The sequence below is a fragment of the Geodermatophilus sp. SYSU D00779 genome (assembly GCF_054050595.1).
The window spans coordinates 57,672-108,766 of record NZ_JBJGZQ010000019.1 but is presented as its reverse complement, the minus strand read 5'-3'; the positions used below and the strand labels follow the sequence as shown (position 1 = coordinate 108,766).

At 72.3% G+C, this 51,095-nt stretch carries 49 protein-coding genes and 1 pseudogene (1 of these 50 only partly in view); 23 read left to right on the top strand and 27 right to left on the bottom strand.

Translation table 11 applies throughout. The annotated features are described in order from the left end of the window. Window positions 1-26: 26 nt before the first annotated feature. From ACI79G_RS16255 to ACI79G_RS16230, 6 genes are all read right to left on the bottom strand, one after another. Window positions 27-1,673 carry a CpaF family protein gene (locus ACI79G_RS16255; RefSeq protein ID WP_456882153.1) on the bottom strand — a complete coding sequence of 549 codons (1,647 nt, stop codon included), beginning with the start codon at window positions 1,671-1,673 and terminating at the stop codon, window positions 27-29. A 28-nt stretch (window positions 1,674-1,701) separates the two neighbouring features. Continuing rightward, window positions 1,702-2,493, bottom strand: coding sequence for a hypothetical protein (locus ACI79G_RS16250; RefSeq protein WP_456882152.1), 792 nt, complete (start codon window positions 2,491-2,493; stop codon window positions 1,702-1,704). Between the two features lie 21 nt (window positions 2,494-2,514). Beyond that, a complete protein-coding gene (locus tag ACI79G_RS16245) occupies window positions 2,515-3,201 on the bottom strand; it encodes an SAF domain-containing protein (protein WP_456882151.1) in 687 nt (228 codons plus the stop codon). Next, complete coding sequence (locus tag ACI79G_RS16240) at window positions 3,198-4,088, bottom strand: ATP/GTP-binding protein (protein WP_456882150.1); 891 nt, start codon at window positions 4,086-4,088, stop codon at window positions 3,198-3,200. Before ACI79G_RS16240 ends, ACI79G_RS16245 begins: the two co-directional genes overlap by 4 nt. Before the next feature lie 11 nt (window positions 4,089-4,099). Beyond that, window positions 4,100-4,483 carry a hypothetical protein gene (locus ACI79G_RS16235; RefSeq protein WP_456882149.1) on the bottom strand — a complete coding sequence of 128 codons (384 nt, stop codon included), beginning with the start codon at window positions 4,481-4,483 and terminating at the stop codon, window positions 4,100-4,102. 421 nt (window positions 4,484-4,904) lie between these two features. After that, window positions 4,905-5,357, bottom strand: a complete 453-nt coding sequence (locus tag ACI79G_RS16230; RefSeq protein ID WP_456882148.1) for a helix-turn-helix domain-containing protein — start codon at window positions 5,355-5,357, stop codon at window positions 4,905-4,907. Between the two features lie 537 nt (window positions 5,358-5,894). On the opposite strand from ACI79G_RS16230, the gene ACI79G_RS16225 reads away from it, so the two are divergent. The 3 genes from ACI79G_RS16225 (at window position 5,895) to ACI79G_RS16215 (ending at window position 8,519) form a co-directional block, all read left to right on the top strand. Continuing rightward, window positions 5,895-6,116 carry a helix-turn-helix domain-containing protein gene (locus tag ACI79G_RS16225; RefSeq protein WP_456882147.1) on the top strand — a complete coding sequence of 74 codons (222 nt, stop codon included), beginning with the start codon at window positions 5,895-5,897 and terminating at the stop codon, window positions 6,114-6,116. A gap of 210 nt (window positions 6,117-6,326) precedes the next feature. Then, window positions 6,327-7,460 (top strand): site-specific integrase, encoded by a 1,134-nt coding sequence (locus ACI79G_RS16220; protein ID WP_456882146.1) that lies wholly within the window; start codon window positions 6,327-6,329, stop codon window positions 7,458-7,460. A gap of 495 nt (window positions 7,461-7,955) precedes the next feature. Next, the gene (locus ACI79G_RS16215) at window positions 7,956-8,519 is read left to right on the top strand and encodes a hypothetical protein (protein ID WP_456882145.1); all 564 of its coding nucleotides are present in this window, start codon (window positions 7,956-7,958) and stop codon (window positions 8,517-8,519) included. Window positions 8,520-8,675: 156 nt separating this feature from the next. On the opposite strand, the gene ACI79G_RS16210 is transcribed toward ACI79G_RS16215, so the two are convergent. From ACI79G_RS16210 to ACI79G_RS16195, 4 genes are all read right to left on the bottom strand, one after another. Beyond that, a complete protein-coding gene (locus ACI79G_RS16210) occupies window positions 8,676-9,140 on the bottom strand; it encodes a GAF and ANTAR domain-containing protein (RefSeq protein WP_456882144.1) in 465 nt (154 codons plus the stop codon). A 428-nt stretch (window positions 9,141-9,568) separates the two neighbouring features. Then, on the bottom strand, window positions 9,569-9,733 hold the full coding sequence (locus ACI79G_RS16205) for a hypothetical protein (RefSeq protein WP_456882143.1): 165 nt from the start codon (window positions 9,731-9,733) through the stop codon (window positions 9,569-9,571). After that, entirely contained in the window at window positions 9,730-9,981 is a 252-nt protein-coding gene (locus ACI79G_RS16200) for a hypothetical protein (protein ID WP_456882142.1), read from the bottom strand. Before ACI79G_RS16200 ends, ACI79G_RS16205 begins: the two co-directional genes overlap by 4 nt. Before the next feature lie 125 nt (window positions 9,982-10,106). Next, window positions 10,107-10,496: an ATP-binding protein gene (locus tag ACI79G_RS16195; RefSeq protein ID WP_456882141.1), complete on the bottom strand. Its 390-nt coding sequence runs from the start codon at window positions 10,494-10,496 to the stop codon at window positions 10,107-10,109. Between the two features lie 187 nt (window positions 10,497-10,683). Here ACI79G_RS16195 and ACI79G_RS16190 point away from each other — a divergent pair, with 187 nt between their 5' ends. From ACI79G_RS16190 to ACI79G_RS16175, 4 genes are all read left to right on the top strand, one after another. Then, on the top strand, window positions 10,684-11,031 hold the full coding sequence (locus ACI79G_RS16190) for a hypothetical protein (protein ID WP_456882140.1): 348 nt from the start codon (window positions 10,684-10,686) through the stop codon (window positions 11,029-11,031). A gap of 394 nt (window positions 11,032-11,425) precedes the next feature. Next, window positions 11,426-12,193, top strand: coding sequence for an alpha/beta fold hydrolase (locus ACI79G_RS16185; protein WP_456882139.1), 768 nt, complete (start codon window positions 11,426-11,428; stop codon window positions 12,191-12,193). Between the two features lies 1 nt (window position 12,194). Next, window positions 12,195-13,538 (top strand): hypothetical protein, encoded by a 1,344-nt coding sequence (locus ACI79G_RS16180; protein ID WP_456882138.1) that lies wholly within the window; start codon window positions 12,195-12,197, stop codon window positions 13,536-13,538. A gap of 426 nt (window positions 13,539-13,964) precedes the next feature. Beyond that, window positions 13,965-14,090, top strand: a complete 126-nt coding sequence (locus tag ACI79G_RS16175; RefSeq protein WP_456882137.1) for a four-helix bundle copper-binding protein — start codon at window positions 13,965-13,967, stop codon at window positions 14,088-14,090. Here ACI79G_RS16175 and ACI79G_RS16170 read toward each other — a convergent pair. Further along, window positions 14,059-15,168, bottom strand: a complete 1,110-nt coding sequence (locus tag ACI79G_RS16170; RefSeq protein ID WP_456882136.1) for an L-dopachrome tautomerase-related protein — start codon at window positions 15,166-15,168, stop codon at window positions 14,059-14,061. The genes ACI79G_RS16175 and ACI79G_RS16170 overlap by 32 nt on opposite strands. Window positions 15,169-15,273: 105 nt before the next feature. Here ACI79G_RS16170 and ACI79G_RS16165 point away from each other — a divergent pair, with 105 nt between their 5' ends. Then, on the top strand, window positions 15,274-17,832 hold the full coding sequence (locus ACI79G_RS16165) for a thiamine pyrophosphate-requiring protein (protein WP_456882135.1): 2,559 nt from the start codon (window positions 15,274-15,276) through the stop codon (window positions 17,830-17,832). Window positions 17,833-18,480: 648 nt separating this feature from the next. Here the strand turns inward: ACI79G_RS16165 and ACI79G_RS16160 are convergent. From ACI79G_RS16160 to ACI79G_RS16135, 6 genes are all read right to left on the bottom strand, one after another. Then, window positions 18,481-19,173, bottom strand: a complete 693-nt coding sequence (locus ACI79G_RS16160; protein ID WP_456882134.1) for a DUF6766 family protein — start codon at window positions 19,171-19,173, stop codon at window positions 18,481-18,483. Between the two features lie 85 nt (window positions 19,174-19,258). Then, window positions 19,259-19,405: a hypothetical protein gene (locus ACI79G_RS16155; RefSeq protein ID WP_456882133.1), complete on the bottom strand. Its 147-nt coding sequence runs from the start codon at window positions 19,403-19,405 to the stop codon at window positions 19,259-19,261. Window positions 19,406-19,415: 10 nt separating this feature from the next. Continuing rightward, window positions 19,416-19,661 (bottom strand): hypothetical protein, encoded by a 246-nt coding sequence (locus tag ACI79G_RS16150; RefSeq protein ID WP_456882132.1) that lies wholly within the window; start codon window positions 19,659-19,661, stop codon window positions 19,416-19,418. A 593-nt stretch (window positions 19,662-20,254) separates the two neighbouring features. Continuing rightward, window positions 20,255-20,920: a hypothetical protein gene (locus tag ACI79G_RS16145; RefSeq protein WP_456882131.1), complete on the bottom strand. Its 666-nt coding sequence runs from the start codon at window positions 20,918-20,920 to the stop codon at window positions 20,255-20,257. Between the two features lie 2 nt (window positions 20,921-20,922). Then, the gene (locus ACI79G_RS16140; RefSeq protein WP_456882130.1) at window positions 20,923-21,405 is read right to left on the bottom strand and encodes a hypothetical protein; all 483 of its coding nucleotides are present in this window, start codon (window positions 21,403-21,405) and stop codon (window positions 20,923-20,925) included. After that, the gene (locus ACI79G_RS16135; protein WP_456882129.1) at window positions 21,402-23,864 is read right to left on the bottom strand and encodes a molybdopterin oxidoreductase family protein; all 2,463 of its coding nucleotides are present in this window, start codon (window positions 23,862-23,864) and stop codon (window positions 21,402-21,404) included. The genes ACI79G_RS16140 and ACI79G_RS16135 overlap by 4 nt, the downstream gene beginning before the upstream one ends. A 183-nt stretch (window positions 23,865-24,047) precedes the next feature. Between ACI79G_RS16135 and ACI79G_RS16130 the strand changes: the two genes are divergently transcribed. Both ACI79G_RS16130 and ACI79G_RS16125 read left to right on the top strand, forming a co-directional pair. Continuing rightward, entirely contained in the window at window positions 24,048-25,379 is a 1,332-nt protein-coding gene (locus tag ACI79G_RS16130) for a DUF2254 domain-containing protein (protein ID WP_456882128.1), read from the top strand. Window positions 25,380-25,402: 23 nt separating this feature from the next. Continuing rightward, a complete protein-coding gene (locus tag ACI79G_RS16125) occupies window positions 25,403-26,959 on the top strand; it encodes a cation:proton antiporter domain-containing protein (protein WP_456882127.1) in 1,557 nt (518 codons plus the stop codon). A gap of 9 nt (window positions 26,960-26,968) precedes the next feature. Here ACI79G_RS16125 and ACI79G_RS16120 read toward each other — a convergent pair whose 3' ends face one another. After that, complete coding sequence (locus ACI79G_RS16120; protein ID WP_456882126.1) at window positions 26,969-27,859, bottom strand: potassium channel family protein; 891 nt, start codon at window positions 27,857-27,859, stop codon at window positions 26,969-26,971. Between the two features lie 47 nt (window positions 27,860-27,906). On the opposite strand from ACI79G_RS16120, the gene ACI79G_RS16115 reads away from it, so the two are divergent. Further along, window positions 27,907-28,431 (top strand): DUF421 domain-containing protein, encoded by a 525-nt coding sequence (locus ACI79G_RS16115; RefSeq protein ID WP_456882125.1) that lies wholly within the window; start codon window positions 27,907-27,909, stop codon window positions 28,429-28,431. A 49-nt stretch (window positions 28,432-28,480) separates the two neighbouring features. Further along, a complete protein-coding gene (locus ACI79G_RS16110) occupies window positions 28,481-28,882 on the top strand; it encodes a hypothetical protein (protein ID WP_456882124.1) in 402 nt (133 codons plus the stop codon). Here the strand turns inward: ACI79G_RS16110 and ACI79G_RS16105 are convergent. Both ACI79G_RS16105 and ACI79G_RS16100 read right to left on the bottom strand, forming a co-directional pair. Next, a complete protein-coding gene (locus ACI79G_RS16105) occupies window positions 28,852-29,124 on the bottom strand; it encodes a DUF4396 domain-containing protein (RefSeq protein ID WP_456882123.1) in 273 nt (90 codons plus the stop codon). The genes ACI79G_RS16110 and ACI79G_RS16105 overlap by 31 nt on opposite strands. A gap of 114 nt (window positions 29,125-29,238) precedes the next feature. Continuing rightward, window positions 29,239-29,646, bottom strand: coding sequence for a four-helix bundle copper-binding protein (locus tag ACI79G_RS16100; protein WP_456882122.1), 408 nt, complete (start codon window positions 29,644-29,646; stop codon window positions 29,239-29,241). A 130-nt stretch (window positions 29,647-29,776) separates the two neighbouring features. Between ACI79G_RS16100 and ACI79G_RS16095 the strand changes: the two genes are divergently transcribed. After that, window positions 29,777-30,160: an ArsR/SmtB family transcription factor gene (locus ACI79G_RS16095; RefSeq protein ID WP_456882121.1), complete on the top strand. Its 384-nt coding sequence runs from the start codon at window positions 29,777-29,779 to the stop codon at window positions 30,158-30,160. 137 nt (window positions 30,161-30,297) lie between these two features. On the opposite strand, the gene ACI79G_RS16090 is transcribed toward ACI79G_RS16095, so the two are convergent. Beyond that, window positions 30,298-30,996 carry a class F sortase gene (locus ACI79G_RS16090; RefSeq protein ID WP_456882120.1) on the bottom strand — a complete coding sequence of 233 codons (699 nt, stop codon included), beginning with the start codon at window positions 30,994-30,996 and terminating at the stop codon, window positions 30,298-30,300. Between the two features lie 18 nt (window positions 30,997-31,014). Beyond that, on the bottom strand, window positions 31,015-31,809 hold the full coding sequence (locus ACI79G_RS16085) for a DUF305 domain-containing protein (protein ID WP_456882119.1): 795 nt from the start codon (window positions 31,807-31,809) through the stop codon (window positions 31,015-31,017). 337 nt (window positions 31,810-32,146) lie between these two features. On the opposite strand from ACI79G_RS16085, the gene ACI79G_RS16080 reads away from it, so the two are divergent. The 7 genes and pseudogenes from ACI79G_RS16080 to ACI79G_RS16050 all read left to right on the top strand — a co-directional run bounded on the left by ACI79G_RS16080 (window position 32,147) and on the right by ACI79G_RS16050 (window position 40,983). Beyond that, on the top strand, window positions 32,147-32,713 hold the full coding sequence (locus tag ACI79G_RS16080) for a hemerythrin domain-containing protein (protein ID WP_456882118.1): 567 nt from the start codon (window positions 32,147-32,149) through the stop codon (window positions 32,711-32,713). Between the two features lie 167 nt (window positions 32,714-32,880). Then, window positions 32,881-34,998, top strand: a complete 2,118-nt coding sequence (locus ACI79G_RS16075) for a putative bifunctional diguanylate cyclase/phosphodiesterase (protein WP_456882117.1) — start codon at window positions 32,881-32,883, stop codon at window positions 34,996-34,998. 789 nt (window positions 34,999-35,787) lie between these two features. After that, complete coding sequence (locus tag ACI79G_RS16070; RefSeq protein ID WP_456882116.1) at window positions 35,788-37,278, top strand: SulP family inorganic anion transporter; 1,491 nt, start codon at window positions 35,788-35,790, stop codon at window positions 37,276-37,278. After that, a complete protein-coding gene (locus ACI79G_RS16065; protein ID WP_456882115.1) occupies window positions 37,278-37,712 on the top strand; it encodes a MerR family transcriptional regulator in 435 nt (144 codons plus the stop codon). The genes ACI79G_RS16070 and ACI79G_RS16065 overlap by 1 nt, the downstream gene beginning before the upstream one ends. A gap of 991 nt (window positions 37,713-38,703) precedes the next feature. Beyond that, a pseudogene (locus ACI79G_RS16060) lies at window positions 38,704-39,207 on the top strand (helix-turn-helix domain-containing protein); the annotation flags it as partial. A 247-nt stretch (window positions 39,208-39,454) separates the two neighbouring features. Next, window positions 39,455-40,282 (top strand): hypothetical protein, encoded by an 828-nt coding sequence (locus ACI79G_RS16055; RefSeq protein WP_456882114.1) that lies wholly within the window; start codon window positions 39,455-39,457, stop codon window positions 40,280-40,282. A gap of 83 nt (window positions 40,283-40,365) precedes the next feature. Further along, complete coding sequence (locus ACI79G_RS16050; protein ID WP_456882113.1) at window positions 40,366-40,983, top strand: hypothetical protein; 618 nt, start codon at window positions 40,366-40,368, stop codon at window positions 40,981-40,983. Window positions 40,984-41,033: 50 nt separating this feature from the next. Here ACI79G_RS16050 and ACI79G_RS16045 read toward each other — a convergent pair whose 3' ends face one another. The 5 genes from ACI79G_RS16045 to ACI79G_RS16025 are packed head-to-tail and all read right to left on the bottom strand — an operon-like array spanning window position 41,034 to window position 48,451. Then, complete coding sequence (locus ACI79G_RS16045) at window positions 41,034-42,161, bottom strand: FHA domain-containing protein (protein ID WP_456882112.1); 1,128 nt, start codon at window positions 42,159-42,161, stop codon at window positions 41,034-41,036. Next, window positions 42,158-43,966, bottom strand: coding sequence for a serine/threonine protein kinase (locus tag ACI79G_RS16040; protein WP_456882111.1), 1,809 nt, complete (start codon window positions 43,964-43,966; stop codon window positions 42,158-42,160). Before ACI79G_RS16040 ends, ACI79G_RS16045 begins: the two co-directional genes overlap by 4 nt. A 5-nt stretch (window positions 43,967-43,971) precedes the next feature. After that, the gene (locus tag ACI79G_RS16035) at window positions 43,972-45,795 is read right to left on the bottom strand and encodes a vWA domain-containing protein (RefSeq protein WP_456882110.1); all 1,824 of its coding nucleotides are present in this window, start codon (window positions 45,793-45,795) and stop codon (window positions 43,972-43,974) included. Continuing rightward, on the bottom strand, window positions 45,792-47,150 hold the full coding sequence (locus ACI79G_RS16030) for a KH domain-containing protein (protein ID WP_456882109.1): 1,359 nt from the start codon (window positions 47,148-47,150) through the stop codon (window positions 45,792-45,794). The genes ACI79G_RS16035 and ACI79G_RS16030 overlap by 4 nt, the downstream gene beginning before the upstream one ends. Beyond that, window positions 47,147-48,451: a hypothetical protein gene (locus ACI79G_RS16025; RefSeq protein WP_456882108.1), complete on the bottom strand. Its 1,305-nt coding sequence runs from the start codon at window positions 48,449-48,451 to the stop codon at window positions 47,147-47,149. The genes ACI79G_RS16030 and ACI79G_RS16025 overlap by 4 nt, the downstream gene beginning before the upstream one ends. 132 nt (window positions 48,452-48,583) lie before the next feature. Between ACI79G_RS16025 and ACI79G_RS16020 the strand changes: the two genes are divergently transcribed. From ACI79G_RS16020 to ACI79G_RS16010, 3 genes are all read left to right on the top strand, one after another. After that, window positions 48,584-49,075: a hypothetical protein gene (locus ACI79G_RS16020; RefSeq protein ID WP_456882107.1), complete on the top strand. Its 492-nt coding sequence runs from the start codon at window positions 48,584-48,586 to the stop codon at window positions 49,073-49,075. A gap of 132 nt (window positions 49,076-49,207) precedes the next feature. After that, window positions 49,208-49,495 carry a hypothetical protein gene (locus ACI79G_RS16015; protein WP_456882106.1) on the top strand — a complete coding sequence of 96 codons (288 nt, stop codon included), beginning with the start codon at window positions 49,208-49,210 and terminating at the stop codon, window positions 49,493-49,495. 820 nt (window positions 49,496-50,315) lie between these two features. Next, window positions 50,316-51,095 (top strand): IS5 family transposase gene (locus ACI79G_RS16010; RefSeq protein ID WP_456882105.1). Its coding sequence is split into 2 segments (ribosomal slippage): window positions 50,316-50,672 and window positions 50,675-51,095, totalling 828 coding nucleotides (it continues 50 nt past the right edge of the window); the frame shifts between segments, so codons are not numbered across the junction.

Here is a 51,095-nt window from a genome sequence, read left to right as displayed (position 1 = left end):
CACCCGAGGACCCCGCGCCATACACCTCAACGGGCTCGCCCGCGCCAGTGTGTAACGACGTCGCCGGACGGCTCCCGCATTCTCATCCCCAAGCGCGGCGATCCAAGATCGCCAACCGATACACCTCTTGCACCGCCGGACCAGGGCGTTCGAGGGCAGCGCACAAGGGAGCCATGACCGACCACCGTCTGGTCGCGACCGCCCAGTCCGGGGACCGAGTAGGCGACCCGACATCCCACCGATAACGCATCCCGTCGTTGCTGTGCCAGACCGCCGGGCAGCACACCGCGGCACCGCGGGACGTCAGGCGTCCCCTGGCGACCTCGCGACAGTCGCCGTCGCGCCGGCGGTAGTGAATGTGACGGGTTCTGGGCCTGGAGTGGCCGGCAGGCGACCGCTGCATCGGGGTCGCGTCGGCTGAGGCGCACGGACGAGAACCCCCGTCCGGTCGTACTGGAGAAGTTCGCCGGTCGAACTGGAGGTCGTGTTTCTACGGTCCGCGGCCGTGATGTCGCTGCACAAGCTGACCGCGGGTCGACGGTGGTGATGTGCACGACCAGGTCGATCGCCGACGCGCACGACCGGTAGGCGTGCTCCGGGGTGACCGCGGCGCGGCCGCGCATGCACAGGTTCGCCAGCCGCTCGAAGGCGTGGTGCGCCGAGCGAGCGTGCAGCGTGCAGGCCGAGCCGCCCTCCCCGGCCTCCATCACCTCGATCAGCGGCCAGGCCTCCTCGCCGCGCACCTCCCCCAGCCACACCCGGGACACGTTCATCACCAGCGCCTGCTCGACCAGCTCGGTGAGCGTCACCTCGCCCAGGCGGCGGCCGTCCGGGCCGCGCTCGCCGGTGCCCTCCCGCGCCTCGAACGGCACCACCCGGGGGTGCCGGTCGGGCAGCTCGTGCAGCAGCAGCTCGAAGTGCTTCTCGATCGTGGCCAGGTTCTCGCTCACCGGCAGCTCGTTGGCCAGCGCGCGCAGCAGCAGCGTCTTGCCCGCGCCCTGCCCGCCGGTGACCACGATGTTCTTGCGCGCCCGCACCGCCGCCCGCAGGAACTCCGCCAGCGGCCGGTCGACCGCCCGCAAGCCGACCAGGTCGTCGAGGTCGACGTTGCGGATCCGGTGCCGCCGGATCACCAGCTGCGGGCGCGGCACCGTCTCAATCACCGCCGCCAGCCGCGACCCGTCCGGCAGCCGCATGGTGAGCAGCGGGCTGGCCGTGGTTAGCGTCCGCTCGGCGCGGCCCAGCCGGGCGGCGATGTGCTGCAGCTGCCGCACCAGGTCCTCGTCGGAGTCGGCGATCGGGTCCACCCGGACGTCGCGGCCGTCGGCGTAGCCCACCCAGACGTTGTCGTGCCCGTGCGCCTCGATGTTCTCCACGGCCGGGTCGTCCACGTAGGGCTGCAGCCGGCCCAGGCCGAACTGGGCGGCGAACACCGCCTCGGCGATCGCGACCTCGTCGGCCGGCGTGGGCACCGACTGGCCGGCGCGCATCCGCTGGCGCACCAGCTCGTCGATGCCATCCTGGACGAGGGTGCGGGCCAGCTCCTGCTGCGCCGCGGCCGTCAGCCCGGGGCGGCGTTTGAGCTCCTCGGCCAGCGCCGTCGCCGTCGCCTCGTGCAGCCGGCGCACCAGCGCCCAGTCCACCGATGCCGGTGACGCCTCGAGTCGAGGCACAGCTCCGGCGCCGAGGAGCTCGGTGAGGTCAGCGGACACTGCTCCCCCCGACCGTGGTCACCGACGCATGCGCCGGCGGTGGCATCAGCCGGGATTCGTGCGCCGTAGCGGACTCGATCAACCGGGGCGCGACCGTCCGGGCGGCTCGCAGTAGCGCCGACTGGGCGAACAGCCGGCCGGCCGGCGCGCCGTCGCTGAGCACGGCCGCCGCCTTGGGATCCCGCGGCAGCGAGCCGACGACCGGAACGCCGAGCGCCTCGCCGATCTCCTGCTCGCCGTACGGCTCGCCCGGCCCGATCACCAGCGTCGCCAGCATGCCCGCGCGGCCGTCCCGCTCCCGGAGTGCGGCGATCGCCCGCGTGGCCGCTCGGACGGCGCGCAGCGTGGAACCGGTGACCAGCACCACGGCGGCACCCCGCTGGACGACGGCGGCCGGAAAGTGCTCGGCGTGCAGCCGCCCGCAGTCGGCGACCACGTCGATCGCGCCGTCCTCCACCGCCGCCAACGCGGCGGCCAGGCGATCCCAGTCCACGTGGCGGGCGCTGGCGGGGTCGGCCAGGCCGAGCAGCAGCCGCGCCCGGCCCGCGGGGTCGAGCCGCAGCAGCTGGCCGTCCAGGTGCCGGGCGAACTCACCCCGCCGCGCCGCAAGCTCCAGGTCGGCCAGCCCGCCGGCGGACGACTCGCCCCGGCCGTATCCGGCCAGCACGTCCCCGCCGGCCGGGTCCAGCTCGGCCAGGAGCACCGGCCGCGGCCAGGACAGCGCCAGCGCCAGCGCGCTGGTGGTTACCCCGGGTGCGCCCTTCGCCGAGCACAGCGCCATCAACACCGCAGCCGCCCGCGCCTACCCGCCGGCCACCACGACGATGGCGACCAGGCCCGCGGCGGCGCGGGCGGCCACGTCCGGCCCGTCGGCCGCGTCGACGAGCACGTCGACCACTCGCAGCCCGTCGGTTCCCGGTGGACCGCTCTGCACCACGGTCGCCGCCACCGCGCTCGGGGCTCTCCCCTCGGTCGGGGCTGCAGCGCTGCCGGCGGTCACGGGCACCAGGAGGACGTCGTCGCCCGGTCGCAGCGCGGTCGTCGGCAGCTGCACCGCCGACACCCCCACGCCGACCAGCTGCTGGCCGGCAGCCGGAAGGCGCTGGTCGGTCAGCGCGTCGCGGGTGAGCAGCGAACCCGGAGTCAGGGTGGTCGCCGCGACCAGACCGATCACCTGATCGCGGTCGCCGTACGGAATGGGCTGCAACGCCGGATCGGCCGAAATCCTCGCCTCCACCAGGTCGGCGGCGGTGAGGGTCTGCCCCCAGGGCACCTCGCGCCCGATCGCGATCACCGGGGACGTCCGCCCCAGCGACGTCGCCAGATAGGCCGCGCCGAGCGCACCGAGGACCACCATGGCCACGGCCAGCGCCAGCAGGGCCGGACGACGGCGGCGACGCGGCGGCGGCAGCACCGGCGCCCGGGACAGTCCGTTGACCGCCGCGGACGCGGACGGTGCGCGGGTCTTCGACGGCTGAGTGGCAGTCATCGGCTGCTCCCGTCCTGATTGAGGACGTGCAGCTCACCGACGAACAGCTCGGCCGACGACGACAGCTCCAGCGTCTCGGTGCCCGACAGCCCCCCGCCGGACCACGTGACCGTCCACGTACTCGTCGCGGTGATCGGCCACGGGCCCCCACCGGGTACATGCCGGCTCGATGCCTCCGCGTAGACGTGGCCGCAGTCCGGGGACTCTCCTCCGGCGCCCGGCGGGTACGGCGTCCCGGCGTCGCAGATCACCGTGGTGCCGTCCCCCATGTCCCAGACGATGCGGCTCACCTCGCCCACGGCGGTGACCGTGACACCACCGGCCGACACCGACTGCCGGGCCGGCCCGAGGAACTCCTCCCCGCGCTCGGTCCACATCCACACCGGCAGACCCACCAGCCCACTGGTCGAGCCCGGCGGCGGCGCCATCCGGATCTCCGGGGCCCGCATGACCAGCGACGAGATCGCCTGCTCCGCCAGAACGCGCGGATCCACGGGCGGCCCCGCGGGCGGGGCGGAGCCGTTCGGTACAAACACGAGCATCGTGGTGAGGCCCGGCCCGTCCCCCCGTCGACAGACCTTGGCGTACATCGCTCCGTCGGCCGGGGACTGTCCCTGCCACAGGGCGCTCGTCGGTGCCGGCTGCGGCTGCGCCACCGTGTACGTGCACGGGTTCTGGGGCGAGGCGTCTCCGCCAGTCGGCTGTCCCCCACCCGGGCTGACATCGCCGGCTACGGACGCGGCGTCCGCATCCTGACCCGGTGAGGTCGCCTCGACCAGGCAGATGCCGGTTTGCGCGTCCTGCTTGGCGCAGTCGACGGGTGGGGCCGCCATGGCGTTGTTCAGGCCACCGGAGACGGCGAGCATCGCGGCCGCCAGCAAGGCCATGCGGGACACCCTCAGCATGGTTGATCCGTCAACGGGTCAAGCTGGTTGACCAGCCACGGGGATCCGGGTTCGGCCTCGTAGCGGGTCACGGTGATGTCCCAGACGTACCGCGGCGGAGTCCCCGGTGGCACGACCTCGCCGGTCTCCACCTTCACCACCCGCGTGCTGCGGCTGTCGTAGCAGCCCCTGATCCTCACGGTCGGCCCCTCGACAGACGCCAGGTCGACGGTCGTGACGTCCAGGTCGACCGCGGTGTCGCCTTCCTGGCGGAGGCCGATCGTCGCGTAATCCCGTACTGCCGTGACGGCGAGCAGAGCGGCGGGGTCGCCGGCGAATCGCCGGATCTCCGGTTCCCAGTTCCTGGCGCCTGGGTCCTTCTTGGCCGCGTCGGTCACGCGCAGCATCTCGGTGACAACCGCGGTGGCGGCTTCTGCCGCCTCGTCTCCGGGGGTCGGCGCACTGCTCGTTGCAGGAGCAGTTGTCGAAGTCCGCGACGATGACGTCGTCGCGCTCGGCGACGAGCCCTCCGGACTGGCCTCACCCTCGGCGCAGCTGGCGAGGGACAGCAGTGCGAGGAGTACGCCAGCCGTCCACCGCCGCCCGGTCATCGTGAGTGCCCTCGCCGGGCCCGCAGGCCAGCCTCCGGCACGAGGACGACCGCCACCGGTCGGTGTACGAGCCTGGAGACCGCGCCGGCCGACGTCACGCTTGACGCAGTCGTGCGGGCCATGGACACCTCCCCGGGCAGCAGTGGGGCGGGAAATTACCACCGAAGTCGGCCGTGGAGGCAAGCCCTTCCTCCAGTAACTCTCCTGTTCAGCCGCCGAAGGACGCCAAGGCCGCGTGGTCGCTGCGGGATCGGCGGACGGCGGCCTCCACCCGAGGGACGTCCACGCCGAGGACCTCGGCGACGGCGGCGATCAGCTTGCCGGAGGGATCCGCGCCAGGGCGGCCGTCCTCCAGTCGCACGTACGTCATGACGGACAAGCCAGGAGCGGTCACCTCGTTCGTGGCGCGTCCGGCTATCAGGCGAAGAGCCGCCAAGGGCGGGTCGTCGGGATCGACATCGAGCAGATGCAACGGATCAACGCCCAGCGCGGCCGCGAGCCGCGGTACGAAGCGAGGCCGTGGACGCTCGAGCCCCGTCTCCCAGACCCGGATGCGCGCCGGGCTCGAGAGCTCCAGTTTCGCGGCCAGTTCTTCCCGGGTGAGACCCATGGCCTCGCGGGCGGCCTGCAGGCGGTCGCCTCGAAGCAGCGGCCGCGCCACGGCAGCCCCCCATCACCCGTTCGGTGGACACCCGTTCGTGGCGCTGAACCCTAGCGCCTGCCGAGCGCCGCAACCCACAACGCCTCTTTCCCGACGTGACCAGGCTGCGCAACGGGGCCTAGCTGAGCGCAACCGGAGGATGTGTGTCAGCCGTGGTCGGGGCGTGGCACCGGAGTGCTGCCCGCCGTCCGCACGGCTCTCGTCCACTGGAGGAGTTCTGCAGGGATCACGACACGATGCGCAGTTCCTCCGCACGGGACTGGAGATGAACTGGAGGACGGCGTGCTGGACGACGCCGGCATCCACGACACGGCTGTCGAGAGCGCCTGAGTCGTCACGGCGAACCACCGAGCCGAGGTCCCAGAGACTGCAGGAATACCGGATCCGTCCGCCCAGACTCCCGGTCATGAGACCTGCAGCCCAGCTCCGGCCGCGGCGTCCTCCATGCCGGCCGAGGTGCAGCCCGGTCGTCGGCACAGGTCGCCGCCACCTCGGACTCCGGGGAGGCCCGGTCCTCAACCGGCGGGTCGGCTCGTGATGTCCGGGACGTCCTCGGAACAGGTAGCGCTGAACGAACGGCACGATCCGCTGCTGACCGTCGCCGAGGCCGGGGACTACCTGGGAACCGGAGAACGGTTCATCCGCCGGCTGATCGCTCAACGGCGGATCGCCTACGTCAAGCTCGGCAAGTACGTCAGGCTGCAGCGCTCAACCCTCGACGAGTTCATTGAGGCCGGACGTGTCGCAAGCGAGGGATAGCCCAGCTCGCGGCGCGCGGACAGGGACCTGAGCGCAGGCCCCGTCGAGGCCGAGGCCCGCCTCTCCCCTTCCGTCACACGCACGTCCCCCAGAAGAAGTCAAGCCCTCCGCCGAGATCGGTGGACGGCGACGAGTCGATCAACGCCGCCGCCATCAACCCTGCCGGCAGCGGCGCAACCTCAGATCCACAGGAGGACACGGGAGGTCTTCATGGGTCGGCGGGGCTGGGGCACGGTCCGCAGGCTGCCCTCCGGGCGCTACCAAGCCCGCTACCAGGACGGCTCAGGCAGGCAGGTCTCGGCACCGCACACGTTCGCGACCAAGGCCGACGGCGACCGATGGCTCGCCAAGGCGCAGACCGAGATGGACTCGGGCCGCTGGATCGACCCGAAGGCGGGCCAGGAGACGCTCCAGGTCTATGCCGAGCGCTGGGTGGAGACCCGCCTCGTCGGAGGCCGGCCGCTGGCCCCCCGCACGGCGGAGCTCTACCGGGCACAGCTCAAGAACCACATCCTCCCGGCCCTGGGATCGACACCACTGCGCCAGCTCGAGGCGTCCGCCGTCCGGGCCTGGTACGGCAAGCTCAGCGGCCCCAGCGGGCCGGGCCAGGTCACGGCGGCCAAGTGCTACCGGCTGCTGCGTGCCATCTGCACCACGGCCGTGGACGACAACCTCATCGCCCGGAACCCGTGCTCCATCCGTGGGGCGGGGCAGGAACGTCCCAGCGAGCGACCGATGTTCACACTCGCCCAGGTCCAGGCGCTGGTCGAGGCCGTCAAGGATCGCTGGCGAGCACTGATCCTCCTGGCCGCCTGGACGGGCCTCCGCCTCGGTGAGCTGTCGGCGCTGCGCCGGGAACACCTCGACCTGGAGACAGGCACCGTGACCGTGAAGAGCGCCGTCGTCGACGTGATCGGACAGGGACGTTCCTACGGTCCGCCGAAGTCGGCCGCCGGCCGCCGGACCGTGGCGATCCCACCGCACATCATCGGCGACCTGGAGCACCACCTCGCGATGTACGCCCAGCCCGGTCCGCAGGGACTGGTCTTCGTGGGGCCGAAGGGCGGACCGATCCGGCGCAACAACTTCTCCTCACGCGTGTGGGCTCCAGCAGCGGAGGCGGCCGGACTCCCGGCTGGCTCTCACCTGCACGACCTCCGCGGCTGGGGCGCCACCATCGCCGCCCGGCATGGCGCCACCACGAAGGAGCTGATGCACCGGCTCGGGCACGCCTCCCCCGCCGCGGCGCTGCGCTACCAGCGCGCCGAACAGGAAAGAGATGCCGCTCTCGCCGCCGCCATGAGTGCGGCGCTGCGGCGATCGGAAGGTTCGACCTCGGTCTGACCAGGCAGAGAGCAGGGCAAACACCGCCCTGCGAGGCCTGCTTGCGACATGCGGGTTCGAGCCCCGTCATTCACCCCACGCAGGGAGGCCCTGGTCAGTGCGCTGACCAGGGCCTTTCCCGTTCCCCGGCCCGGGTTGGGGCAAGATCACGCTTGTTGCCCCGGGAACCGCGGAAGTTCCACGACGGTCCTATCCCCTCAGTGGCCGCCGCTTCTGTATCTGCCCACCAGGGCCGGCCAGTCGGGGTGCAGGCCCGGTCGTCCACGCCCCCGCTACGGGGACCCTGGCGGTCGCCCACATGGCGGGGAACGACTTGCAACGCGCCATCTGGCGATGTCGGCGGTGTCCCAGAGGACGGCCTGTAGGACACCCGGCTCATCAGCACTGGCATGATGGAGTCACCGCCTCGAGCATCCGGTGCGGATAGCCCGATGAGCCGCGGCGGTCTGCCGTCCAGGGTCCGCAACTGGGCCGCCCCCGGCGTGAAGGAACCCCGTGACTCCCTGCGCCGCCTCCGCCTGCCCGCTGACCGTCCTCTCCTGGCGGCTCGGCGCTGTGCCGCTGACCGACCTCTGGTGGCGCTACACCGTTCTGGGCGGACACCAGCCCCACTCCGCACTGGCCGCCTACCTGGTCGACGCCGCCGCTTGGCCGGCCGCCGAGCACAACGTCCTCGCTCAGACGCTCAACGAGAACCTGTGGGATTTGGGCCTTCCCAGTCTGGCTCCGCTCCGCGAACTCCAGGAGGCCCTGCGGAGAACCGCACCAGAGACCGGCCACGGCCGGCGGGCCGGAGCCAGCCTGCTACCCGCGACGCCGGCGCCTCCGGCGTTGCCGCTCGGACAGCCGACTGCAGGGCCGTCGTCGCTGCCGGCGGTAGCGGTCGCGGAAGGAGGAGATGTGGAAGACGACCTCGCGGCCAGAACAGCCGCGTTGTGGCACCGAGCTCGGGCCGCCCGCCTGGCGGCCGAGCGGGCGCACCAGCAGGCCGAACGAACGCGCAGCCTGTCGCGCACGAACCGCGAGCTAACGCGCCTACGCCGCCACCGCACTGCGTAGCGGCAAGAACAGCTCAGCACCCACGTGCTGCCCTACCTGCGGTGTCCGCAGGAGCTGGGGGGGTAGCTCACCAGGACGGTCGCGCGGGATCCCGGGGTCCTGGGTGACCCAGCCCCGGTGGTCCTAACCTGCGGCCACCGGGTCGCCTCTGACCCGTCAGCTCTGCCGACCCGGGATCTCCCCGGTCTCCACCAGCCGCCGGGCCACCTCCCGCAGCTTGGTGTTGCTCTCCTGCGACAGCCGGCTGAGCACCCCGAACGCCTGGTCCGGCGTGAGCCTCAGCCGCTCCATGAGGATGCCCTGGGCCATCCCGATCAGGTTGCGGGTGACCATCCCCGACCGCAGGTGCTCCTCGGTCTGGGCACTGCGCAGCGCGACCGCGGCCTGCGCGGCGAACGCCAGCCCCTCGCCGCGGGTCTCCTCGTCGAAGGCGTTCGGCTCCGGCGAGTACAGGTTGAGCGCGCCGAGGCTGTTCTCCTCCGCGTCGGTGAACAGCTGCAGCGACAGGCTGCTGCGGATGCCGGTCTCCTCGGCGACCGCCCGCGTCCAGCGGGGATACGCTCCTCGGCGGTCATGTCGTCGATCTGAAAGGTCTCGTGGTCCCAGATCGCGTCCAGGCACGGCCCTTCCTCGAGCTCGTACTGCAGCCGGTCGGCCCGCCCGGCCCGGTCGTCGGTGACCGCCGGGGTCTCCACCTCGCGGCGCTGCTTCACCAGCGACACGCTGGCCCACACCTCCCCGTCGAGGTTATGCGCGGCGGCCTCGACCACCCGCTGCAGCGTGGCCTGCATGTCCGGTTCGCTGACCAGCTCGCGGGCGATCCCGGCCAGCCGCTCGTTGAAATCCGACATCTCGGACATCCACCGCTCCTCCGCACCGTCAGCGGCCCCGCGGCCTGGACGACCCGGGGACGAACCCCTACCCCGACCGGGTCCTGCTCCATGCCGTCGGTCACCGGTATCCGTCCGGGCGGCGACATCTGACCGACGCTGAGACCGCCGCGGGGCGGCATCCGGGCGGTGCACCGCCGGGCACGGTCCCGGTCATGCTCACAACGGCGTGGTGCCCCCCGCAGCCGCCGGAGCGCCATCCGCGATGACGGTGACCCGGCAGCCGATCACCTCGGCGGCCGCGCTTGCGAACTGCTTCAGCGTCCCATAGCCGGGATCGGCGGCGGGTAGCGCGACGACGACGGAGCGGGCGGTGACCTTCACCGGCGCAGGCCGATGGTGGCCCAGCTGTCGAGCATGTCGGCGGTGGGCGGCTTCGGCGCGTCCGGCTCGGCGGAGTACCGGTCGCCGGCCGCGACCCGCTTCGCCTGACGCTCCGTCATGAGCTCCGGCAGCATCTGGCCGATCGCCAGGATGTCGGCGCAGGTGAACCACACCCCGCGCTGCTGGACCCCGTCGGGGTTGCCGCTGCGCTCGTGCGGGATGCACCGGGCGGTGACCCACCTCTTCACCCAGGTCTCCTTGACAGGATCTGCGCCACCTCGGCCCGGTCGTAGCGGCGGATGGCGGCGAGCTGCTCGTTGATCACCCTCGGACCTGTCCGACAGCCGGCACCGCGGGCAATCACCGCCGGGGCTCAGATGCCCCGGCGGCGTCGGGACGGCCGGCCCGAGCTCCGCTGCGGTCGCTGCTGGTGCCCAGGCGCTGGGGGGCGGATTGGGGCCGGGATGGGTGACCGATCGCCGGCGGCGTCGTTGACCTCGAGCAGCCAGCCGGTACCGGCGGCGGCGACCGTGACGTGCACCGGCGGACGGCCGTGCCGCAGCCCGTTGGAGGCCAGCTCCTCGAAGACCAGCAGCACCGTCTCGACGGCGTCGGCGTCGGCCGCGATGGCCAGCGGGCCGACGCGCAGCGCGGTGTGCAGCTGCCGGCGCATCGCGGTGAGCTCGGCCGCGGTGCGCGGCGCTCGGCTCCACATTGGGCCCGGGACGACGTCCCGGCGGTGGCAGCTGCTCCCACTGTGCACTCATGGCCTCCTTCCAGGGGCTGGCTGCCCTGTCCGCAGCCGGGCCGCGGCCGAGACGCCGCTGCGCCGCCCCCTGGAATTGGCCGGTCCCGTCTGCTTCGGTTCCGTGACTCGGCCGTACCCCTCGACAGCGGCGTCCACGCGTCGCGTCCGGGGTGGTGGCGACGCCGCTCGCCCGGAGGATGCTGTGGCTGTGGGCGCGGCCGGTGGGGAGGACCGGGCCCGGCGTGCCTTCGTGCGCGCAGTGGCGCGCGAACGGGACGCGATCGAGCTTCATGACCGTGCCGCGGACCTGCACGAGGCGCTGGCCGCTCGACTGGAGAAGGCCGCCGGCGCGGAGAGCGATCCCCGCGGGGTCGGGTTGAGGCAGCGGGCGGCGGTGGAGCGGGCCCTGGCCGCCGACGCGCGCCGGCGGGCCGCGGACGTGCGGCACCGACTGCGCGCCGAAGGCGTCGACTTCGACGCGGCCATCGAGCACACCGGCGCAGCGACCAACAGTGGTGACAGCAGCAGCGCTCGGCCCAGCGGCGCGTGAGGGCGCCGGGCCGGCCACCCGGCTTCTGCCCGGCAACTACCGCGGCTGAGCACGCACACCGGCGCGACGGTCGAGGCCGCGCGGAGCAGAGCCGATCGTGTGTTGGATGGCAGGGAACGTGGCGGCGACCGTGCACCCCACTGCTACGCATTCTCTGCCACATGGCCGCGACGGCGGCCGGCGACCTCAACGCTCGGTCAGGAATCCGCCCGTGGAGACAGCGAGCTCGGGGTCAACGTGAGCGTTCCGCCCGTGCACGAGCAGGCTGAGGTGAGCGACCGGGTGGAGCGAAGCCGACGGGCGTTCGACCGCGCCGTGCGGCGGGAGCGGGACCTTGTCGGTGGGTCTTGCGGCCGGGCGGGATAGCGCCGTCGCTGCAGGGTAGGGCTGGCTCATGCCGGAGCCGCCGCGCCTGCCCGACGAGATGCTCCTGCGCTACACCGACGTGCCGGAGGGACGCATCCGCACCCGCGTGCTGGGCCGGCGGCAGCCGGAGTCCCTCCCGGTCGTCGTCGTCCAGGGGATGGCGGTCTCCGACTACCTGCTCCCCGCGTGCGCGGCGCTCGGCTCGTGGACCGAGGTGCACCTGTTCGACGTCCCCGGCTTCGGCGGCAGCGGCCGGCCGACGCGGCGGCTCGACGTCCGGGGCTACGGCGAGGCGCTGGTGCACTGGCTCGAGGCCGCCGGTCTGGACCGGGCCGTCGTGGTCGGGCACTCCAGCGGCACGCAGGTGGCCGCGTGGGCCGGGGTGCTCGCGCCGGGCCGCGTTGCGGCCGTGGGCCTGGCCAGCCCGACGATCGACCCGATCGCCCGGCCGCTGCCGAAGCTGGTCTACCGCTGGCGCCTGGACGCCCGTTCACCGTCGCCCGGCCTCGAGGAGAACCACGTGCCCGAGTGGAAACGCGCCGGCATCGCCGGCGCGGCCCACCTCGTCCGGGTCCACCTCGCGGACCGGATCGAGGAGCAGGTCGGCCGCCTCCGGATGCCCGTGCTGATCATCCGCGCCGCGGACGACCGGCTGACCACCGAGCGCTGGGTGCGCGAGCTCGCCGCCTCGGCCGGCGGCGACCTCGTGACGGTCTTCGGTGCGCATGCGTTCCTGTGGCTGGATCCCGAGGCCTGGTCGCCGCCGCTGCGCGAGCTGTCGGCCAAGGTTCGTTGAGATGCGCCGCCGGGACCGCCGCCTGCGTCCGCAGGAGGCGGTCGCGTCCTTCGACTCGGCCAGCGCCTTCCTCCGGGCGCTGGCCCGTGCGCTCGACGGCGGGGACTTCCCCTATCTGGGCCAGTCGCGGCTCAAGGCGCTGCCGGTGCAGGCCAGCGCGCTGCTCCCCTCGCGCCTGCGCTGCCGGGCCTACGCGATCGCCAGCGGGCGCGAGGGGGTGGCGGTCGACCGGCTCGGGGACATCGACCTCGACGAGGTCGCCGACTGGGTGATGCAGGCCTATCCGCACCGGCGCTACCCGGCGGTGCTGATCGGCTCGTCGAACGGCGCGCTGACCCACCTGGCGGCCGCCTGCGGCATCCCGTGGCTGCCGCAGACGCTGCTCGTGCCGGTGCGCCGCCGCGGGGCCGACCCGGCGGACATGGCCGCGGCGCTCGAGTTCGGCGCGCGGCACGGCCCCGCGCTGCTGGCGCCCAACCCCCGGGTCGAGCTGCACCAGATGCAGGACGCCAACCAGGATGCGCTCAGCGGCTCGCAGATGGCGTACTTCCGGGTGAAGTGGACCGGCCTGCCACCGGCGTACCAGCGCTTCCTCGACGAGCGGCTCCAGCCGGGAGCTCCGGTCGTCGTCGTCCGGGACACCTCGACCTGGCCGGTCACCCGCGTCGGAGAGCGGCAGGTGTTCCAGGTGGGGGCGCAGGGCGGGATGACCCCCGAGGAGTACCTCGACGCACCGGGCGTTCCCGCACCCGACGGGACCGCCGCCGAGGCCGAGTGGGGGTTCGCCGAGCCACTGCTCGACGGGCTGCGCGACGCGGCGCGCCGCACCGGCCACCGGGTGGTCGAGGTCCGGTACGGCCATCCGCAGCACCCCGCCGCCGCCGTCGCCGATGTCCTCCGGTCGTGGACGCGACGCCGCGGCGGCGCGGCGCAGCGGCTGCTGGTGAGCTCGTTCGTCGTCCACGACCCGTGGCGGACGATCACGACGGGGTCCGTGCCGTTCTGGACCTTCTTCCCGGTCCAGTCGGCCGCCCGCGACCTGTCCGACTACCTGGCGTCGACGTCGTACGACGACGTCGACGTCCTGCTGTTCAGCCACGGGGTCGAATCCCGCGGCCTCGCCGACGCCGACACCTGGCAGCGCATCGCCGAGCGGGCCCGCCGCCGCGGCCGGCTGCTGGGTGTCGACCCGCGGGCGTTCCCGGCCGACTTCGCCGTCTTCGCGCGGTACACCTCCGCCCTCCGGTCCCTGCCGGACGGCGGGCTGCCGTGGTGGCCTCTGGCCGTCGACGACGCCTTGGCCGGCCTCCGCGGCACGGAGCAGCTGTCCGTCGTGGGTGGCTGACCCACGACCCGCGGCGCTTGAAGTGCCCCGCTATCCCCGGACGGGGTCGGTCAGTGGGGCAGGGTGATCATGCTGCGCGGGTGAGCTGCTGTGGACGCCAGCCGGTCTCGTGGTCGGCGGCGCTGAGGCAGCCGAGCGAACCGCCCCGTCGAGTCCGAAGACTCTGGGGACCAGCGCAGGACCGCACAGGCCCTGCCGCTCTCCCACGCGGCCTGCCCGGTGAGCCGTTCCGCACGGGGAACGCAACCGGGACCCGTGTTGCCGGAGCCGCGGCCGGCCGGATCGCCGGGCTGATCGCGCAGATGGTCGGTCAGGGCGGCTTTCCATGCGAGACGAAGGGTGAGCTGACGGTCGTGCGGGAAGCAGGAGCGGCCGACGACGGCCCTGGCACGGGGCTGCGGCGACGAGTGCGGCCGCCACGCCGACATGCACGAGCACTGCCGCGTGTGCGCTGACGCCTGCCGCCGCTGTGAGCGGGCCTGCCCCGGCCCGTTCGCCGTGGTCTCCGCCACCGGCAGGCTCAGCGCAGGCGGACCGGGCCTGCGTCGATGAGCGTGCGGAACAGCACGTAGGGCTTGCGCCGCTGGTCCTCTCCCCCGCGGTACTTGTCCTGCCGGTAGAGCTGGTTGGCGGTGACGTAGAGGTAGCCGTCGGCGGCCACGCTCATGGTGTCCGGCCACAGCAGCCGGGGATCGTGGACGAGGGTCTCCCAGCTGCCGTCGGGCAGCCGCCGGTGGATCGCGTCGTGCTCGCCGTCGGTGACGTAGAGCCGGCCGGCGTCGTCGGTCTCGAGGCCGTCGCTGACGCAGCCCTTGTCGCCCTCGTCGCGGACGGTGGCGGCGACCGCGTCGTCGTCGGCCGAGCGGTCGGCCAGCGCGTCGACCGACACGCTCCACCAGCGGCGTCCGGCCAGCGGGCAGTAGAACAGCCGGCTGCCGTCTGCCGAGATGGCGATGCCGTCCGCGCCCATCCGGACCGGGGAGGTGCTGCCGTCCGGCGAGCGCTCGCAGAACTCCTGGCCCTCGACCACCATCCGCAGGTCCGGCGGCTGGGTCGCCTTCGTACTCGGGTGCTCGTGCAGCCGCCGCCAGGACTCGCCCGACGCCAGGTCGACCACGATGACCCCGTTCGGCCCCTGATCGGAGGAGTCGGTGATGAAGGCGACACCAGCCTCCCCGCGGCGGAGGTCGAACCGGACGTCGTTGAGGTACGTCGTCGGCAGCGCGACGTCGGTCGGGAACACGATGGTCTGCACGACCTCGTCGGTGGTCAGGTCGACGCACACCAGCTTCGGGCCGCCGTGCTCGGTGGGCTGGAACATCGGGCTGCCGGTGTCGAGCACCCACAGCCGGTCGGCGGGGTCCACGACGACGCTCTGCACCGACACGAAACGCTCAGGGTCGGCGTCGCTCACGTTGTCGTTCTGCTGCTGGCTGGGGAAGGCGACCTCCGCGCCTTCCCGGATCTCCCCCACCGTGAAGCCGACGTCATCGCCCCACTTCGGGTAGCAGACGAAGACCCGGCCGGTGTGCGAGACCGTCACGCCGGTGGGCATCGCGCCGGTGAAGAGGTGGACGACCTCCAGGCCGCCGATGGTCTCGTCGACGGCCGGCTGCCGGTCCCCCGTCACCGAGCGGCGCCGGCGGCGAATGGGGCCTTGCGGTGCCCGGTCGGGGAGGACAGCGCCACGTGAACTCCTCTGGAGTCGGACGACGCACGCTCGTCTGAGCGGTCGATGGCGAGCGACCTACCCTCGAGCCCTCCGGGTACACCCCCGGTGGGTGCGTGCCGCAACCTGTCGCGGGTAGAGCGCGACCATGACCGTCGACGTCGCCCCCGGGACCGTGGCCGTGTACACCGACGTGATCTGCGCGTGGTCGACCGTGTCCCTGCACCGCTTCTACACGGCACGGTCGCGGCTCGGCCTGGACGACGCCGTGCGCGTCGACCACCGGCTCTTCCTGCTCGAGGACGTGAACCACTTCGCGATCCCGATGCGCATGCTCAACGCCGAGCTGCCGGTCGTCGGACCGCTCGAACCCGACCTGGGTATCACCCCGTGGCAGGGCCAGCCGTCGGACTGGCCGGTGACCGTGCTGCTGGCGGACGAGGCCGTGCACGCGGCCAAGGCGCAGTCGCCGGTGGCGGCCGAGCAGCTCGACATGGCGCTGCGGTTGGCGTTCTTCCGCGACAGCCGGTGCATCTCGATGCTGCACGAGGTGCTCGACGTGGCCCGCGGCTGCGACGCCGTGGACGCCGACGCACTCGCCGCGGCTCTCGACGACGGCCGCGCGCGGGGCCCGATGATGGCCGACTACCGGGCGCACGCCGACGAGGTGCAGGGCAGCCCGCACTTCTTCCTCGCCGACGGGTCCGACGTGCACAACCCCGGGATCGAGATGCACCCGGCCGACGCCGGCTACCCGGTGGTCGACGCCGACGACCCCGGCGCCTACGAGGACCTGGTCCGCCGCGCCGCCGAGGCCGCGCAGGCGGGGCCTGCGCGGTCAGCGGGCGGCTCGTCGCCGACCTGGTCGTCGAGCGGCTGCGGGCCTGGGGCGTCCCGCGGGTCTTCGGCTACTCCGGCGACGGCATCAACGCCGTCATGGGCGCCCTGCGCCGCGCAGGCGACCCGGCGTTCGTGCAGGCCCGGCACGAGGAGGCCGCGGCGTTCATGGCCGTCGGGCACGCCAAGTACACCGGTGGCGTGGGCGTCGTCCTCTCCACCCAGGGGCCGGGCGCGGTGCACCTGCTCAACGGCCTCTACGACGCCAAGCTGGACGGCGTCCCCGTGGTCGCGGTCATGGGCCAACAGCAGCGCACCGTGCTGGGCGCCGAGTACCAGCAGGAGATCGACCTGCTGTCGCTGGTCAAGGACGTCGCCGCCCAGTTCGCCCAGACGGTGACCACGGCCCAGCAGGCACAGCTGGTCCTCGACCGCGCCTTCCGCACCGCGCTGGAGACCCGCTCCCCCACCGTCGTCGTCCTGCCGCACGACGTCCAGCAGCAGCCGGCCCCCGAGCCGGAGCAGGAACACGGCGTCGTCGTCACCGCGCCCACCTGGCGGCGCGGCCGGTTGCTGCCCGCCGAGGAGGACCTGCGCGCCGCGGCCGACGTCCTCAACGCGGGCCAGCGGGTGGCGCTGCTGGTCGGTCAGGGCGCCCGCGGCGCGCAGGAGGAGGTCGTGGCCGTCGCCGACCGGCTCGGCGCCGGCATCGCCACCAGCCTGCTCGGCAAGCCCTACGTCGACGAGACGCTCCCGGCCGCCGCCGGGGTGATGGGCCATCTCGGGACGACGGCCAGCGCCGCCCTGCTCGGCGGCTGCGACACCCTCCTGCTGGTCGGCACCAACGACCCGTGGACCGAGTTCTACCCCGCCCCCGGCCACGCCCGGGCCGTGCAGATCGACGTCGACGGCCGCCACCTGGGCGACCGGTACCCGATCGAGGTGGGGCTGCCCGGCGACGCCGCCGAGACCCTGCGCGCGCTGCTGCCCCTGCTCGAGGACCGCACCGGGTCGCCCTGGCGCGCGCAGGTGGAGGACGCCGTCCGCTCCTGGCACGAGCTGTCTGCCGCACGCGCCCGCACTCCGGCGACGCCGGTCAACCCCGAGGCGGTGGTGGCCGAGCTCAGCCTCCGGCTGCCGGCCGACGCGCAGGTCGCCGTCGACGTCGGCTCGGTGACCTACTGGTACGCCCGCCAGTTGCGGCTGCCCCGTAGCGTGCCCGCGCACCTGTCGAGCACGCTGGCCTCGATGGGGTGCGCGGTGCCCTACGGCCTGGCCGCGAAGCTGGCCGTACCCGACCGACCGGTGGTCGCGCTGTCCGGGGACGGCGCGATGCAGATGCTGGGCAACGCCGAGCTGGTCACGGTCGCGCACCGCTGGCGGCAGTGGGCCGACCCCCGGTTTGTCGTCTGCGTGCTGGCCAACCGCGACCTGGCCGAGGTGACCTGGGAGCAGCGGGAGATGGAGGGCGATCCCCGGTTCGACGAGAGCCAGGCGCTGCCCGACTTCCCCTACGCCGGCTACGCCGACCTGCTCGGCCTCACCGGAATCCGGGTCGAGGACCCCGCCGAGCTCGGGACGGCGTGGGACCGGGCACTTGCCGCCGACCGGCCCGTCGTCCTCGAGGTGCGCACCGACCCCGACGTCCCCCTCCTGCCGCCCTTCCCTGCCGGCGAGCAGAAGCTCACGTCCTTCCAGGACGGCCTCGACCAGGAGGGCCCGGCGGGCGAGCGCGCCCGGCACCTGCTCGACACCTACGCGGACCACGAACGGCGCACGGGTCACTGACCCGGCCGCGGACCACAGGACCGGTCACGGCGACCCGTCGACACCCGTCGAGGGTGATGGCCGAGTGCCACATCTGGAAGCCAGCGGCCCGGGCAAGAGCTCTCACCGACGCCGCGGCGGTCCGGCCGGCGCTCCTTCACGGTCGTGTGCAGCACCGAGCCCATCGGTGCCGGCCGCCGGGGCCGTAGCCGCCGCGGTCGATTCAGCGGTGATGACGGTGCACCACCGCGTGTCCCCTCCCGCGACCGATCAGCGCCCGGCCGGCCGGCGTGTCCGGGTCCACGCCGTGCCGATGGTCGGCAACGTCCCCGTGACCGGTGGGGTGGTGGTGCCCTTCCATCGCTGACGCCTTTCACCACCGCATCGTCAACCCGATGCCTGTGAGCCGAGGGCCAGGTCCCGCCGGTCCTGGCGTCCTGGCCCTGGACGGATGGCGCTGAGCAGTGCTATCCGCCGACCCCGGCAGGAGTCAGCCGAGGGAGATGATGAGGTCGCGACAGGCGGATTCGCAGCGGCGGCACGCCTCCGTGCAGACCCGGCAGTGTTCGTGCATCTCCGCCGAGCCGTGGCACGCCGCCAGCCCCACTGGGATAGTCGCCGTCGCGACGCTCCCTGCCGGGGTCGGCTTCTGGCGGCTACGGACCCGCTTCAGCCGGTCTGGCCGGTGTCGGCGTGTGCGACGCCGACCGGCTTGGACTCCGGTGAGCCGCGCTGGCGGAGGTACACCGCGAAGATCGCCATCGAGCCGACGGCGAGCATCTCCGACTGCCAGTTCTGGAAGGACCGGTTCCAGAACTCCGCCTCGGCCAGATAGCCACCGAAGCTGACCGGGTCCTGGCGCTGACCGAGCTGCTCGCTGTTGAAGGCCGCCCAGCCGACGACGGCAGAGGCCGCCCAGGTGAGCAGGAACAGCGCTCCCATGACCCAGCCGAGCGAGCGCGAGAACAGCGCCGTCCGCAAGCCACCGGCGCGGGCCCAGGCCGGGGACTCCTCGTCGGCGTGCCGGCCGAGCTCCTGCTCCTCGTCGGTCTCCGTGCCCTCCTGGCCGGGTTCCTTGGACTCGCTGGAGCCCTTCTGGACGAACCAGACAGTGGCGAAGACGTAGAGGAAGAACTGCAGGTACTCCGACTGCCAGTTCTCCATCACGTCGACCATGAACGCCGACGACGTCACGAACTCGAGGAGCGACACGGGCTCGAGGCCGTCGGCGACCTGCCGGGCGTTGAAGTCCGCCGTCCCCGCGATCGCCTGCCCGATGAGGGTGGCGAGGAATAACGCGCCGAAGACCAGGCTGAGGGCGTTGTTGCGCAGGAATCCGTAGCTGGGCTCCTTCCCGGTCACCGGCCTGCCACCCCGAGCAGGACGGCGTAGACGATGCCCAAGAGGATCACTGCCAGATAGACCCCGAAGACCGCACGCACTCCGTTCACGGACCCTCCACCTGGCAGTCGTAGGGCGCCTCACCTCGCGGCTCGCAGCCGGCCGCGGTGATCCTCCAGCCGGCGTCGGTCTCGGTCAGAAACACGGTCTCGCCGCCGAGCCGCACTTGGGCGTCGCCGTTCCACACCTCCACCGCGGTCACCTCACCGCCGGGGCAACAGCACGTCACCGATAACCTCGGCGCAGGGCGCCGACTCGTCGGACTCGAACGTCGCCAGCGTCGCCCGCGCCAGCAGGTCGCAGCGGGCCTGCGGATCGACGACCGGGTCCTCGAACGCCGCAGCCGCCGCGCCCACGTCGTCCGCCGACGCTCTGGAGCACCCGGTCAGGACGACGGCGAGAACCCCACCGCCGATGAGCAGCGCGTGCCTGCGGACGCCCCCGGTCATTCCCCTTCGCACGATTCCTCCACAGAGCTCGAGCGGCCCGGGAAGAGCCGGGAACCCCGGCAGCCACGTTGCCTCCCGGCCTGGGCGGAACCGGTGCCTTGCGCGCTACCCGGATCCGCACCGCAACGAAACGATCATCGTCCGTGCGGGCGGTGCGCATCCTGGAAGTCGGCGAAGCCGCATGCCCACAGGCGCTGTCTCCGAGATTGCTGGCGATTGCCTCGACCCGTCCCGGCAGCTCGTCGTGCGACGGCCCCATGCCCAAGGCGTCAACGCCGTCTCTCGTACAGCCGCCCACTGATGAGAGCTGCGCCCCCCGCCCATCCGCGGCGTCGACGACCACGTCGACCCGGCCGCGGTCCTCTAAGCCCGGTGCGCATCGCCGTCCGGACCCTGCTCAGTCCCTCCGCGCGCAGCGCAGGCACGGACGACGACATGGTGGCCAATGCGGGCTCCTGACAGTCGGGGACACGACTGCCGACCAGGCTTCCCGGCGCACCGCGACAGACCGCAGCCCCGCCGGTGTGGGTCGGGAAGGCCCCAGGCCGCGGACGACGGGCGTGGTCCCGGGACTGCTCAGCGGCGCGGCTCCCTCAGAGCTGCGGTCGGATCCCCGGCTCTCGAGCCAGCGTGTCGGGCTCGAGCGACCCCTCGCCGCGGACCGCGGCCTCGGCCGGACCGTGCCGGCCGGCCGGGAGGACGGTCCTCCCCCGGGCGCCCTCGAGCTCGAGGGCCACCGCCGCGTAGAGGGCCAGCACCGCAAGCGCGAGGCCGACCCAGCCGGCCGTCGTCTTCCAGCTCGCAGACCCGGTGAGCTCGTAGGCGCCGGTGACCAGGAACCGGATGCCGGCCAGCGCCATGACGGCGGCCGGGACGAGCTTGGTCGCACCGGCGGACGCGGGGACGAACATCGAGACCCCCGCGACGATCAGGAGGACCCCGAGGCCCTGGCTGGCGGTGCCGGGCGGGGAGGTCACGGTGGTGAGGCCGACGACCGCCCACGTGCCGCTGAGGACCCCCATCCCGGTGGCGGCCACCGGGTCGCGCGCCAGGAAGCCGATGACCGCCGCGGTGAGCTGCAGCGGCACGGTCGCGACCAGTGCGGTGAGGGCGGCCACCCGGCCCTCGGTGGGCGGGATCCAGCCGAGCTGGACGGTCGCGAAGACGGTCGTGGCCAGGGCCAGGGCCAGGAAGCCGAGTGGCAGCGGTGTGGCCAGCGGTCGGAGGACGACGCGGGTCGCGGTCTGCGGAGTGGTCATCGTCAACTCACCAGGGCCTGGGTCGCGGACTCCTTGAGCTTGGCGTTGGCCCAGCGCATCTGCCGCAGCGTGTCCGGATGACAGCGCTCCGCTAGCTGCAGCAGCTCGCGCTTCCGGGCGCCCTGGGCGGCCTGGGCGAGCAGCTCCCAGTCCAGTGACACCCCGGCCGCCTCGCGGTGGATGTGCCGGAGGTCTGCCAGCAACAGCAGGCCCGGCTCGGGCCGGCGCCCGAGCAGGTCCGACGTCGCCTGCTGGACCTTCTCCAGGATCCCGGGTTCCCCCTCCGGCTCGGGGTCGAGGTCCAGGCCGTAGTCGGCGCCGATGCGGGCCAGCTCGGTGACGTGCCGCTGCGACCAGCCGGCGATGTCACGGGCGACGTAGAAGACCTCGTGGTCGGCCTTGTGCCGATCCGAGGCCGCGAGCAGGGCCCGCGCCAGGTGGTTCTCCGACCGGTGCAGCTCCTCGACCGCCAGGTGCAGCCTCACCGGGCACCTCCCGGCGCCGGCTCCTCGAGCGCCTCGGCGGCGGCGCCGCCACGGGTCTCCGGTATGCCGGCGGACACCACCGGCCGGGAGCCGGTCGTGGTGGGCGCCGGGGCGGGGCCGGTGGCCTCGGCGAGCCGGGTGACCGCGGCGGCGGCGGTCTTGAAGATCGGCTGCTTGGAGCAGGCGTCCCAGTCGGTGAGCGTGAGCTCGTTGGCCGCCCGGCCGCGGTCACCGGCGGGCTCGTGGCCGCCCGGCTCGTCCCAGTAGCCGTAGTGGAAGGGCAGGAACACCACCCCGGGCCGGATGCCGCTGATCCGCAGCCGGCCGCTGACCCGGCCGCGAGGCGTGGTCACCTCGAGCAGGTCGCCCTCGGCCCAGCCGCGGTCGCCGGCATCGGAGGCCGACATCTCCACCCACACCTCGGGGGCGGCGGCCTGCAGCTGCGGCGCGCGGCCGGTCTTGGTGCGGGTGTGGAAGTGGTAGAGCGTGCGGCCGGTGATCAGCTGGAAGGGGAACTGCTCGCTGGGCAGCTCGTGCGGCGGCAGGTACTCGGCGGCCTTCAGCACCGCCTTGCCGGTGGGGTTCAGCGCCTTGTACTCGGTCTCGTCCAGGGGTGCGCCGGTGACCAGGTCGCGGCCGTAGCTCTCGCAGTAGTCCGGCTGGGCCCAGAACTGCCCGTCGACGTAGATGCGCTCGGTGCCGTCGGGATGCTCGTCGGTGCAGGGCCACTGAATGCCGCTGCCGCCGCGCAGCTTGTCGTAGGACAGGCCGGTGTAGTCGCACGGCCGCCCGCGGCTGCACTCCTTCCAGCCCTCGAACGCACCTTCGGGATCCGACCACTTGACCAGTGGGGCGCCGTCCTTGTCCTCCAGGCCGAGCCGGTGGGCGAAGTCGATGAGGATGTCCAGGTCCGGGCGGGCCTCGCCGGGTGGGTCGACGGCCTTCTCCGACAGGTGCACGGTGCGGTCGACGTTGGTGAACGTGCCGGTCTTCTCCCCCCAGGTGGCGGCCGGGAGGACGACGTCGGCCAGCTGTGCCGTCTCGGACAGGAAGAGGTCCTGGACGACGAGGAACAGCCGCTCCTGGCTGAGCAGCTCGCGGACCCGGCGCAGTTCCGGCAGGGAGACCGCCGGGTTGGTGGCGGTGACGTAGAAGAAGCGGATGGAGCCCTCTTCGATGTAGCGCAGCTGCTGCATGATGTGCGTCGGCGGCGAGTAGTGCGGGATGTCCAGCGGATCGACGTTCCACACCCGGGCCAGGTCCTGGATGTGCTGGTCGTTGGACCAGTTCCGAAACGCGGGCAGGTCGCCGTCCGCGCCGGCCTCCCGGGTGTTCTGCGCGGTGGGCTGCCCGTTCATCTGCAGCAGGCCGCACCCGGGCCGGCCGAGCATGCCGCGCAGGATGTGCACGTTGTTGACCTGCACGGCGGCCGCGGTGGCCTGGTGGGACTGGTAGAAGCCCTGCAGCACGGTGGACACCAGCCGCTGCGCGGTGCCGATGAGCCGCGCGGCCTCGCGGATCTGCTCGACGGGGACGTCGCAGACCTCCGCGGCGAGCTCGGGTGGGTAGTCGCCGACGCGCTTCGCCAGCTCCTCGAAGCCCACCGCGTGCGCCTCGACGTAGCCGGAGTCGACCCAGCCGTTGGCCACGATCTCGTGCAGCAGCGCGTTCATCAGCATCACATTCGTGCCCGGTCGCGGCGCCAGGTGCACCGTGGCCGCCCGGGCGACCGGCGTCTCCCGCGGATCGACGCAGACGATCGCCGGCGGGTTCGGGCCAGCCAGCCGGTCGAGCACCCGGCTCCACAGCACCGTCTGCGTCTCGGCCATGTTGTGCCCGTACAGGCAGATCACGTCGGCCGAGTCGAGATCGGTGTAGGACCCCGGCTGCCCGTCCGAGCCGAAGGACTCCTTCAACGCGGCCGCGGCGGTGGCCGTGCACAGCCGCGTGTTGCCGTCGACGTGGTTGGTGCCGATGCCGCCGTGCGCGATGAGCCCCAGGGTGTAGTACTCCTCGAGGAACAGCTGCCCGGTGGTGTAGAAGGCGATCGAGCTGGGGCCACGCTCGTCGAGCAGCTCACGGCACCGGCCCGCGACCGCGTCCATCGCGGTGTCCCAGTCGCACTCCACCAGCTCGCCGTCCCGCCGGATCAGCGGCCGCGTCAGCCGGTCCGGTGAGTTGTTGGCCTGCCAGCCGAACAGGTCCTTCGGCCCCAGCCGACCGTGGTTCACGCGGTCCACCGCCCGGCCGCGGACGCCGACGATCCGGCCGTCCTTGACCGCCATGTCGTAGGCGTCCCCGTTGGAGTGCAGGATCGACGCAGTCTGGACCCAGCGGTCCACGTCGTCCTCGGTCAGCCCATCGGCGAGGTAGGAGTCCACCCGCGTCGGCCAGGTCTCCCCCGGCCCGTACGGCGTCCGTGTCCCCCAGGGCTCGGCGATCCGGTCGATCCTGGGCACGGCGGTCCTCCTGCCGGACGGGTTGGGTGCCCGCCGAGTCTCACCGCCGGTCCGGCTCACCGCAGCCTGGAGTACGCGTGCTCGGGCGCGGGTCGCACCACTGCGGGACGCTCCCAGCGTGCTGACCGAAGCCCCGGGGGGGTCCTCCCGGTGAACTCCAGGAGACCCAGGCGACGCAGTGCGGTGCGTGCGATCACCGCACGGCTGCGCGGGGCTCTCTGGCCCATCCCGGTCGTCGCGGTCGTGATCGCGGTCGGCGTCGGCATCGGGCTGCCGGCGGTGGACGGACTGCTCGAGAGCCGCGGCTCAGGGCATCCCCTGACCTTCGTCTTCGGCGGCGGGCCGTCGGCGGCACGCGACCTGCTCGCAGCGATCGCCGGATCGCTCATCTCCGTGACCGGGCTGATCTTCTCGCTGACCGTCGTGGCCTTCCAGCTGGGCAGCAGCCAGTACTCACCCCGGCTGCTGCAGACCTTCGCCACCGACCGGGTCGTCCAGCTGACCCTGGCACAGCTGACGGCCACGTTCGTGTACGCGCTCACCGTCCTGCGGACCGTGCGCACCGAGAGCGCCACCGAAGGGGAGACCGCGTTCGTCCCACGTCTGTCGATCACCGTGGCCTACGTGCTGACGCTCGGCAGCGTCCTGGCCGTGGTGCTGTTCCTCGGGCACCTGGCCCGTGCCCTCCGGGTCGAGACGATGCTCCGCGACGTCCACGAGGAGGCCGGGGCCACCCTCGACCGCGAGCTGGCTGATGACCGCGAACACCCATCGCCGCCCGTCCGGCTGCCTCCCGGACCCGGGATCCCGGTCGCCTCCCCGTCCAGCGGCTTCATCGTCGACCTGGACGAGGAACGCCTGGTGTCCGCTGCGGCGGGCTCCGACGTCATGGTCCTCCTGGCCGCCCGGATCGGTGACTCCGTGGTGGCCGGGACACCTCTCGCGCACGTCTGGCCCAGGGACGGCGTCCGCGAACCCGACACAGCGGCGTTGCAGGAGGCCCTGGGCCGCTCGGTACGACTGGACTTCGAGCGCTCCCCCACTCGCGACATCGCCTACAGCCTGCGCAAGGTCGTCGACATCACCGTCCGTGCGCTGTCGCCCGGCATCAACGACCCCACGACGGCCGTGCACTCCCTCTCCCATGCCTCGGCGCTGCTCGGTGACCTCCTCTCCCGGCCGCTCGGACCGGACTGCCGCACCGACGGCGACGGGATCGTGCGCCTGATCGTGCCGCAGTGGACCCCCGACGACCTGGTCGACCTCGTCCTGGAGGAACCCCTCCACTACGCCTCGGGTCAACCGGCCGTCCTGCGCCGCATCGCCGCCCTGCTGCGGGAGGTCGCGTGGCGCGCGCCCCGGGGCGTCCTGGACCACACGCTGCGCGACCGGCTCCGTTCCGTCGTGGACCTCGCCGCGGAGTCCACCCGGATCACCGCGTCGGAGCGCCGCACCTGGAAAGAGGCGCTCGACTCCGCCCTCACCGGGGTGTGGCCCGCTGAACGACCGGGCTGACCCGGATCGGCTGGCTGGCCGCGGTGACCGGCGTGGTCGTGCTCACCGGCAGCCGGCTCCTCTGCGTCGGCGGCGCCGATGACCGCTACGGCCCCGCCCCGCACGAGACCGCCCTCGCCACCGTCACCGGCCAGCCGCTGACCGCCGACGCAGGACTCGCCCGGATCCTCGAGGTGGTCCTGGCCGTCTGCTCGGTCGCGGTGTCTCCACCCGCGCGCAGCCCTGGGCGCCTACTTCCGTCAGGACCGGCACCGGCCCGGTGCCTCGCCGGAGCTGTTGGCGGCTGCGGCATCGAACCGTCCAGCAGCGGGCACGGGAAGCTCGTGAAGACGGACCTCGTCCTGCTCGCCGGCGGGCTCATCGCGCTCGGCGTCGCCGCCCTGTCCGAGCGCCTGCGGCGGCTGCCGGTCTCCGAGCCGCTGCTCGGCCTGCTCGTGGGCGTCGTCCTGGGCCCGTCCGTCGCCGGCCTGCTCGACGTGCGGCCGCTCACCGAGGACCACACCTGGCTGCACACCGCCACCCGGATCCTCCTGGCCATCTCCGTGATGGCGGTGGCCCTGCGCTACCCCCTGGGGGCGGTGCGGTCGCGGGTGTGTCCGGTGCTGATCCTCCTGGCCGTCGCCATGCCGCTCATGGCCCTGATCACCGCCGGCCTGTCGGCGTGGGTGCTCGGCGTGGGACTCGGCGCCGCAGCGCTGCTCGGCGCGGCGCTGTGCCCGACCGACCCGGTCCTCGCGTCCAGCGTCGTCACCGGAGGCCCGGCGGAGGAGGACCTGCCCGCCCGGGACCGGCAGATCCTCTCCCTGGAGTCCGGCGCCAACGACGGCCTGGCGCTGCCCCTGGTGCTCGCCGCCGTCGCGATCGCCGGCCCCCTGACCGGCGCCGAGGCCGCGCTGGAGTCACTCTGGCAGGTGGCCGGGGCCGTCGTCGTCGGGCTGGTCACCGGGTGGCTGGGCGCGCGGGCGCTCAGGGCCGGCGAGGACCACGGCTCCACCGACCCCGGCCCCCTCGCCCTGTTCACCGCCGTCCTGGCCCTCACGGTGCTCGGGCTGTCCGGGCTGATCCACGTCGACGGCGTGCTGGCGGTGTTCGTCTGCGGGCTGGCCTTCAACGGCGTGAGCACCGGCTCCGAACGGACGTCGGACGTGCCGATCGACGAGGCCGTCAACCGCTTCCTCGTCCTGCCGCTGTTCATCGGCGTCGGTGCCGCGCTGCCGTGGGCGGCCTGGGTCGACCTCGGCTGGCGCGGACTGCTCCTGGCCGGAGCCGTGCTCCTGCTGCGCCGGGTGCCCGTCCTGGTGGCTCTCCGTCCCCCGCTGCGGCTGGGCTGGCCGGACGCGCTCCACCTGGGGTGGTTCGGGCCGATCGGTGTCTCGGCGCTGTTCTACCTCGCGCTGGAGGCCAAGCGGCTCGGCGCCGACCCCACCGTGCTCGCCGCCGGCAGCCTCGTGGTGGTGGCCAGCGTCGTCGTCCACGGGGTGACCGCCGCACCGGGCCGGGCGGCCTACCGGGCCGCCACCCGGCACGAGGGCCAGCCCGCCACGTCGGCCGCCCCCGGCCGGTCCCACCGGCGGGGATGAGCCCCGACCTCATCGCGCGCGGGCGAGCTCCTGCCCGTGGTCGTCCGCGTACGCCGAGGCGATCGCCCTGGCCGGGCCACCGACGTGGAGGAACTGCTCGTCCACCACGTGCAGGTAGTCCCCCACCGCGGTGTCCAGCAGCTCCCCGGCGTAGCGCGCGTCCGCACCGAGTGTGCGCTGGGCGTGCTCGCTCAGGTGCAGCGCCACCCCCAGCATCGCCGGCAGGGAGGCCTCGGGATCGCCGTCCCGGAAGTAGTAGGTCTCGGCGTACTGGGTCAGGTCGACCCGCAGCTGCGCGAGCCCGACCGCCAGGTCCTCCAGGAGGGGCGCGGCCATCGCCGACTGGGGGTCGGCCACCAGCCCGAGGGTGTCGACCCGGCGCAGCAGCGACAGCCGCACCGCCAGCGCACGGCGCCGGGTCAGCGCCGGGTACACCTGCAGCACCCACGAGACCGCGGCCGTGATCAGCCCGAAACCGACGAGCGCCTGCACCGGCACCGCGATCCGCAGCCAGTCCGCCGCCGGGACGATGTCACCGAAACCGAGCGTCGCCAGGGTGACCGTGGACAGGTAGACGGCGTCTAGGAACCCGGCCCGGGACGCGGGGTCCAGGCCGCTGCCGAAGACGAACCCGCCCGGCAGGTGCGGCCAGTACACCAGCGCCCACCCCAGCAGGATCAGCAGCACCCAGGCCAGCACGACCACGACCATCGCCAGCGGCCCGACCAACGCTCCCAGCGCCCGACGCCGACGCCCGATACGCCACACCGTCGCCATGAGCCGCCGACTGAGCCCACCGCGGCCGGTGGGGTGCCAGATCGTGTGGAAGATGTCGCGCAGCGCCACGAACACCAGCGCTGCGCCGACCGCGGTCACGAACCATCCCAGGACACCCGTCACCCGCCGAGCCTGCCAACTGTCGGGCGCGACGCGGGTAGAGGGCCGGCATGTGGTTCGACTCCTGGTCCGACATCGTCCGGATCCTCGCCGTCGGGGCGGCGGCCTACCTCGCGCTCGTGGTCCTGCTCCGGGTGTCCGGCAAGCGGACGCTGGCCAAGCTCAACGCCTTCGACTGGGTGGTCAGCGTGGCCTTCGGCTCGACCCTGGCCACCATCCTGCTCAGCAGCGACGTCTCGTGGAGCGAGGGAGCCGTCGCTCTGGTCCTGCTCGCGGCACTGCAGTTCGTGGTCGCGCGGACGACGACCTGGCTGCCGGGGGGCCGCAGCGTGGTCACCGCCCGACCGACCCTCCTGCTGCAGGACGGCCGGCCCGTCCCCGGAGCGCTCGACCGGCAGCGGATCACCATGAGCGAGCTGCACCAGGCCATCCGCGCCACCGGTTCCGGGGACCTCTCCTCGGTGGCCGCCGTCGTCCTGGAGACCGACGGGTCCCTGAGCGTCATCTCCACCCAGCGGGCGGGGAACCGGTCGGCGCTCGAAGGGGTGGCGGGAGCAGCCGAGGGCGGGCAGTGACCGCACGGTGAAACGGGAGCAGGTGGTGTGAGACCGCAGGCGCGGCCACGTGTCCGGACCGACCGATCGAGTCGCGGACGGCCCGCCCGGCCTGACCACCGCCGAGGTCCCCGCCTACTACCGGCTCGGCCGCACCGCGGGCTACCGGCTGACGAAGTGGCTGGCGCCGCTGCAGTGCGCACCCGGCCGCTGGCGGCTGGCCGAGCTGCAGCAGCTGGACTCCGACCGCGCGGCGGCTGCTCTCCGCGTCCTGCTGACCGGCGACACCCCGGAGCTGGATGCCGGTGCGTACGTTCACCGTCGTGCTGCAGCACCGAGCCCGTCGGTGCCGGATCGTGTTGTCCACGATCTCCATCACCGTGATCGACAGCAGTCCGCGGCGAACGCCACCCCGATCGCCGCCCCCAGGGCCAGCCCCGACTACAGCACCGGCACGATCGTGAACGAGTAGCCGAAGACGAACGCCAGCGCGATGGCCGGCACGATGGTGGCGAAGTCCGACCAGCCCAGCGACCGTGCGATGACCATGCCGCGCACCTCACCGATCGCGCAGCCGGTGAGGCAGTGCACGGTCGCGGTGACCGCGACCCGGTCCAGCTCCCGGCGCCGGCCAGCGTGTCCCGGTCCACGGCCGTGCCGTTGGTCGGAGACGTGCCCGTGACCGGTGGGGTGGTAGTGCCTCTCCTCCTCCACGCCTTCTCGCCACGGCATCGACGACCCGATGCCTGCCAGCCGAGGGCCAGGTCCCGGCGTCCTGGCCGTGGGCGGACGGTGTTGAGCAGTTCTTCCACCCAACCCCGGCAGGAGTCAGCCGAGGGAGGTGATGAGGTCTTGGCAGGCGGATTCGCAGCGACGGCACGCGTCCGCGCAGACCCGGCAGTGCTCGTGCATCTCGGCGTGCCGAGCGCACTCGTCCCCGCATGCCTTGCACGCAGCGGCGCAGGCTTCGAGCACCGCGCGGGTGAGGTTGGCGTCGTAGCCGGTGTGCCGGGACAGCACCCGGCCGGTGGCGTCGCAGACGTCGGCGCAGTCGGCGTTGGTCCGGATGCACGTGGTCAGGTCGGCGACCGAGTCCTCGGACAGGCAGGCGTCCGCGCACGCGGTGCAGGCCTGGGCACACTCGAAGCAGGCCTCGATGCAGGCGCGGAGCTTCTCCCGGTCCACCCCGCCGAGGTCTTTCGGGTACGTGTCGAGCATCTGCGCGGCGACGGTCATGGGGAAGCCTCCTTCGGTGCCGGCGGTGCGACGGCGCGGTGCCGCCGGCGACGTCCGCCGACCGGTGCGCCATCCGGATGCCCGTACGGGCGTGCGGAGGAAACAGGTGACTGGTGGGTATGGGCGTGTCGTGACCGAGACGAGCCATAACCACCCGGTGGATCCGGTCCGGGTGGCCGCCGCCCGGGCCCGGCTGCCCTCGGCGGCCGACGCCGAGCGGATGACCTCGCTGCTGGGGCTGCTCGCCGATCCGGTCCGCGCCCGGCTGCTCTACGCCCTGGACGTCGCCGAGGAGCTGTGCGTCGGGGACCTGGCGATGGCGCTGAGCGTGACCGAGGACCAGGCCAGCTACGGACTGCGCGTGCTGCGCGGCGCGGGACTGGTCAGCCGCCGCAGGGAGGGCCGCACCGCGTTCTACCGGCTGGCCGAGGGCTTTCCCGAGCCGCTGCGGGAGCACTGCCTGCGCCAGCTGGTCCAGCTCAGCCGCGCGCCGGTCGACGAGGACGACGCCTAGTACTGCAACGGCGCTCGTAGCGGTCGCTGTCCGGCAGCGGCGGTGGGTGATGCGGGTTCGGGCGGGGCGTCGCCGCCAGCCGGACCGGTCGGCGTCGTGGAGTCACCGCCGGGGCTGCCATGTCGATGACCCGATGCTCAGGCCGGGTGGCTGGTGACCAGGGATGCGTAGACGACGATGTTGTCCAGGTAGCTGCCCGAGCGGTCGTCGAAGACGCCGCCGCAGGTGACCAGGCGCAGTGCGGCGTGGCCGGTGTCGCCGTAGACCTCGTCGGTCGGGAACCGCGACTTGAGGTAGCTGACGACGCGGTCGACGCTGAAGACAGCGGTGGTGCCGTCGGCACGGGCGACGTCGACGGTATCCCCGGGCCGCAGCGCGCCGAGTTGGAAGAACACGCCGGCCCCGTGCTCGGCGGAGTCGACGTGGCCGAGGATCACGGCGGGACCGAGCTCTCCCGGCGTGGGCGAGTGGCGGTACCAACCGGCAGGAGCGTCCTCGCTCAGCGGCGGGACCTCGACCGTGCCGTCGGGGTCGAGACCGAGCTGCAGCAGGCCGGTGGTGACGTCGATGGCCGGGATGTCGAGCCGTGTGGGGGTGGCGGCGGGCAGCGGAGGCACGGCGTCCGCTGCCGCTTCGGCCTGGATCCGCGGCCCACCGCGTGCGGTCGAGGAGTCGGGTACCGCCGGGGCCGTGGCTGCTGCGGCTGGCGTCGGCTGAGGTGCGCGGACCTGCGTCCCCACACCGAGGAGCACGAGGCCGGTACCGGCCAGGACGAGCAGCGCGGCCAGCCCGACCGCCAGGTGCCGGGCCTGACCGCGCTGCTCGTTCCTGGGCACGTGCTGGTCGACCTGCGATCAGCTCTCGGCGGAGCTACGGCGGCGGAGCGCGAGCAGGCCGCCGGCAGCACCGGCGACGACCAGGCCGGCGCCGGTGGCGATCAGGTCACCGTTCTGCAGACCGGCGGTACCGCCACCGCCGGTCTCGGCCGCACCCGCGGGCACCTGGGACACCTGCTGGCCGCTGAGCTGCTCGCGCAGCTCGTTCATGGTCGCCAGCTGCCGCAGCTGGCCGTCGTGGATCTTCTGCTCGATCGCCCGGGCCTGGTCACTGGTGGCGCCGGGCAGCGCGGTGTCGGCCATCATGATCGCCGCCATGTGGTGGCTGCTGAAGACGTCGAGCCACCGCTTGTCGAACGCCTCACCGCTGAGTTCCCGCAGCTCGGCCATCTCCTGCTCGTTGAACGTCATGAGCGGCTCCTCCATCTCATGGTCCTGCGAGCCGGCCGCGGCGATCGCCTCGAGAACGGGCAGATCCGACTGCTGCGACTGCTGACCCTCCTGCGCCACCTGCCGGACGCCGGAGGTGGTCGCCTTCTCGATCGCCATCTGCGTCAGCTCGATGCCCGTCTGGTGGTGCGGGACCATCATCGCGGCGAAGCGGACGTCGGTGGCGCTGGCGTTCTCCACCTGCGGCGCGGAGCTCGGCGCGGCCGAGGACGTCGGCGCCGGCGCCTCGTGGCTGTCGGCTGCCGCGTGCGGCAGCGCCCCGGCGCCGACCAGCAACCCCGTCCAGGCGGCGACGCCGACGGTTGCCACGGCCAGCCGACTGCCTCGGGGCGACGGGATTGATCGGGTGGGGTACGAGTTCACGAAGCACTCCTCGGTGTTCGGCACCGGCCCCGTCACCTGGCGACCGCGTGCGTGACGGCCGCTGCTCGGCCGCCGCGTCCGCATACCCGTCGGTCCACCTCCGAGCAGCCGGGAGGCGACGGACCACACTTGCCGCGGCGGGCCATCACCCTGCACTCGCGCTATTGCGGTCTCAGTAGTTGGTGTCGAGAAGCCGGGTCCGCGAGAGGCAGAGATCGGGCGTCGCTGGAGCCAGAGGTGGATCGTCGCGCGGAGTGCGGCACCCGCCGTCCGGGTAGGACCGCGGGACGGAGCACCCCACGTTCTCCAGCGGCACACGCCGAGAGAGTGAGACGCCATGACCGCGAGCACGGGCAACCAGGACGTCGTCGACATCCTCACCACCGACCACCACGAGGTCCTCGCCCTCGTGGAGCAGATCCCGACCGCCGACGCCGCGCAGCGGCGCGACATGGTCGACACCGTGATCGCCGAGCTGATGCGGCACTCGGTGGCCGAGGAGATGTACGTCTACCCGGCCATGCGGGACCACCTGCCCGACGGCGAGAGCAAGGTCCAGCACGACATCGAGGAGCACCAGCAGCTCGAGGAGGTCATGAAGGAGCTCGAGGGCATCGACGCCGCGGACGCGCGGTTCGTCGAGATCCTGGGACGGCTGGAGGCGGTGCTGCGCGACCACGTCTCCGACGAGGAGAGCGAGCAGTTCCCCATGCTTCGCGCCCGGCTGTCGACCGAGCAGCTCCTGGAGCTCGGCCGGAAGGTCGAGACGGCGAAGAAGGCGGCCCCGACCCGCCCCCACCCGGCGGCCCCGCACAGCGAGCTGTTCCACAAGCTGGTCGGGCCGGGGGTTGGCATGGTGGACAGGCTGCGCGACAAGCTGACGGGCCGGTCCACCAGCGCCTGACCTGCGCCGGGTCCGGACCGTTTCAGCAGAGGTCGGCGGGAGGCCGGTCCAAGGCTGGCTCGCCGCCGATCTCCCTGCTCCGGCCGACGAAGCGATCTGTGCCAGTTGGAGGCCGACGCCACCCACGCGACATCCCCGGCGGCCTCGGGGAGCTCAGGAGGGACGCGGTGACCGACGCGGCGGACAGCGAGGACGACGGGCGCATCTCCTGGGAGGCACCCCTGCGGACCGCTCGGGCCCAGGCCGCTGCTCTGACCTCGACCACCGATGCGGTCTGCCGGGTGGACCGCGAGTGGCGCTTCACCCTCGTCAACGCCGCCGCCGAGCGGCTGCTGGGCCGCCCCGCGTCCGACCTGGTCGACCGCAGTGTCTGGGACGTGTTCCCGGACTGGGTCGACCGTGACCTGTACCGGGCGCTGCACGAGGCCGTCGCGCACCGCGTGCCGGTGAGCTTGTTCACCCTCGAGGCGCGGTGGCAGCAGTGGTTCGAGGTCCGCGCCTTTCCCGACGCCACCGGGCTGTCGGTCTTCTTCCGGGACGTCGACGAGTTCCGCCGGATGGCTCAGGAGCAGGCCGCGCGCACGGAGCTGCTGCGCGCCGCGCTGGAGGTCTCCCCCGCCGCCACCGTGCTGCTGGACACCGACGGCACGATCCTGGGCACCAACCGGCAGTGGTTCGCCTTCGGGGAGCGCATGGGGGAGGCCCGGGAGCTGCGCGCCCCGGGCGCCAGCTACCACGACGTCTTATCGCGCCACATCACCCCGTTCGACGCCCGGACCATCCACCGCGGGCTCGACGCGCTCGCCGCCGGTAGCGAGGACAGCTTCGCCCACGACTGCGCCGTCCCGGTCGAGGGCAGCCTGGTCTGGTTCCACGTCCAGGCCTCGCGGGTGGACGACGCCGGGCGGATGGTGGTCATCCACACCGACATCACCCACCGGGTCCAGGCCGAGGAGGCCGCGCTGTGGCGGGCCCGGCACGACCACCTGACCGACCTGCCCAACCGCGCCTATCTGCACGAGCTCGTCGCTGGAGCGCTGCGGCGGCCGGGGCGCGGGCCGGTCACGGTGCTGTTCATGGACCTCGACGGCTTCAAGGCCGTGAACGACTCCCTCGGCCACGAGGTGGGTGATGAGCTGCTGCGCCACGTCGCCGCCCGGCTGAGCTCCCGCACCCGCGGCGACGACGTCGTCGGCCGGCTGGGCGGGGACGCGTTCGTGGTCCTGGCCCACGACTGCGATCCGGAGGGCGGCATCGCCCTGGCCGAGCGGATGCAGACCGCGTTCGACTGCCCCTTCGTGATCGGCGACGCGCAGCTGTCGCTGACCGCCAGCATCGGGATCGCCACCTCCGCGACCGAGCACCAGACCCCCGAGCAGCTGATCCGCCAGGCCGACACGGCGATGTACGGGGCCAAGACCGGCGGCCGCGACCGCACCCACGTCGCCACCCGGGGGCGGCCGCAGTCGGCGCGGCACCGCCCGCGCGCCGGAGCCGGCCTGGACCGGGCGATCGCGGAGGACCAGCTGCGGCTGCTCTACCAGCCGTTCTTGGACCTGGAGTCCGGTGCGGTGGCCGGGTGGGAGGCGCTGCTGCGATGGGACCACCCTGAGCAGGGGATGCTGGCACCGGAGGCCTTCCTCCCGCTCGCGGAGGAGGCCGGCCTGATCGGCCCGCTCACCCGCTGGGTGCTCACCACCGCCAGCACCGCGGGGGCGCGGTGGGCCGCCGCCGGATGGCCCGCCCTGGTGACCGTCAACATCCATCCCCGGCTGTCCTCCGCCGTGTCGCTGGTCGATGACGTCGCCGCGGCCCTGGCCGCCTCCGGGCTGCCGGCATCCCGGCTCGGCCTGGAACTTCCCGAAGCCGGCCTGGCCGAGGACCCGGCACGGATCGCCGACCAGCTCCACCAGCTGCACTCGGCGGGGGTGGGAGTGCTCATCGACGACTTCGGCACGGGCGGTGCACCGCTCGGCCGGCTGCTCACCCTGCCGATCACCACCCTGAAGCTGGACCCCGGCCTGCTCGCCGACGAGCCGGAACCCGCCATCGGCGCTCGGCGTGGCGCTCTGGCGGCACTCGTCGCCCTGGCCGCCGCGATGGGCGCCGGCACCCTCGCCGAAGGCATCCAGACGCCACAGCAGCTGGCCCGCGCCCGGGCCGCGGGCTGCCGCCACGGCCAGGGGCACCTGCTCGCCGTTCCGATGCCCGCCGACCGCGTCCTCGACTGGCTCACCGCACACGACGTCGGCGATCAGCGCCCACCGGCCCGTGGTGGTCGGTAACACCCCAGGTCGCGCGGTGGCCCACGGCCACCCCCGCCGGCAGCGGCCGGCAGGCGAGCCTGCGCCAGACCATCCGCGCCACCGGCTCCGGCGACCTGTCCTCCGTGGCCGCCGTCGTCCTGGAGACCGACGGCTCCCTGAGCGTCATCCCCACCCAACAGGCGGGAGACCGGTCGGCGCTCGAAGGCGTCGCCGGAGCCACCGCACACGGACAGTGAGCGCAGCAGCGAGGAAGCCTGGCGAGACGACCGCGCCGCTCAGACCTGACCGGCCCGTCTACCGCTGTCACCCAGGGGACGACCCAGCTTGGCCAGGCAGTGTGAACGACCGACGCCGGTTCCGCCGACGCCATCCGCGCCCAGGAGACCGGCGCCTTCCCCGCTACTTCGGTACCACGCACCTCGGCGCCATCGGCGGCGTGGTGGCCGCGGTCAGCGTCGGCTCCACCGCCCATCGCCTCATCCGCGGCCACGACGCGACTGGCGGATAGCCGATGCCCGTCGTCCCGACGCCGGCGGACCCATGCCCGCGCGGACGACACCGCCCCGAACAGTGATGAACGGCTCACCGCTCAACCCTGACGTCAGGGACGAGTTCCCGGCAGACTGTCGGTGACCCCGGCGACGCCGTCCCTCCGCGCCGATGAGCCGCAGTCGGCAGATCCTGACCGACATCGCCGCACGCCAGCGCTGCGCACCCTTCGGCGCACCGACGCGCCACCCCTGACTCGGCACTGCCTGCGGTGCTGCCCACCCGCGCCGGCGACGGCGCACCGAACGAGACGGATCCATGTCCTCAGCTGTCGCTGCCCCGCGCACGCCCCGCTTCGGCGGGCCGGCGTGGCTGTCCCCGAAGGTCGCCCGCACCGAGGTGCTCGCCGGCCTGGTCGTGGCTCTCGCGCTGATCCCCGAGGCGATCAGCTTCTCCATCCTGGCCGGGGTCGATCCCCGGGTCGGCCTGTTCTCGTCGTTCGTCATGGCGGTGGTGATCGCGTTCACCGGCGGCCGCCCGGCGATGATCACCGCGGCCACCGGCGCCATCGCCCTGGTCGTCGCGCCGCTGGTGCGTGACCACGGTCTGGAGTACCTGCTCGCCGCCGTCGTCCTCGGCGGGATCTTCCAGGTGCTGCTCGCCATCGCCGGGGTCGCGCGGCTGATGCGGTTCATCCCGCGCAGCGTGATGGTGGGCTTCGTCAACGCGCTGGCCATCCTGATCTTCACCGCGCAGCTGCCGCAGCTGATCGACGTGCCGTGGCTGGTCTACCCGCTGGTCGCCGCCGGCCTGGCGATCATCTTCCTGCTGCCGCGGCTGACCACCGTCGTTCCCGCGCCGCTGGTGTCGATCATCGTGCTCACCGGCCTGACCGTCGCCGCCGGGTTGACCATCCCGAACGTCGGCGACGAGGGCGAGCTACCCGACAGCCTGCCGTTCCTCACGCTCCCGGACATCCCGGTCAGCTGGGAGACGCTGACGATCATCGCCCCCTACGCACTCGGCGTCGCCTTCGTCGGGCTGATGGAGTCGCTGATGACCGCCAAGCTGGTCGACGACCTCACCGACACCCACTCCGACAAGACCCGCGAGTCCTGGGGCCAGGGCGTGGCCAACGTGGCCTCCGGCCTGTTCGGCGGCATGGGCGGCTGCGCCATGATCGGGCAGACGATGATCAACGTGAAGTCCGGCGCCCGCACCCGGCTGTCGACCTTCCTGTCCGGCGCCTTCCTGCTGGTCCTCGTGGTAGCGCTGGGCGACGTGGTCGCGATCATCCCGATGGCCGCCCTCGTCGCGGTGATGATCTTCGTGTCCATCGCCACCTTCGACTGGCACAGCCTGCGCACCCTCCACCGGATGCCCCGCAGCGAGACCGCGGTGATGCTCACGACCGTCGTCGGAACGCTGGTCACCCACAACCTCGCTATCGGGGTGGGCGCCGGCGTGCTGGTCGCCTGCGTGCTCTTCGCCCGCCGGGTCGCCCACCTTGCCGAGGTCACCAGCGTCACCGACCCCGACGGCGGAACCCGCGTCTACTCGGTAACCGGAGCGCTGTTCTTCGCCTCCAGCAACGACCTCTACGCCCAGTTCGACTACGTTGACGACCCGCAGCACGTGGTGATCGACCTGTCCCGCGCCTCCGTCTGGGACGCCTCCACCGTCGCCGCCCTCGACGCGATCACCCACAAGTACGAGAAGCGCGGCAAGAAGGTCCAGATCGTCGGCCTGAGCGGACACTCGGCCGACCGGTACGAGCGGCACACCGGCCAGCTGGCCGGAGCCCACTGATGCGTGGCACGGCGGCGGCCGAGGCGGCCAGCGAGACGACCGGGACGTCGCGCAGCGCGCTGGTGCAGATCGGCCAGGTCGCCGAGCGCACCGGGCTGAGCCTGCGCACCATCCGCTGGTACGAGGAGGAGGGCCTCGTCGTCCCCACCGCGCGCACCGAGGGCGGGTTCCGGCTCTACAGCACCGACGACATCGCCCGCCTCGAAGTCATCAAGCGGATGAAGCCGCTCGGCTTCGCCCTGGAGGAGATGCGCGAGCTGCTCGGCCTCCTGGCCGACCTCGACGCCGGCACCGGCGACCGGGCGCAGCTGCTCGACCAGCTGCGGATGTTCCACGAGGCGGCCACCGCCCGGGTCACAGCACTGCGCGAGCAGCTCGCCGTCGCTGAGGGCTTCGCCGACAGCCTCACCGGACACCTCGACGCCCGGCGCTGACGGCCCGAAGAGCACGATGCCCTTCGCAACGCCGCACGCCGTTGATGTCCCGACCGTCTCCGGCACAAAGGCACGTGGAAGGCACGGCGTAGGACAAAGAGCCTTCTGACCAGCGAGAGAGGTGTCAGGATCCAGAGCCTTCCAAGCTGACTGTGCGGGTTCGATTCCCGTCACCCGCTCCACCGCGGCGTCGCGGGAACCGTTCACCGGTGCCCCGCGACACCGTTCTACGTCCGGGGTCTGCGGTGCCGCCATGACTCTTTGTGCGAACGAGGCCCTCCGTCAGGCCCGGCGCGGGTCAACCCAGTGCCTCAACCGTGGGGATGCATATCGCTCCTCGGACACCGGCTGAAGCACACCCAGTGTCGCTGAGCCTCGCTGTTGGCGCTGTGCATCCTGGGACGTTCCCATTCGCACGCACCGCCCGGGTCCCTGCCCGTGACCACGCCGGCAGCGGAGCGTCGGGTCTGCACGGACAGATCAGCGGGTGCGGCGGTCAGCACGGCATGACCGAGGCTCCGGCAGCACACCTTTACTGACTCATCCCCAGGAAGTGACCTGCCGGTGACGGCCCGACGGTGACACTCCCGGATGCAGTGCGTCACGAGTGGCTGCCCCGGCGGGTACAGCCGACGGACCCCGAACCCGAGCTGACACGCCCTGCGGTAGCGGCCTCGAGGAGGACCGGTGAAGGGAGCGCAGACCAAGTAGCTCTCGGCGGCTGCGGACTACCTGGCCCCCGACGGCTCGGAGGTCCGCCTCCTCGTGGAGGGCGCTCGCGGCGGGTTGGCGCACTTCACCCTCTCTGCCGGAACCGTCTCCCGTGCGGTGACGCACCGCACCGTCGAGGAGCTCTGGTACGTCGTGAGCGGGTCCGGGGAGATGTGGCGCCGGCCGATGTCGACGACGCCTGAAAACTGACCCCCTCGCGACGGTCGAAAACTGACCCTCTCCCGAGACCCTGGCTCGATCCGAGTCGGGGAGGGACGAGGTGTTGTCCGTGGAGGACTGGGCGGAGATTCGCCGGCTGCATCGGGCCGAGGGGTTGCCGATCAAGCAGATCGCGCGGGTGCTGGGCGTGTCGCGGAACACCGTGCGGGCGGCGTTGCGCAGTGTCGAGCCGCCGAAGTACGAGCGGGTCGGTCAGGGGTCGATCGTCGATGAGGTCGAGCCGCGGATCCGCGAGCTGCTGCAGGCGTTCCCGGCGATGCCGGCCACGGTGATCGCCGAGCGGATCGACTGGTCCCGGTCGATGACCGTGCTCAAGAAGCGGGTGGCCGAGCTGCGCCCGGTCTACCTGCCACCGGATCCGGCTTCCCGCACCGCCTACGTGGCCGGCGAGATCGCCCAGTTCGACCTGTGGTTCCCGCCGATCACGCTGCCGGTCGGCTTCGGCCAGACCCGCCCGGCCACGCAGCTGCCGGTGCTGACCATGGTCTGCGGCTACTCCCGCTGGGCGGCCGCGGTGCTCATCTCCTCCCGCGCCGCGGAGGACTGAACCGCCCCGGGTCCAGTGGAGGCTCTGGGATGCCCGGGTCTGCACCAACCGGCGTCACTCAGCAGATCCGGCTTCCGGCCGCCACGGATGCAGGCGGCCCCGCAGTGGCGTGTACTGGCTGTCGCGGTGCTCCACACCGGCCAGGGATGTCACCGGCAGGTGGCGCTTGCCAGTGCCTCGTATCCAACGGCCGGTACACCAACGGAGCATCATCGAGAGCGCCTTTGGGGGACAATCCTCGACGATGGGTGAACCGGCGTGGTTAGAGCTGCTGACCGCTGATGGCGGGGTCTTCGGTTGTGGCCCTGGCGAGCTGATAACGATTGGGCGAGAAGGGGGAGTCGTCGACGTCACCGTCCCATTGCAGTCGCCACAGCAATCGGCGGTCGATATCTCGGCCGTAGCACTCGAGATCTTCTGCCATGACACCAACCTGGCCGTGCGCGTGCACCAGCGCCCGCCGGGCTACCTGCTCGTGGAGGCGTTCGACTCTTACACGTCCTCCCTGCGCCGTCGGACGGTCGGGCAGGGCTCTACAGTTCTGGCGGACGGCCCCCTGGTCACGTTGGCATTGAGGCTGGGCGACGGAGGTCACGCCGTCGAAGTGTCCGTCGGAGACGTCCGATTCTCGCCCGCCGGATGGCGCAGCTATACCGCAGCTGAACCGACCCGGGTGACGCCACGGGAGCCGCCGCGGGAGCAGTGGGCGCGGTGGTTGGTCACCGCCCACAACCTGTGGGCCAGCGACGACCGGCGCGTAATCCCCACCGAAGCCGCGACGCGTGAAGCGATGCGCGCTCGGTTCCCACTGTGGCCCACCAAGACCCCCGCCGAGCCGGCCCGGGCCGTCCGGGAGGCACTCCACTTCTACGGGTTGAAGGCCGACGCCCATCCGACGTGGCACGCGGGACTGGCGGCGCTCTTCGCCCAGGGCTGGCCGCGCGCCTCTCTGGTCGACTGGGTGAACCGTACTGCGAAGGAGGTGGGCTGGGCTCCTGTCGGCCTCGGCGGTCGCCAAGGGCCGCGTGGCGGCCACCCCCCTGACAAGGCGGTGCGCTCACCCGCCGGCTAGGCCAGCCGGGGATGTAATCGCCTACACAGCCGCTCCGGTCCGACGATCGATCCCGACAGCCCAAGGCGACCGAGGAGCAGATCATGGACCCATACCGGACCCGTCGACGGATTCTCCTTGCCCTCGGCGGCTGGGGCACCGGCGTCGGAGGCCTCTTTTTCCTCGCGACGTATGACGTCCTGGTGTCTGCCTTGGTTGCGCTGGGCGCGGCGGGGCTGGCCGCTGCGGTGGGGTTCGTCGGTAGCAGCGTGGGGCGGGATCTATGGCGCCAGGTGTGGCTGGTCGTGGGGGTGCACCCGCTTCGCAGTCCTCAGCAGTGCTTGAACCGGGCGTCTCGGATCCTGTTCAGCGCGACCGCTATCAGCTGGTTCGACGGCAAGGTTTTTCCTCACGCCCGGGTCCGCGTAGTCCTCGCACCGGCAGACCTGCTGGCGCTGACCGAAGCGGTGCCACGGGCGTTCATTAACGAGGAGTTGACGCGGGCTTACTGCGAACAGGCTTCGGCCCCCTCTCCTGCTGGGCGACAGCTCGAGGCCTACGTCGTGGCCGATGCCGACCTGCCCCGGGGGCGCTTCCGGGTTGAGCCGGCGCCCATCGAGCACCAGGGACGCGCGGTGTCGGCCGGGCCGACAAGGACCACCGACCCAAAGCAGGCCCCAGCGCCCGGCCACCCTGGCCCCTGGCGGCCGACCGCCGCCTGACACGGACAGGCGAGCCACGCGCGCTGAGCTGCGGCCGGGGTGGTTGCCGGTCAACCCTCCGAATCAATCTCCGTTGCTTCGCCGGGCCCACCGGCTTCCCCGGCCTGCGGCTGGTCGAGAACGAAAACCCGGCCCGACAACTGCAGGCGCAGGCCTTGGGCGACGTCCAAGGCGTCCCCGACGTTGAAACCGGTTGCGTCGTGGGCCGGCAACCTTCGCCACTCCATCGAGCCGGTGCGACGGACCGAGGTCCCGTTGGTGGAGCCAAGGTCGGTGATTCGGACGGACCCCGCCTCTGTGACCTCGATCAGGACGTGCTGCCGGCTGATTCGCCCCAAGCGCTCCAGAGCCGGGGCGAATGCGTCCACGCTGATCCCCGATCGGAGCTGGCCGCGCCCGAGGACGACAGGGGCGCCCTCCTCCACTACGAAGCGGAAGCACTCACCGTCTTGCGTGGGATCCTTCGCGATCAACTGCCGGGACCGTCCCCGCGCGCCGACGGCGGCGGCCGGCTGTCGACAGGCGGGGCAGACTACGAGCCCCGCACGGTCCACTCGGGGCCAGACGTGCAGCACGTCCTGCCACAACCGCGCCTGAAGGCAATGGGGGTTGGTGCACCGCCAACGAGTCGCAAGAATCTCGCGGTGGTCGCGGGGGTCGATGCCCAGGCTCTTGAGCTCCTTGACCTCGATCGACCGCGAAACCGCGTGCCCGGGCACGGGCCGCACCCCACTCAGGACGAACCCCAGCTCACCGCGGCGCCGTCGGGGCTTCCAGAAGCGCCCGGCTTCCGCGTCGATCCACCGGTGAGAACGACGGTGATCTATGAAGTTGTCCCGGGAGATGATCTGGGCCCGCCGGTCCTCCTGCGCCGCCGTCAGCAGCAATTCATCGGCGACCTGAGCCTCCTCGAGCGCGAACTCGTCCGCGAATTGCTGCCAGGCGCGCGTGCCACGCACGTCCTGCACGACATGGCGGAGGGAGGTGTCGGCGACACAGCGCATCTCGAGAACACCTGACCGGCGTAAGACGGCAACGACATCCCGGAGTCGCGCGGCGATTGGGCTCATGCGGCCGACCGGAGGGATCGCGGCATCCCAGCATATGTTGGAGACGTCCACGAGGACGGGGGAGCCGGGGAACCCGGAGCGGAATTCCTGCACGCCCGGCGGCGTCACGACGCGACCCACCTCTCGTCGGGCAACTCCTCCACGGAGCGCACGACCCCGTCGGCCAAGCACACGACTTGGCCCCGTCCGGTGTCGGTGAGCCCAAGAGTCACCCGGGTGGCGGCTCCGGGCACGACGCATTCCCAGGACCGCCCGCTGCCGACGGAGTGGAGCCAAATCCCCGAGCGCGTGGCGACCGCCACGGTGAGCCCCTCGCGGTGGCTGACACAGCTCAGATCGCTCGGCGCGTCCGGGGCGAGCAGGGAATCTCCTGTCTTCATCCACTCTGCCCCGACGCTCTCGAGGACCACCAACCCGCCCTCCCTGTCCACGACGACGCACAGCAACTGACCCCAGTCGCCCAGGACCAGGGCACCGCTCTGGACGTCTCGGACCGGCACGCCCAGGGCTGGCTCTGACACCGACCCCGCCACGGCGCCGCCGTCCCGAGACTCGACCAGGAAGGTCGCATCGCCCGCCGCGCCCCGCGTCGCCGCCAGCACGCGGGAGGCCGGCACCGCAATGGTGCGCACGTCGACGCCACCGTCTAGCCGGACCCGCACCGCGAGCAGTTGCTCCGCCCGAGTGGCCGCGAATGCAGTGACGTCGCCAGTCCCCTCCGCGACCGCGCGGATAGGCCCGACGAGGGCCGGTACCTTTACCGGGACCCATTTCTGGCCGATCCGCAGCTTGAGCCCGCCCCGGACGTCCGCGGCAAACACCGTGACGGTCCCATCGCCACGGCGGCCCGCGGCCAGGTGTGCCACGCCCGCCGGTGCGGCCGGGTCGACGCGGAGAGACAGGTGACCGGTCGCGCTCACCGAGGCACCGTGGACGAGACCTCCACCGACGGCATACACCTCGACCGCGCCCCGCCCGTTACGGGCTTGGGCCACCTCGGTAAAAGTCGAATCGGTGTGCCGCTGGCCGAGCAAGCGGGTGAGCGTGCGCGTCCAGTCCAGGAGCGGGTGTGGGCGTGCAGCGGCGTCTTCCTGGAGCAGCGCGGCCACGTGGCTGGCGACTGCGGGGCCGTACCCGGCGCTCAGCAACCCGGCCTCGGCTGCCCGCTGGGGATCGACCGCCTGCGGCGCCGTGCCCGTGAGTAGGAAGTACACGACACAGCCGAACGAGTACCGGTCATTTTCAGGCATGATCTCGTGGTACCGAGGCGGTGTGTAACCAGCCTTATGCACGAGGTGGGTCGGATCTGCCCCAGCCGGCCGCATAAAGGCGAAGTCGATCAGCCCGATGCGGCCAGAGTCGTCGATCATGATGTTGGCCGGGGAGATGTCGCGGTGCACCTCTCCAGCCGCCGCGATCCCGTCGATCACCGCCGCGACTTGCTCTACGGCGTTGGCCACGGCGTTGACGGAGGGCCGCCGCTGCCCCCACCGGTCGAGGTCAACGCCCTCGAACCAGTCCGTGACTAGGTAGAGGGTCGAGATCCGTCCGTCAGGCGGCGCATCCCACGGATGTGGTGGTGGCCCTGTGAAGACTCGCAGCACAGGGACAATACCCGGGATGCCGCGGAGCCGGGCGGTCCGCTCGATTGTGTCGCTCCAGTTGCGGCGCCAGCGCTCCAGGGACTCAGAGAGTGTCTCCTCCGCTTCGCGGTCCAGGTGCCGTGGCAGGAGGATCTTCATCGCGAAGGGTCGGTCGAGACCGTCAACCCGCCGGGAGGCCTTCCACACTGTCCCCTCGCCGCCGGCCCGAACCTGCCGTTCCAGGCGGTAAAGAAGGTTGTCTCCTTGATCCCGGACTACCCACCCCGGCTCTGGGGAGTCGGGGTGTGGCAGGCGCGCCGTGTCTGCCACGGCCGTCATTCCTTGTAGACGAAGCCCTGTACAGGAGCCTCGTCCTGGATCGTCGGCGGCGCGCCGACAGGGGCGGTCGCCTGAGCGCGGTCGGGCAGTGTGGCCGTCTCGCGCAGGATTTCTTCGAGACACGCAAGCAGTCGGGTGGCAACCCCGGCCACGACGGCGACCGGGTCGCGCGGGTCAGCCTGCACGACCTCCGGCAACCGGCCAAGGTCATCGCCCTGCTGCGGTAGCGCGTCGGCCATCGTCCGCAGCCAATGGGACCAGGATCGCACGGCCGGCGTCTGCGCGTCCTCCGGCAAGGCGACTGAACGTTTGAGCGACCTTAGCGCCGTCGTCAGGCGGTCCCGCGCGGATCCGCCATCCTCTTGAAACTTGCTGATCTCGACGAATGCGCGACGTACCTCGGGAGTGCGGAGTGGACGCTGAGGGAAGACCCGTTCCGAGGCGGCGTTCAACTCGTTGAAGGTGTTGTGGAGGTCGTTGACCAGATCGCCGAGCCGACCGGTCGAGGACGACGTCGCGGCGTGCCGCAGGCGCCCGGCGACTTCAGCGTCGACGATGAAGTCGGCACGGCGCCTTGTCATCGCCTCGCGGACGCGGTGCGTGATCCCGCTGCCAACTCCGGAAAAATACTCGACGAGCACGTCCAACCCGCCGATCGTCGCCGGGTCTCCACCCCCCACCTTGACCAGCTCAACCAGCAGCTCATGGTTCGGCGTCAAACCCTCCTGATCTCGGTAGCGGCGAAGGAAGAGCTCTCGGGTGCTGATGCCAATCGCGTGCAGCCGGATCCCCATGTCCCGGTGCAAGTGGGCCATGAGGCTGACCGGCTCGTCGACCCCCGTGACCACCTCGCCCGTCCCCTGCTCACCGCGCGGGCGCCAGTCGGCTCCGTCCGACACGAGGACGCAGAGTCGTTCGTTGCCGGGGTGGCCGTGCTGGTAGAGGAGGTCAGCCGCCGCGTGCAAGGCGTTGCCGATGTTGGTTCCCCCGTCCGCCCGCAGCAGCGCGATGCCCTCTCGGAATTCCCGGATGACCTCCTGGTCGCTCGACGCGTCCAGCTCGGCCATTCCCCCGGATCGCGGGAACCGCATCGCAGTGCGCTGGTTGAATTCGATGAGGGCCACCCGCGAGATCCGGCCGGCTACCCGAAGCCGAACGTCCAGGAGGTCGTACAGGGCACGGCGAAGGGCCTCCATCCGCTGCAGGTAGCCGACTCCGCGCAGTACCTCCGGCGACTCAGGGCCGACCGGGATGTCGTCCACACCCATCGAGCCGCTGCAGTCGGCCAGAATGACCATGTCGACGCCAGCCTTGACGCCGGGTGCGAACAGCTCGACGACGGTGCTCTGGGTGATCTCCGCTACTACGTCCTGACGGCCGCCGGTGTCAGCTGTCAGGACGCGGAAGGGGACGTCGTCGACGTCGAGCCATGCCTCCCCCTCAGCGCCCGAGAGCCAGAGGAGCCTGCCTACGAGGCCAGCTCGCGCGACCGACTGTGCGACCGTCTCGGGCCTCTGCCGCTCGGTCGGGAGTTCGAGGACGAGCCGGCGGATCGGCACGGCCTCGGCAGGGTGCATCTCCCACTCCGCGTCATCGGTGAGACCCAGCTGCTCCCGCATGGCCTCGCCGACGACGAGCCGGCCCGCCGGGATGTCGGAGTGCACGAAGCGCTCCACCGCCCAGCGCCGCTCGGGCCCGCGCCCGAGCAGCCGGAAGACGGCCGGGCCCGTGGCGGCACCCGACGCCAGACCCACCCGATCGGGAGCCAGCGCCGCCGTGGCGCCGACGAAGAGCACGCGGGTGTCTGCGGACGTGATCATCGGGCACGTCCCCCGTCACCCTCGAGCTTTAGCCTGATGCCTTCCGGCACGTGCCGGCCCACTTCGGCCTCTAGATACCGGATCGTGGCGCCCCTGGGGCCGATGAAGTAGCCGCGGTAGTTCTGGTCTAGGTGGACAAAGAGGAGTCCAGGCCGCGTCTCGCCCTTAACCGTCCGCGGCGGCTTGTACTCGGCAAGTTGTAGTGACGCAGCCATGACTGGGCCGTACGCCGGAACGGCGACCGCCAGGGCGCCGCGCAGTCGGTCAACGAGAAATAGCCCGCGGTCGTTGCCTTGATCGATAACGCCGAGCTCCGCCTCCCACGACCGCGGCGACCTGGGTGGCCGGTACCGCCCGTTGCCTGTGCGCCGGTCGGTCAGTTCACGCTGTGGGACCCGCCCCGCAGTCGCCGTTGCCATTTCCGGGGCTGACTCCAGCCGCTGCAGCTCCGCCATCAACCACCGGTAGTCGAGCGCTCGCGCGTTATGGCCGGAATTCCGCAGCGTATGCGCCAAGCCGCGCAGCGACGGCAGGGGCTCGCTCTGCCGTCCCCGAGCGACCGTGCCGACGACAACTCGGCGCAGAATCTCCTCTGCCGACATTGAACGCATGCCGGGCGCGTGCCTTGAGCAAACTGCAAGCCCCAGCGCCTCCCCGCCGTAGATCTGCCAGCGCTTGGCGTGCATGGAGCAGATTCGCCGCCCACACGTCGTCACGCCGCGATCGGATATTTCGCACCGGGCCGAGCCGATGCGGGCGCAGCCCGCGACCTCGCAGGGCGGAAAGTCGACCTCAAAGCAGGCGGGGCAGTAGGCGATGTCGGCCTCCTGCGGGTGCTCGCGGCGGTGGCCGGCGCAGTGGGCCTGCTTGCCGCGGCAACCGGAACCAGCGCACCAGAAAATGCCACGTGCCCCGCACTCCTCGCATCCAGGCACGTGTTCATCGCATGACGCGACCAGCGCGCCGTCGAGGAATCGGACGTGCTCGTCGCAGAGCCGGTTCCGGCCGATGTCGTCCCCGCACCGGCGGCACATGAACGGGCCATAGCGCGGCGTTCCCGCACGGGCGCACGCCGCGCACCGATATCGCAGCTCCGGCTGCATGATGACGTCGCCGATTAGGAAGGACGTTTTCGGTCCCACGACGAACGAACCGGCTGACTGGAGGCGGACGACGTCGATAACCACCGAGCCGCTGGCGGCGTCCTCGAGCACATGACGACTCCGGCTAGAGAGGTCACGCCCGACCATGGCCGGTTCGAGTTTCTCCCACAGGCTGATGACGCCGTCCTTACCGCTGACGTCGCCGCGCCAGGACCGGAGATCGAGCACGACCTCTGCGTCGACCTGGCTCACGGTGCCCCTCCGCTGCTGGTTGTCCCCTGCTCTGGCTCGGGCCGCCCGCCGGACTTTCCCTTGCCCCGGCCGGCGGGAGGCCACCCGCCTCCAGCCGTGCCGCCTCCGCGGCTTTCCCCACCGCCGTAGCGCTGCCCATCCCGCGGACGCTGCCCATCCCGCGGACGCTGCCCATCCCGCGGACGCTGCCCATCCCGCGGACGCTGCCCATCCCGCGGACGCTGCCCATCCCGCGGACGCTGCCCATCCCGCGGACGCTGCACCGGGGGACGCGGCGCTCCACCCCGGCGGCGAATCGTCTCCTGCCAGTCGTCGAGCAGTAGCGCGGTGCGCCCGGCAGCCGCCCGCCGGGCGCCCTCGAGCGCCCTTCCCCCAGGCGCTGGGTCCACCAGGAGGCTGAGCAGCTCGTCGTGTCCCCTGCCGGAGACGGTGGCTGCCCAGGAGCCCAGGAATGCGTCCTCCCCTTGCGGGATGCCCTCGGCACGTCCCTCCTCCAGCGCTGCGAGGACCCCAAACAACTCGTCCGCGCCGGCATTGAGGTTGTCCAGCTCCACGGCAAGCTCGCGGGTAAGGAGCTCGCGAAGGGCCTGCGCGGCCGGGGTGCGCCGCCGCGCGTCGCGGTCCGGAGGTGCGGCACCCGGGCCCCTATCGCCCCGGCGGTCGCCACCGCGCTCGTTCCTTCCCTGGCGCCCGCGGTCGTCACCTGTGATGAGCGCTGCACGCATACCGCGGGCCACGGCGCGCGCGCGGTTGTCCTCCAGCTCGCGCTGGGGCAGGTGCCCCAGTCGACGTCCATTCCGCACCATTCGCCGGGCTCGCATGACCAAAGCGGCGATCACCAAAGCGTGCGCGCGCGCCGCAGCGAAGGACGCACTCGCGTCGACGCACCGGATGACGACGGCGAGCGTGCCGTCGGTTCGGGTCAGAGGGTGGACGTCCATCTTGTCGAGCTGCGATATGCCGTCGGAGCGGCGGAGCTCCGTCTCGACCCGGGCCAGGTGGTGGGGCGACGTCGAGGCGAGGAACCGGGCCGCGACGTGCTCACGCGACTGCGCCAGCCGCCGCGATCCGGTGGCAGCCGCAGTGGCACCCGGCCACCGCGCGGACATGGCGATCAGGAGCGGGACGTACTCGCGGAGGAGGTTGCACACCACCTCCTGCTCGGCCGTCGACGTGACATCGACGACGTGCAGATCCTCACCGACGGGTGTCGAGTGCTCGCCGAGCAGGACCCCGGCGGGCAGCAGCCGGCCTGCCAGGCGGCGGATGTTTTCCGCCGCGGCGACAGTCAGGTCGCGCATCCGCCTAGCCCACTCGTCTCGGGCAGCCCGACTGCCCAGCCACGTGCTCGGCACGACGACGTGCCACAGCAGAGGGTCAGCTCCCGCTCGTACGAGCTCGGCTCCGACTCCCAGGAAGATCCGATCAGGTCCGTGGTCGAGGCCGAGGACAGCGACGCCCTTGTGGATCTCCTGCCGCGAGGCTCCGTTCCGGATTGCACCGACCAACACGAGAAGCCCCCCGATTGCCGTCCGCGGACGTGGTGCCACGGACGTGTTCCCGAGTATCGGAACGACGCGGCAGCGAGAGGCTACCTACGGCAGGACCAAATTTCGACGATCCGTTGGGCCAGTCTTGGCCGCTGGCACCGTGCTCATCCGCGCCGTCCGCCGGGTGCTGGCCAGCCGGCGCCGACACTGCCGCGGCTGTACGCCACCGTGCGCGACCTCGTCCGGCACTCCGACTACTGCGACCGCAGCAAGGGCGAGATCGAGGCAGCGCTGGTCAACCGGCTCGAACTGCTCACCGACGGCAGCCTGGGCGGCGCGCTGATGGGCGACGGCTCCGCGGCCTTCGATTGGGCGACGCTGCTCTCCGGCCCGACCATCGCACTCGCCCCGAGTTTGCCGGGCCGCGGGAAGTAGCCCTGCTCGTGAGCCTTGTCCTCGCCGGGCTCGTGTCCTACCGCGAATTCCCCCTCCCGGCGGGTCTGGCGCACCTGACCGTCGTAGAGGAGGACTCACCGGATCCTGTCCGCCGTCTTCAGCAGCGGGTACGTGAACGACGGCGTGCAGGTGGTCGTCGACGCCATGGCAGAACTGCGCGGCGCTGGCGAAGGGTTCCTCGTCGTCGAGCAGGCGCCGTCCCGGCTAGTACCCGAGGTGCGCAGGCTCGTGGGCACCGTCGTGGCGCACCGCACCGTCGACGCCGAGGGGCGGGCTGTCCTGGCCGACTCGCTCACCCTCGCCGACAGTGAGGAGGAGCTCGCCCGCCTGAGGCAGGGCTCGGCGATCGTCCTCGCCGCCGACATGCTCGCCCCCACGGTGGTGGCCATCGGCCGCTGAGGGCCCTTGTTCCCAACGGTCCCTCGGTCATGACCCGCAGCCTCGGGGCCGCGCCGGTGCCGCTCCGACTGTGGTGCGAGAAATGCCCGGTCGTCTACACCGGCTACCGCGGCGCCGCCCGCGTTCAAGGGGAGCGGGCGGCCAACCCGGAGCTGCCGCAAGCCCGCATGCCCGCAAGGCGGCGGCCCAAGGCCTCACCCTGGCCCAGGGCTACTGCGCCCGGGCCTTCGCCGACGCGCAGGGCGCGGCCACCTCCCACGACTTGCGGATCCGTCGGCGCGCCCTCGTGGTCGCCTACCGCCGGCATCCGAAGGCCTGCACCAACCCGTTTGGACCACCGGCACCACCGCCAGGACAGGGACGACGCCATGACCGACCCGACCTCCCCCCAGGCCGAGACGAGGATCCACGCCCGGGTCATCGCGGCCGGCCCGGTCGAGATCAGGGAACGGCCCACTCGGACCAACCGCGCCCTGTGAAGGCCACCCGGCGGGCCCCGCCTCTCGTGTGGGCGGCCGCGGTGGTCACCCCGCTCGGGTTCACGCCCCTGATCCTTGGACGGCTCGAAGTCGACATCGTGCGCGTCGCCGCGCAATCACCGCCAACAGCGCACCGCCGTGGCCCAGGCGTACCGCTGGTCCCGGTGACAAATTCGAGGACGTCGGGAGGCCATGGTTCCTGGCATCAGCCCTCCCCCTAGACAAGCAGGCGGAGGTCGCTCGCTTGCCCTCCGGATCATGGGCACACCGTTAAGAAGACGTTGCAGAAGTAGGTCCTCGGGCACTTCCCGTGGCTGAGGCGTCGGCGCAGGCTGCGCGCCATGTCGTCGTCGGTGTCTTCCCCGCCGCCGCGGCTGATCAGTGACGAGTTGTGGGCGCTGGTCGAGCCGCTGATCCCACCGCGCAAGCCGGCGGTGCACGGCCGTACCGGCCGGCCCCGCACCGCCGACCGGGACGTGCTCGAGGGCATCGCCTTCGTGCTGTCCACCGGCATCGGCTGGACCAAGTTGCCGGCCGAGCTCGGCTACGGCTCAGGCTGGACCTGCTGGCGGCGGATGCACGAGTGGGCCGCGGCGGGCGTGTTCGACCAGCTGCACGTCGCCGTGCTGAACCGGCTCGGCGAGCGCGGCGAGCTGGATTGGTCGCGAGCGTCCCTTGACTCGGTCAGCGTCCGGGCGAAAAGGGGGGTGCGCTGACCGGGCCGAACCCGACCGACCGGGGCAAGGCGGGGAGCAAGTACCACCTGCTGGTCGACGCGCACGGGCTGCCGCTCAACGTCGCGGTCTCCGGCGCCAACCGCAACGACAGCATGCTGGTCGAAGCGATCCTGGACTCCATGCCGGCGATCCGCCGCGGTGGCCGCGGCCATCCCCGGCGCCGGCCGATCAAGCTGCACGCCGACAAGGGCTACGACATCCCCCGGGTGCGCCGCTATCTGCGCCGCCGCGGCATCACCGCCCGGATTGCCCGGATCGGCCGCGACTCCAGTGCTCGCCTCGGCCGACACCGCTGGGTCGTCGAACGCACCCTCGGCTGGCTGCTGTCCTACAAACGCCTGGCCCTGCGCTACGACCGCACCGCCGCCACCATCACCGCGCTGG

Excerpts from the sequence above, each read along its gene's own strand:
- ACI79G_RS16240 (WP_456882150.1), bottom strand. The coding sequence starts at position 4,088 with ATGGCCTTGCTGGCGGCCGCGATGCTCGCCGTCTCCGGTGGCCTGAAC.
- ACI79G_RS16115 (WP_456882125.1), top strand. The coding sequence starts at position 27,907 with ATGTGGTTCGACTCCTGGTCCGACATCGTCCGGATCCTCGCCGTCGGG.
- ACI79G_RS16220 (WP_456882146.1), top strand. The coding sequence starts at position 6,327 with ATGGGTCGGCGGGGCTGGGGCACGGTCCGCAGGCTGCCCTCCGGGCGC.
- ACI79G_RS16070 (WP_456882116.1), top strand. The coding sequence starts at position 35,788 with ATGTCCTCAGCTGTCGCTGCCCCGCGCACGCCCCGCTTCGGCGGGCCG.
- ACI79G_RS16245 (WP_456882151.1), bottom strand. The coding sequence starts at position 3,201 with ATGACTGCCACTCAGCCGTCGAAGACCCGCGCACCGTCCGCGTCCGCG.
- ACI79G_RS16050 (WP_456882113.1), top strand. The coding sequence starts at position 40,366 with ATGGACCCATACCGGACCCGTCGACGGATTCTCCTTGCCCTCGGCGGC.
- ACI79G_RS16080 (WP_456882118.1), top strand. The coding sequence starts at position 32,147 with ATGACCGCGAGCACGGGCAACCAGGACGTCGTCGACATCCTCACCACC.
- ACI79G_RS16175 (WP_456882137.1), top strand. The coding sequence starts at position 13,965 with ATGCACGAGCACTGCCGCGTGTGCGCTGACGCCTGCCGCCGCTGTGAG.
- ACI79G_RS16035 (WP_456882110.1), bottom strand. The coding sequence starts at position 45,795 with ATGATCACGTCCGCAGACACCCGCGTGCTCTTCGTCGGCGCCACGGCG.
- ACI79G_RS16055 (WP_456882114.1), top strand. The coding sequence starts at position 39,455 with ATGGGTGAACCGGCGTGGTTAGAGCTGCTGACCGCTGATGGCGGGGTC.
- ACI79G_RS16145 (WP_456882131.1), bottom strand. The coding sequence starts at position 20,920 with ATGACCACTCCGCAGACCGCGACCCGCGTCGTCCTCCGACCGCTGGCC.
- ACI79G_RS16180 (WP_456882138.1), top strand. The coding sequence starts at position 12,195 with ATGCGCCGCCGGGACCGCCGCCTGCGTCCGCAGGAGGCGGTCGCGTCC.
- ACI79G_RS16065 (WP_456882115.1), top strand. The coding sequence starts at position 37,278 with ATGCGTGGCACGGCGGCGGCCGAGGCGGCCAGCGAGACGACCGGGACG.
- ACI79G_RS16150 (WP_456882132.1), bottom strand. The coding sequence starts at position 19,661 with ATGACCGGGGGCGTCCGCAGGCACGCGCTGCTCATCGGCGGTGGGGTT.
- ACI79G_RS16225 (WP_456882147.1), top strand. The coding sequence starts at position 5,895 with ATGTCCGGGACGTCCTCGGAACAGGTAGCGCTGAACGAACGGCACGAT.
- ACI79G_RS16185 (WP_456882139.1), top strand. The coding sequence starts at position 11,426 with ATGCCGGAGCCGCCGCGCCTGCCCGACGAGATGCTCCTGCGCTACACC.
- ACI79G_RS16165 (WP_456882135.1), top strand. The coding sequence starts at position 15,274 with ATGGCGAGCGACCTACCCTCGAGCCCTCCGGGTACACCCCCGGTGGGT.
- ACI79G_RS16250 (WP_456882152.1), bottom strand. The coding sequence starts at position 2,493 with ATGGCGCTGTGCTCGGCGAAGGGCGCACCCGGGGTAACCACCAGCGCG.
- ACI79G_RS16025 (WP_456882108.1), bottom strand. The coding sequence starts at position 48,451 with ATGCGCGACCTGACTGTCGCCGCGGCGGAAAACATCCGCCGCCTGGCA.
- ACI79G_RS16100 (WP_456882122.1), bottom strand. The coding sequence starts at position 29,646 with ATGACCGTCGCCGCGCAGATGCTCGACACGTACCCGAAAGACCTCGGC.